We start from the raw sequence: 55,991 nt of genomic DNA, 5'->3' as shown, positions 1-55,991 counted from the left end.
AGGACGATCACCAGGACACAAAGGACGAAGAACCAAGCGCGTGAGGCGAATTTGCTGATGACGCTGGCGAACCGGTCGAACGGTCCGAGGTGCGCGTTCACGTCCGAAGGCATGGTGGCCGTTCGGGAAGAGGAAGGAGCGGTCACGTCGGCGAATCCCTCCGCGGGTCAGTAACGTCCGGTCGCCGGCGTGCGTGTGGCCGGGACCCGGTACCTCCAATGGGGTTCCCGGCGCTCCCGCCGCCGTGACCGCCGGACCAGTACCAGCAGCCACAGCACTCCGATCAGCGCGATCACGCCCATGCCCGCCCAGGTCGTCACGGTGTACACCGTCGTCACGTCCGCGGGCGGGACGACGAGGCCGCGCGGGTCGAACCGCGCGACCTGCCCGGTCAGCACCAGCGTGATCACCAGCGCGATGGCCGACATCGAGTCCCACAGCGCGTGCAGCAGCGCGACGCCGAGGAACGCCAACGCCAGGCGCAGGCTCAGCACGAAGTGTTCGCGCGTGCTCCACGCGAACAGCAGCCCGCCCAGGATGGCGGTCCACAACCCGTGCCCGACCGGCGCGAGCAGCCCGCGCAGCAGTTCGGTCGTGACCAGGTCGTCGAGCGACAGGCCCCGGGTGGTGAACAACGAGGTGAGCGCGTAGCCCGCGGATTCGAAGGCGGAGAAGCCGAAGCCGACCGTCGCACCGAGGATCATGCCGTCCCGCATGGACTTCACGGCCAGCCCGCGCGTCAGCATGGCGAGCGCGACCAGCTTGACCGCCTCTTCGATCAGCCCGACCCACAGATACAGCCACGTCGACTGGTACAGCAGGTAGGTCTCCAGCACCGAGGCGCCGAGGACGCCGAGCACGCCGCCGACGAAGAAGGTCCGGAACACCAGCTCGGCGGTGATCTCCCCGGAGTCGCGGCGCTCGAACGCCCACGCCACGAACGTCACCGGCACCAGGAAGCTGCCGAGCAGCACGAGCGTCGGCAGCAGGTTGGGGTTGCCGGTCGCGTACGTGACGATGACCGACAACACCCACAGCAGCAGGCCGATCGCGAAGATCCGCAGCCACGCCCGCCGGCGGGGACGGCTTACCGTGGTCATCGGCGCCTCCCGAACCGCTCGCCGCGCCCGGTGGCCGCGGTGTCGACGAACGCTCGGAAGCGGGCGGGCGAGCCGGGTTCGGCGACGCCGTCTAACCCCTGCGGGCAGCGCAGCCGCCGGCCGACTTCGGAATCGACGCGGTACAGCGCGAAAACGTCGGCGAGCGGCTCGTCGTCCAGCTCGTACAGCACCCGTGGCGTCAGCCCGGTCAGCTCCAGCTCGCCGCCGGCCGCTGTCACCCTGTCGCCGAAGGTGCGCAGCAGGCGGAGGAAGTCGTCGCCGGGCTGCTCCACCCGGGACAGGTCGACGACGAAGTTCCGGGAACCCGCGTGCACCAGCCCGGCCAGGTACCCCGCGAGGGTCCGCAACGCCGGAGCGTCCGCCCGTCCGGCGATCGCGACGACGGTGTAGCGCCCGGGATGCAGGGTGGAGCTGATGGTGAGTTCGTGCGGCGGTGCCGCGCGGCTGACCAGCCGGTCCAGTTCCGTGAGCGTGAGGGAAAGCCTGGTGGTCATGGGAGTCCTCCCGGTTGTGCGAGTTCTTGCGCGAGACGCTCGTGCACCAGCCGGACGGCCATGGCCCCTTCGCCCGCCGCCGAGGCCACGCGCTTCACCGAGCCGTGCCGGACGTCGCCGACGGCGAACACGCCGGGGCTGCTGGTCTCGAGCGGCAACGGTGTGTGCGAGCCGCCCGCGTCCGCGCCGGTGAGCACGAACCCGTCCTCGTCGAGCGCGATGTGGCCCGACAGCCAGCGGGTGTGGGGAGCCGCGCCGATGAAGACGAACAACGCCCGGGCGGCGAGCCGGTGCCGCTCGCCGGTGCGGTTGTCCTCGACCTCGACTGCCGACATCGTCCTGCCGTCCTCGGCGACCTCACGGACTTCGGTGTGCAGGTGGACCTGGATCCGCGGGTGGCGCTCGACCTGGTCGACGAGGTAGCGCGACATGTCCGCGCCGAGGTCGCCGCCGCGCACCAGCAGGTGGACCACGGGCGAGGTCTGCGCGAGGAATACCGCGGCCTGCCCCGCGGAGTTGCCGCCGCCGACCACCGCGACCGGATCGGCCTGGCACTGCCTGGCTTCCTGCGGGGTCGCGGCGTAGTAGAGGCAGGTGCCTTCCAGGTGGTCGAGCCGGGGGAGGGGCAGTCGCCGGTACCGGGCGCCGGTCGCGATGATCACCGTCCGGGTGACGATCTCGGTGCCGTCGTCGAAGCCCACCGCGTACAGCCCGCCCCGCAGGGCGAGCGTGCGGGCCTCACCCGGAACCACGACCCGGACGCCGAACTTGTCCGCCTGGATCACCGACCGCTCGGCCAGTTCCGCACCCGAAATCCCGGACGGGAAGCCGAGGTAGTTCTCGATCCGCGACGTCGTGCCCGCCTGCCCGCCCGCGGCGACGGCGTCGAACGCCGACGTCGCCAGTCCTTCGGAGGCCGCGTAGACGACGGCCGCGAGCCCGCCGGGACCGGCGCCGACCACGAGCACGTCGCGCACGCCGACCGGGAGCTCCTCGTGCCGCAGCCCCATCGCGGACGCCAGTTCGGTGTTGCCCGGGTTGCGCAGCACCCCGGCGCCGGGCAGCACCACCACCGGGGTCTCGTCGACGGTGACGCCGAGCCGGCGCAGCAGCTCCTCGGCTCCGCGGTCCTTGTCGAGGTCGTCCAGCCGGTACGGGAGGCGGTTGCGGGCCACGAACTCCAGCAGCCGCCGGGTGTCGGGCGAGTAGCACGAGCCGACGATCCGCAGCCCGTCGCCGGAGCCGATGATGACCGCGCGGCGGGCGAAGTAGGCGTGCAGGATCAGATCGCCGAGGACCAGCTGCCTCAGCTTGCCGGCTCCGATGGCGAGCACCTCGCCGGGTTCCGCGGCGACGGCGGTGAAGAACGACGGCTGCCCTTCGAGCAGGCCCAGCTCGCCGAGGAACCGGCCCGGCCCGTGCACCCGCACGGTTCTGGTTTCGTCGCCTTCGCGGTGCTGGATGGCGACCTTGCCGCTCAGGACGACGTAGAAGTCCGTGTCCCGTTCGCCTTGGGCGTAGAGCACGTCCCCCGGCCGCACCGGACGGCGCTCGCCCGCGTCCGAGAGCTTCTCGAGCTGCTCGCGGGTCAGCCGGGGGAACGCGCCGTGCGGATCCGGCGTCTCCACGAGGTCCGGTGCTGAGACCGTCATACGAACGCCTCGTGCACGTAGCACCAGCGCCAGTTTTCCCCGGGCTCGAACGAGCGCACGATGGGATGGCCGATGGCGTGGGCGTGCCGGCTCGCGTGCTTCATCGGGGAAGAGTCGCAACAGCCGACGTGCCCGCAGGTCAGGCACAGCCGCAAGTGCACCCACGAGGTCCCGGCGGTGAGACATTCCTGGCAGCCCTGGGGAGTCCGGGGCACCACGTCTCGGACGAGAGCCAGGTGCGGGTCGACGACGGTGGTCATTTCTTCGCCTCCTCCGGCGAGTTCAGTGCTTGGTCGAGCCAGTCGCGCAGCACGTTTTCCGGTGCCGCGCCGGCCTGCCGCCGGACGACCTCGCCGCCGCGGAGCACCAGGAGGGTCGGCACGGCCATGACGTCGAACCGGCGTGCCACTCCCGGCGCCAGGTCGATGTCGACCTTGACGAGCTTCACCTTCCCGGCCCGGGCGCGGGCGAGCCGGTCCAGCGCCGGGCTCACCGATCGGCATGGTCCGCACCACTCGGCCCAGAGGTCGACGAGCACCGGGAGGCCGGCCCGCTCGGCGATCGGCGCGAAGTCGGCGTCGCCCGCGTCGACCACCCACGGCAGCGGCCGGTGGCAGTTGCCGCACTTCGGCGATCCGTCCGCGGCGGCGGGAATCCGGTTGGTCTTCCCGCAGTGTTCGCAGGTGACGGTGACAGTCTTCATGCCGCCTCCGCCGCGGGGGCGCGGAAGTCGACGGTCAGGTCGCCGCCGGCCGCGTCGACCACGATCACCAGCCCCTCGGTCAGCTCACCGCGCAGCAGCGCGCGCCCGATCCGGGTCTCGACCTCGTGGGAGATGTAGCGGCGCAACGGCCGGGCGCCGTACACCGGGTCGAACCCGCGCTCGGCGATGAAGCGCCGCGCGTTTTCGGTGAGCTCGACGGTGATGCCCTGCTCGGCCAGCCGGCGGCGCAGCTGGTCGAACTGCAGGTCCACGATCCGCTCGATCTCCGGCAGCCCCAGCGGGGTGAACAGCACGATGTCGTCGAGGCGGTTGAGGAACTCGGGCCGGAAGTGGTGCCGCAGCTCCGCCAGTACCGCGTCCCGGGCTTCCGCCTTGATCTCGCCGGACGACGTGACGCCGTCGAGCAGGTGCTGCGAGCCGATGTTGGACGTCATGATGATCACCGTGTTGCGGAAGTCGACCAGCCTGCCCTGCGCGTCGGTGATCCGGCCGTCGTCGAGCACCTGCAGCAGCGTGTTGAACACGTCCGGGTGGGCCTTCTCGATCTCGTCGAACAGCACCACCGAGTACGGCCTGCGCCGCACGGCTTCGGTGAGCTGGCCGCCCTCGTCGTAGCCGACGTACCCGGGCGGGGCGCCCAGCAGCCGCGAGACCGTGTGCCGCTCCTGGTACTCGCTCATGTCGAGCCGGACCATGTTGTCTTCGCTGTCGAACAGCGCCCCGGCGAGGGACTTCGCCAGCTCCGTCTTCCCGACCCCGGTCGGGCCGAGGAAGAGGAACGACCCGATCGGCTTGCGCGGGTCGCGGATCCCGGACCGGGCGCGGATGATCGCGTCGGCGACCAGCCGGACGGCCTCGTCCTGCCCGACGACCCGCTCGTGCAGGATCTCGTCGAGCCGCAACAGCTTCTCGCGCTCGCCTTCCTGCAGCCGCGACACCGGGATGCCGGTCCACTGCGAGACGATCTCGGCGATCTCGTCCTCGGTGACGACCTCGCGCAGCAGCCGCTTTTCGCCCTGCTTGCGCGCCAGCCGTTCCTCCTCGCCCTCGAGCTGGCGCTCCAGTTCGCGGATCTCGCCGTAGCGCAGCTCGGCGGCGCGGTTGAGGTCGTAGTTCCGTTCCGCCTCTTCGGCTTCGTGCCGTACTCGCTCCAGTTCGGACCGCAGCTCCTGCACGCGCCGGATCGCCTGGCGTTCGGCGTCCCACTGCGCCTTCTTGGCGTCGGTTTCGGCCCGCAGGTCCGCCAGTTCCCGGCGCAGCTCCTCCAGCCGCGCCTTGCTCGCCTTGTCGGTTTCCTTGGCCAGTGCGGCTTCCTCGATCTCCAGCCGCGTCAGCCGCCGGGTGAGTTCGTCGAGTTCGGCCGGCATCGAGTCGATTTCCGTGCGCAGCCGCGCGCACGCCTCGTCGACGAGGTCGATCGCCTTGTCCGGCAGGAACCGGTCGCTGATGTAGCGGTGCGACAACACGGCCGCGGCGACCAGCGCAGCGTCCTGGATCTTGACGCCGTGGAACACTTCGAGGCGCTCGCGCAGCCCGCGCAGGATGGAGATGGTGTCCTCGACGGCCGGTTCGGGCACGACGACCGGCTGGAACCGCCGTTCCAGCGCGGCGTCCTTCTCGATGTGCTTGCGGTACTCGTCCAGGGTGGTCGCGCCGATCATGTGCAGTTCGCCGCGGGCGAGCATCGGCTTGAGCATGTTGCCGGCGTCCATCGCCCCTTCGGTGGCGCCCGCGCCGACGATCGTGTGCAGCTCGTCGACGAACAGGATGATCCGGCCCGCGGCGGCCGTGACCTCGCCGAGCACGGCCTTGAGCCGTTCCTCGAACTCACCGCGGTACTTGGCTCCGGCGACCAGCGCGCTCATGTCGAGCGAGAAGATCGTCCGGTCCCGCAGGCCTTCCGGCACGTCGCCGCGCACGATCCGCTGCGCCAGCCCCTCCACGATCGCGGTCTTGCCGACCCCGGGATCGCCCACGAGCACGGGGTTGTTCTTCGTCTTGCGCGAGAGGATCTGGACGACGCGGCGGATCTCGGTGTCCCGCCCGATCACCGGGTCGAGCTTGCCGGCGCGCCCGTCCGCGACCAGGTCGCGGCCGTACTTCTCCAGTGCCTCGTAGGCACCCTCGGGGGTCGCCGACGTGACGCGCTGGTTGCCGCGGACCTTGGTCAGCGCGGTCAGGAAGGAGTCGCGGGTCACGCCGTGGTCGCGCAGGATCCGCCCGGCCGCCGACGCCGTCCCCTCCTCGGCCAGCGCCAGGACCAGGTGCTCGACGGAGACGTACTCGTCCTTGAGCCGCTTGGCTTCCCGCTCCGCCGCGTCGAGCAGCCCGGCCAGCCGCCGGGTGACGTAGACCTGCCCCGGCTGGGCGCCGGGCCCGGTCACCTTCGGCCGGCGGGCGAGCTCGGCCTCGACCGCGGTGCGGAGCGCGTCGACGTCCGCGCCGGTCTGCGCGACCAGCCGTGGCACCAGGCCCTCGGGCTGGTCGAGCAGCGCGAGCAGCAGGTGCTCGCCGTCGGTTTCGGTGTGGCCGAGGCGCCCGGCGACGCTCTGGGCCTCCTGCAGTGCTTCCTGGGACTTCTGGGTCAGCTTGCTCATGTCCATCGCCGGTGGCTCCTGACTCGGGCTTCGAGGACGTCGATGCGGTCGAGCAGGTCGAGCACCAGCCCGAGCGCGGCGTAGTTGACCGGCAGCGTGGCGCGCAACCGCTGGACCCGGGCCAGTCTGGCCACAGTGGACGGTGGGAAGCACGGGCGCCCGTTCGCGTCCGGGGTCGACTCCAGCAGGCCGAGTGCCGCCAGCCGGCGGACCAGCTCGGGGTGCAGCCCGCTGCGCGCGGCCACGGTCTCGAGGTCGAGCCGGGCCGGGCGGACGAGCACGTACCGCGCCATCAGGTCCTCCTGGGATCGAAGTCGGACACCGCGGCGAGCTGTTCGTACAGCTCGCGTTCACGCTTGGTCGGGCGCTTCGGCACCATGATCCGGACCTCCGCGTAGAGGTCGCCTGGCTTGCCCTTCGGGTTCGGCATGCCCTCCCCGCGCAGCCGCAGCCGCCGCCCGCTGGACGACCCGGCCGCGACGCGCACCTTCACCTCGCCGCCGGGAGTGGTGACCGGGACCGTCGCGCCGAGCGCGGCCTCCGACGGCGTCACCGGGAGCTCGACGTGGAGGTCGCGCCCTTCCAGCCGGTACCGGCGGTCCGGCCGGATGCGGACGACGAGGTAGAGGTCGCCGGGTGCGGCGTTGCCGGAGCCGCGCCCGCCCTGCCCGGCCAGCCGGATGCGCTGCCCGTCGAGCACACCCGGCGGAATCTTCACGTCGTATTCGCGGTCGCCGCCGAGGTTCAGGTGCCGCCGCCCGCCGCGATAGGCTTCCTCGACGGTCAGCTCGAGCTCGGCCTCCTGGTCCGCGCCCGGGATCGGGCCGCCGCGTCCCCGGCCGCCGAAGAGGCCGCCGAGAAGGTCTTCGATGTCGACGCCCTCGAAGCCTTCGAACCCTTCGAACCCGCTGCCGGAGGTGGAGTAGCGGACCCGGCTGCCGCGCGGTCCGGCACCGGCGCCGACACGCTGCTCCCAGTCGTCGGGCACCTGCCGGAAGTCGTCGCCGAACCGGTCGTACTTGCGCCGCTGCTCCGGGTCGGACAGAACCTGGTAGGCCTCACTGACTTCCTTGAACCGATCTTCGGCCTGCGGGTCCTTGTTGACGTCCGGGTGGTTCTCGCGGGCGAGTTTCCGGTACGCCCGCTGGATCTCCTCGGTGCCGGCGTCCCGGCCGACCCCGAGCGCGGCGTAGAAGTCCCGTGCCACGCGCGCTCACCCCCGTGGTTTGGCCACGGCGACCGCGGCCGGCCGCAGCTGCCCGCCGGCGGTTCCGTACCCCGGCCGGACCACCCGGGTCACGGTGTTCGGTTCGGTGCCCGGCTCGTCGACGACCGCGACCACCTCGTGCCGGGCCGGGTCGAACGGGACGCCGCTCTCGTCGTCACGCTCGTACCCGAGGCCGGTCAGCAGCTGCACGGCCTGGTCGCGGATCGCCAGCACGCCCTGCACGACGGCGGTGGGGTCGGCTTCGGCGTGCGCGAGCGCCAGCTCAAGGTTGTCGATGACGGGGAGGAAGGCCGCGGCGACCCGGGCCCGTTCGGCCGCGCGCTCGGCGCGCAGCTCCGCCGTGTGCCGCTTGCGCAGGTTGTCGGCGTCGGCCATCGCCCGGCGCCAGCGGTCCTCGCATTCGGCCGCCTTCGCCTCGAGTTCCTGGAGCCGATCCGGCCCCACCGCCGGGACGGGTGCGTCCTGGGGGCCGGACTCGGCGCCCGTCCCGGCGGCGTCCACGGAGGATGTCCCCGGCTCCGTGGATTTCCCTGTGGTGGCCATGGTTCCTCACGCCCGGTCGAAGTCGGCGTCGATCACGTCGTCGTCCTCGGCCGGCTCGCGCTGCGGCGGCGGACCGCCGTCCCCGCCCGGCCGGGCCGCGGTGAGCCCGGCCAGCACCTGCTGCAGCTCCGAGGTCAGCTCGCGCACCCGGTCCAGCGGCGCGTTCGACTGGACGGCTTCCCGCGCGTCGGTGATCAGCATCTCCGCGCGCGCCTTCTCGTGCGCCGGCGTCTGGTCGGTGATCGCCCTCTCGGCCTGGTAGGCGACGCTGTCCAGCAGGTTGCGCGCCTCGACCTCCTCGCGCAGGCGTTCGTCGTCGGCGCGGTTGCGCTCGGCGTCGCTGACCATCCGCTCGATCTCGGACTGGTCGAGGTTCGAGCTCTCGGTGATCGTGATGCCCTGCTCGGCGCCGGTGTCCTTGTCGCGCGCGGTGACGTTGACGATGCCGTTCGCGTCGACGTCGAAGGTCACCTCGATCTGCGGCTCGCCGCGCGGTGCCGGCCGGATGTCCTTGAGCTGGAACCGCCCGAGCACCCGGTTGTCGGCCGCGCGCTCGCGCTCGCCCTGCAGCACCACGATGTCGACCGCGGGCTGGTTGTCCTCCGCGGTGGAGAACACCTCCGTGCGCCGCGCCGGGATCGTCGTGTTCCGTTCGATGATCTTCGTCATCACGCCGCCGCGGGTCTCCACGCCCAGGGACAGCGGGGTGACGTCGAGCAGCAGGACGTCCTTGACCTCGCCCTTGAGCACCCCGGCCTGCACGGCGGCGCCGAGGGCGACGACCTCGTCCGGGTTGACGCTCATGTTCGGGTCCTTGCCGCCGGTGAGCCGGCGGACCAGGCTCTGCACGGCGGGGATCCGGGTCGAGCCGCCGACGAGGATGACCTCGTCGATGTCGTTCGCGCTGACCTTGGCGTCGGACATCGCCTGCCGTACCGGGCCGAGGCAGCGCTCGACCAGGTCGGCGGTGATCTGCTCGAACTCCGAGCGCCGGACGGTCGCGGTCAGGTGCTTCGGCCCGCTCGCGTCGGCGGTGATGAACGGCAGGTTGACACTCGTCTGGGCGACCGAGGACAGCTCGACCTTGGCCTTCTCCGCCGCTTCGAACAGCCGCTGCAGCGCCTGCGCGTCCTGCCGCAGGTCGATGCCGTTGTCCGCGGCGAACTTGTCGGCGAGGAAGTCGACGAGCCGGCGGTCGAAGTCGTCGCCGCCGAGGTGGCTGTCGCCCGCGGTGGCCCGCACCTCGACCACGCCGTCGCCGACGTCGAGCAGGCTCACGTCGAACGTGCCGCCGCCGAGGTCGAAGACCAGCACGGTCTCGTGCTGCTGGGAATCCAGCCCGTAGGCCAGCGCGGCCGCGGTCGGCTCGTTGATGATCCGCAGGACGTTCAGCCCGGCGATTTTGCCGGCGTCCTTGGTCGCCTGCCGCTGCGCGTCGTTGAAGTACGCGGGCACGGTGATCACGGCTTCGGTCACCCGCTCGCCGAGGTTCTTGCCGGCGTCGTCGGCCAGCTTGCGCAGCACCTGCGCGCTGATCTCCTCCGGCGAGTAGAGCTTGCCGCGGATGTCGAAGCGGACGACGCCGCCCTCGCCCTCGACGACGTCGAACCCGACCGCCTTGGCCTCGTCGGACACCTCGTCGAACTTGCGGCCGATGAACCGCTTCGCCGAGTAGATGGTGCCCTTCGGGTTGAGGATCGCCTGGCGGCGGGCGAGCTGCCCGACCAGCCGTTCACCGCTTTCGGTGAAGCCGACGACCGACGGGGTCGTCCGGGCCCCCTCCGAGTTGGGGATGACCCGCGGCTCACCCGCTTCCCAGACGGCGATCACCGAGTTGGTGGTGCCGAGGTCGATCCCGACCGCCTTCGCCATCACGCACCCCCGGACTCGGCGGGCAGCCGCGCCAGCAGCGCCCGGGCTTCATCGGCGACTTCGGCGTCGGCGACGACTTCGTAGCGGGTGGGCGTCATCGCGCGGACCGACGCGAAGTCACGGCGGCCGCGCTGCAGTGCGTGCGCGACCAGCCCGAAGACCGCTCCGACGACCGCTCCGAAGACGAGCCCGTACAGGGCGAGGGTCAGCGTGGCGAGGACCGGGGTGAACCAGTTGAACAGGCCGAACAGCCAGCCGATCAGGAGCCCGCTCAGCGCTCCGGAGCCGGCGCCGCGCAGGGCGGCGCCGCCGTGGTCCAGCCGGCCGATGACCTGCTCGACCAGCTGCACGTCGCGCCCGATGATGGCGGTCCGCTGCACCGGGAACCCTTGGTCGGAGAGGTGGTCGACGGCACGCTCCGCGTCGCGGTAGTCATCGTACGAAGCGATCGGCACCCGGTCGGGGGCGTGACGTGGAGTAGGCGCGGTGGCGCCCGGGTGTGCGGTCATGGCTCGTCTCCTAGGCGTTCGCGTGTTCTTCGGTGCGGGCAGGCTGACCCGTGCGGTCGTCGGTGAGCTGCCGCCGCTCGTCGCGGCTCCCGATTTCGACACGCCGGGGCTTGCTCGACTCGGCCACCGGGATGCGCAGCGTCAGCACGCCGCGCTCGAAGTCGGCCGCCAGCCGGGAGGTGTCCAGGTTGTCCCCGAGGAACAGCTGGCGGCTGAAGTCACCCTGCGGCCGCTCGTCGATGATCAGCTCGGCGCCCTCGTCGCGGACCGGCCGGCGGGTCGCCCGCACCGTGACGACATTGCGTTCGACGGACACGTCGACGTCGCCCGGGTCGATGCCCGGCAGGTCGAGCGCGACAAAGAATTCGTCACCGCGGCGGAACGCTTCCATCGGCATCGCGCGGGGCGCCGTGCGCCCGCTCGATACCTGTTCGCTCAAGCGTTCCCAATCACGGAAGGGATCGAAACGCAGCAAGGTCATGATCTGGTCCTCATCCGGACGGATCGTCCAGCCGGGAGTGTCCGATCCGAACCGATTTCGCGTAGCTTTGTTCGGCGGGCAGGCTTTCCCGTACGCCAGGCCCGGCGTGTGGCGGCGGAGTGTGCCTGTCCGATGCGGTTCCACCGTGGCAAAGGCACGCACCGTCCGCGTGCGCCCGGCAGGTCGAATTTTCCGAAGCCTTGTCGGCCCGGCAGAACAGGTCTCGGCGGCGTAGGGTGCGAAACAGCAGGTCGGCGCCGGGGAGGCCGGAAATGACGCCTGAGGAAGATGCGGTTTCGCTCGGTCAGGAAGCCAAAACGGACAGCTGGTGGCGTGCCCAGCTGTCGGATCTCTACGGCCTGTTCGCGATTTCGATGATGATGTTCGACGGCCGCGACGCGGCGGAAATCATGCGGCTCGCCGCGACCTCGGTGCCGTCGCTGATTGGTTGCACAACCGATGCGGCATATCTTATCGAGGAAGATGGCTCGGTCACCCCGCAGAATGGTGCGGAAAAGGCTCATCCCGACCTCGGCGCGGAGGTCGGCAAGCTTGACGGGCAGAGCGGGCGGATCGAGCTGCCCGACGGCCACTGGCGCTGGTGCCACGCGCTGCGCGGGCCGGGCGGCCTGACGGGCATTCTCGTGGTCCGGGCCGAGCTGCCCCCCTCGCGTGGCGAGATCTTCCTGCTCAGCTCGCTCTGCCAGCAGGCCGCCGCGGCGCTGGCCAACTCGGCGCTGATCAGGCGGGAGCGCCGGCAGTCCTTGGCGCTGCGGGAGCTCAACGAACAGCTGTCCACGTCGGTGGAGCGGCTCAAGCAGCAGAAGCAGGTGCACGACGTGCTGTCGACCATCTCGGCTTCCGGCGCCGGCGAGCCGGGCATCGCGCACGCACTGCACCAGCTGACCGCGCTGCCGGTAGCGATCGAGGATCGGTTCGGCAACCTGCGCGCGTGGGCCGGCCCCGGCCGGCCGGACCCGTATCCGAAGGTCGGTGTGCACCGGCGCGAGGAGCTGCTCCGGCACGCCGCGACCCTGTCCGAGCCGGCCCGGGTGAAGGACCGGCTCATCTCCCTGGTGCGGCCGCGGCACGAGGTCCTCGGCGTGCTCGCCCTCATCGACCCCGGGCGGACCGCCGGTGTGGACGAGGTGTTCGCTCTCGAGTACGGCACGACCGTGCTGGCGCTGGAACTCTCGCACCAGCGCAGCCTGGCCGAAGCCGAGCTGCGCCTGCGCCGCGACCTCGTGGACGACCTCGTCACCGGGACCGACGACGGTGGCGCGTACGCCCGTGCCGAGGCGATCGGGCACGATCTCCGCCGCCCGCACCACGTGGTCGTGCTGCGGTGGGCCGGGGACCTCGCCGAGGACGTGGTCGCCGAGGCCACCGGGCGAGCCGTGACGACGCTCGGGCTCGCTTCGCTCGTGTCGCGCCATTCGGGCGCGGTCGTGCTGCTGGTCGCCGGGCCGCTGGACGGCGCGGCGCTGTACTCCTCGCTGTCGGAGAGCCTCGGTACCGGGGGAGCGATCGGCATCGGCAGCCGTTGTGACACGCCGGGGCAGCTGCCCAGGTCCTACGCGGAAGCGGTGCGGGCGGTCCAGATCCGGCGCAGCTCGCAGACGCCGAACGGGGTCACCACGTTCGACCAGCTGGGGATCTACCGCATCCTCGACACCGGGCAGAACCACGGCGACGTCGTCGAGTTCGTCCGCGAGTGGCTCGGGAAACTGCTCGACTACGACACCCAGCACAACGCCGAGCTGGTCGCGACGCTCGCGCAGTACCTCGAGTGCGGCGGCAGTTACGGTGACACCGCCGCCGCGCTCATGATCCACCGGAGCACGCTGCGCTACCGGCTCGGCCGGATCCGGGAGATCACCGAGCTCGACCTCAACGACGTGGACAGCAGGCTGAACCTGCACCTCGCCACCCGGGTGTGGCAGGTGCTGCGCGGATCGCCCTGAGCGCCCCGCACGCACGGACGTGTGATCGGCCCCTCGGCGGGTACGCGATCCCGAAAGCATCCGTGGGAAGGGAGCCTGCCGTGGTACAGCACGAAAAGTGGCTGACCGCCGTCGAAGACGTCGCCGAGCTGGACGACCCGGATGCCGCGAGGGCCACGCTCGGCGCGGTCGTCGCCGCCCTCGCCCGGTGCCTGCCGGACACCGGCCGTGAGTGGCTGGCCGGCCGGCTGCCCAGTCCCGAGGCCGGACCGGCGCGCGATCCCGGGCCGGCGAACCTGGAGTCGGGCACCGATGTGGCAGCGGCGGTGGCCCGGCGGCTGCGGACCACGCCCGAGCGGGGCCGCTACCTGACCCAGGCGGTTCTGACCGCGCTCACCCGGACCGACCCGGGACTCGCCGAAGAGCTTCGCGGACGGCTCCCGCGCGCGGTCGTCGAGACACTCGCTCCCGCGGGTGAGTCGCCTCGCGACGCGGCGAGCCACCAGCAGGAGGTCCCGACGCGGCTGACGGACGAAGAGGTGGCCCGCGGCCTGCGTCACCTGACCGGGTGGTCCGGGGGCCGGGACGGGATCGAGCGCACCGTGCAGCTGCCCGCCGAACGCATCACGCCGCTGGTCGAGCGCGTCCAGCGCGAGGCGCGGGCGATGAACGACCACGCCCACGTCGAGCGGGCCGACGGCGGGGTGACGTTCCGGCTGTGCACCGGCCGCGAGGGAGTCGTCACCGAACCGGATCTGTGGCTGGCCGCGCGGATCGACGAAGCCGTCGCCGCCGTGGGGTCCGGGGGACGACCCGGTTGAGCGCGGCCGGGGCGGCTACCCGGATGCCATGGACTACTCCGAAAACTGGTGGCGTGACGCCGTCGTGTACGAGGTCTATCCCCGCAGCTTCGCCGACGCGAACGGAGATGGCACCGGCGATCTCGCGGGCCTGCGCGGGCGGCTCGGCTACCTGGCCGACCTGGGCGTGGACGCCGTGTGGACGACGCCGTTCTACCGCTCGCCGATGGTCGACGGTGGCTACGACATCGAAGACCACCGGGCCGTCGACCCGCTGTTCGGCACCGACGCGGACGCCCTGGAGCTGATCGCGGAGGTGCACCGGGCCGGGCTGCGGCTGCTGATCGACGTCGTGCCGAACCACACCTCCGACCGTCACCGGTGGTTCCAGGCGGCGCTGGCCGCCGGGCCCGGTTCGGCCGACCGGGCGCGGTACCACTTCCGCCCGGGGCGCGGCGACGGCGGCGAGCTTCCGCCCACCGACTGGCGCAGCGTCTTCGGCGGTCCCGCGTGGACGCGAGTGCCCGACGGCGAGTGGTACCTGCACCTGTTCGCCCCGGAGCAGCCGGACCTGAACTGGGATCACCCGGAAGTGCGCGCCGAGTTCGAGGACCTGCTGCGGTTCTGGTTCTCCCGGGGGGTCGACGGTGTCCGCATCGACGTGGCGCACGGTCTGGTGAAGGATCCGGCGTTCCCCGATCTGGGGTCCGGCCACGAAGATCTGATGCGGCCGCCGGACCGCACCCGGCACCCGCACTGGGACGTCGAGGGCGTGCACGAGATCTACCGGTCGTGGCGCAAGGTCGCGGGCGAGTTCGGCCCGGACCGGGTGTTCGTCGCCGAAGCCTGGGTCGCGAAGCCGGAGCGGCTGGCGTGCTACGTCCGCCCGGACGAGTTGCACACCGCGTTCAACTTCGACTTCCTGCGCTGTTCGTGGGACGCCGGGGCGCTGCGTTCGGTGATCGACTGCACGGTGCAGGCCCTGCACGCGGTGGGGGCGCCCGCGACGTGGGTGCTGTCCAACCACGACGTCGTCCGGCACGTGACGCGGTTCGGCCGCGCGAACACCCGGGTCGAGGACCACCCCGGGCCGCCCGAGCCCGCCGACCTCTCACTCGGCAGGAGGCGGGCCCGGGCGGCGCTGCTGCTGATGCTGGCGTTGCCCGGCGGCGCGTACCTCTACCAGGGCGAGGAACTCGGGCTTGAAGAGGTCGAGGACTTGCCCGAGGACGTGCTGACCGACCCGACGTGGGAACGCTCCGGCCACACCCAGCGAGGCCGGGACGGCTGCCGGGTGCCGCTGCCGTGGTCGGGATCGGCGCCGCCGTTCGGCTTCACCGGCGCCGACGTGCCGACGTGGCTGCCGCAGCCGGCCCGGTGGCGGGAGCTGACCGAGCGGGCACAGCGCGACGACCCGCAGTCGATGCTCTGCCTGTATCGCGCCGCCCTCGCCGCGCGGCGGGAGCACCCCGCGCTGGGTGACGGAGAAATGACGTGGCTGCCCGCACCGGAGGGCGTGCTGACGTTTGCTCGTGAGCCGGGCTTCGAATGCGTGGTGAACCTGTCCGCCGAGCCCGTCCAGCTGCCGGACGGCGCGCCGGTGCTGCTGGCCAGCGTGCCGCCGGAGGCGGGCCGGCTGCCGGTGGACGCCGCGGCGTGGCTGGTCAGGCGGTGACGAGCCGGATCCAGCGGTAGCCGTAGCCGGCGATGGCCACGTCCGCGGGGTCGATCCGGTCGTCGTAGCCGCCGTCCTCGAACACCGCCAGCGCGAGGTCGTCCGGCTCGGCCGGGATGCGGAGGCGATGGTCGGAAGGGCCCAGGTTGTGCACGAACACCATGCGGCCTTTCGCCGTCTCGGCCCGGTGCACCAGAACCTCCGGCGGGCCGCCGTCGACGGGCTGGTGCCGGCCGACGGCGATCTCCGGGCACTCCTTGCGGGTGTGCAGCACCCGCTCGAACCAGGTCAGCAGGCTGTTCGCGTTCCGGCGCTGGCCGACGACGTTGACGCGCTCGTACCCGAACGGCCCGCCTGCGACGAGCGGGGCGACCAGCTGCCCGGCCGGCGCGCGGGAGAACCCGCCGTTGGGCCCGTCGGACCACTGCATCGGTGTGCGGATCGCCGTGCGCTCGGGCAAGGCAAGGTCTTCGCCCATCCCGATCTCGTCGCCGTACCGCAGCACGGGGCTGCCCGGCATGGTGAGCAACAGGCTGTAGGCCAGTTCCAGGCGTCGCCGGTCGCCGTCCAGCATGCAGGCCAGCCGGCGCCGGATGCCGCGGTCGTACAGCTGCATGTGGGGCTCCGGCCCGAACCGGCTGATCACGTCGCCGCGTTCGGCGGGGGACAAGCCGCCGAGGTCGACCTCGTCGTGGTTGCGCAGGAAGGTGGCCCACTGGGCGTGGCCCGGCAGCCGCGGCGAGGACCGCAGCCGCTCTCGCAGGGGCTGGGCGTCGCCGCGGGCCAGCCCGAGCATCAGGGCCTGGTTGAGCCGGAAGTCGAAGAGCATCGTCGCGCGGCTGACCTCGTCGTCCGCGGTGCCGAAGTACTCGAGCAGCTCGTCCTCGGGCACGTTCGCCTCGGCGAGCAGGATGGCGTCCCCGCGTTGCCAGGAAGCGGTTTCCCGCAGCCGCCGCAGGAGGCCGAAGTCCCGCTGCCCGCGCGACTCGATGAGGAACGGGGCCGCGTCGATCCGGAAGCCCGCGACGCCGAGCCGCAGCCAGAAAGTGACGATCTTGGTCAGCTCGGCCTGCACCGCCGGGTGTTCGACGTCGAGCTCGGGCTGGAAGCGGTAGAACCGGTGCCGGTACCAGCGGCCGACGGACTCGGCGTAGCTCCAGGTCTCCTCTTCGGATCCGGGGAACACGCCACCGTCCCACCGGTCGGCGGGTTCGTGGTCGGCCCAGACGTACCAGTCGTGGTGCGGCGCCTCCCGGCCGGAAAGGGCCGACCGGAACCAGGGGTGCTCGTCGCTGGTGTGGTTGACGACCAGGTCCAGCACGATCCGGATGCCGGCCTCGTCGGCCTGGCTCACGAGTTCGGCGAAGTCTCCGAGCGTGCCGAAGCGCGGGTCGATGCCGTAGTAGTCGGTGACGTCGTAGCCGCCGTCGCGGCGCGGCGAGGGATGGCACGGGTTGAGCCAGATCGTGTCGACGCCCAGCCGGCCGAGGTAGTCCAGCCGGTCGGCGAGGCCGCGCAAGTCACCGACACCGTCGTCGTCGGAGTCCTGAAAGGTCTCGATGTCGAGGGAGTAGATCACCCCGTTGCGATACCACCGATTCACGATGCGGCGGCTACCCCCGGGCTCCCTGGACAAACTCAGTCGTGCGCTCGCGCGAGGTGCTGTCCGCGAAGGAGGGCGTAGAGGTGGTCCGGGTCGTGGGGAAAGGGGAATCCCGTGGCGCAGGCCCGTTCGGCGTCCTGGCGGATCCCGCGCAGCGCACCGGGGGACAGCTCGGGGACGCCCGGGCCTTCGGTGCGCAGCCAGTCGAGCAGGTCGTCCCAGCCCGCCCAGTCACCGGCGGCGAGCACGGCACCCACCGCGGCCCGGTCGAACTCCTCGGCACGCAGATCCACGTCGGTCGTCGGTTCGTCCTTTTCGGCCATGTCACGGGCGATACCCGGTGACCCGGACGGCAAACGCCCGGCCGTTTGCCGGCGATCGAGCCGGGAACCCGAACTGCTGATCTCGCAGATCGAGGAAAGGCTCGAGGATGACTGCCCAGCGTGCGCCGGAGGCCCTGGTGGTGGGGCTGCTGACCGATGACGGATTGCCCGGGCAGCTCGCCGGGAGAATCGCGGACGGCCTGCCCGCCCGTCTCGCCCGCGACCTCGGCGAGGAAACGTCCTGGCGCGTCGAGCACGAGACGCAGTCCCTTCCGCTGAACGAGGAAGGTGACATCCCCATGCTGGCCCTGGCGCAGGAACGCCGGGCCGAACACGGCTGGGACCTGCTGGTGCTGGTCACCGACCTCCCGCGGCGATCCGGCACGGTCCCGATCGCCTCGGACTACAACGTCGACCACGGCGTGGCGATGGTGTCGCTGCCCGCTCTCGGGGCGTTGCGGCTGCGCGGCCGGGTGTCCCGGCTGGTCGTCCACCTGATCCGGCACCTGGTCGTGCGCCGCACGGCGAAGGAGGCCGATCCGCCGCGAGGCATCCTCGACCGGCTGCGTGACCTGGTCGCGCCCACACGGCACATCCGCGGCCGCGGCACCGCCGACGAGCACCTGGCTTTGGTGGGGATGCGTGGCCGGGTGCGGTTGCTGGCCGGGATGATCCGGGACAACCGGCCGTGGCGGCTGGTGCCCAACCTCGCCGGAGCCACCGCGGCCGCGGCCGCCACTGCGGCGTACGGCATCATCACGACCTCGTTCTGGAAGCTCGCCGAAGCGTTGCCCGCGCTGCGGCTGGCGGGGATCACGGTGCTGGCGGTCGTGGTGATGGCGGGCTGGCTGATGGTGCACAACCACCTGTGGGACTCGCCGTCCGGGCATCTCGACCGGCGCAAAGCCGGGTTGTACAACGCTTCGACCGCGCTGACGTTGTCGATCGGCGTGGCGTGCATGTACGCCATCCTGTTCGGGCTGGCGCTGGTGGCGTCGATCGTCCTGGTCGAGGGCACCTACTTCGGGCAGACTCTCGGCCATCCGGCGGGGCCGGCTTCGTACCTGAAGCTGGTGTGGCTGGCGACTTCCGTGGGCATCGTCGCCGGGGCGTTGGGTTCGAGCGTCGAAGACGAGGAACGGGTCCGCCAGGCGACCTACAGCCGGCGTGAGCAGGAGCGGCAGCAGCGCAACCGCGAGCGCGCCGACGAATCCGGCGACTGAGCGATCACCGGGGCCTCGCGCTCACAGCGCATCCGGCCACCGGGCTGACCGGTGGCCGGATGCGTTGGCCCGTCAGGGTTTGAGGACGACCTTCTCGCAGTGGTCCTGCTTGTTCTTGAACATCTCGAAGCCGCGCTCGGCCTCCTCCAGCGGCAGGGTGTGGGAGATGATCCGGGTCGGGTCGAGCTCGCCGCGTTCGATGCGCCGCAGCAGTGCTTGCATGTAGCGCTGCACGTGGCACTGCCCGGTCCGCAAGGTCAGCGACCGGTTCATCCATGCGCCGGCGGGGAACTTGTCGAGCAGGCCGCCGTAGACCCCGATCACCGAGACCACGCCACCGCTGCGGCAGGACATGATCGCCTGGCGCAGCGCGTGCGGGCGGTCGGTTTCCGACCGCACGGCCTGCTTGACCCGGTCGTAGGCGGCGACGTGCGCGCTGCCGTGGGTGGCTTCCAGCCCGACGGCGTCGATGCACTTGTCGGGGCCGCGGCCGCCGGTCAGTTCCAGCAGCCGGGACCGGACGTCGACCTCGTCGAAGTTCACCGGGATGTGGCCTGCCTGCTCGGCCAGCTGCAGCCGGTAAGGCTCCTTGTCGATGGCGATGACCTTCGCCGCGCCCAGGAGCCGGGCGCTGTCCATGGCGAACTGGCCGACCGGGCCGGCGCCCCAGACCGCGACCACGTCGCTGGAGGTGATGTCGCACATCTCGGCGCCCATGTAGCCGGTGGGCAGGATGTCGGAGAGGAACAACACCTGTTCGTCGGTCAGGTTCGACTCGATCTTGATCGGGCCGACGTCGGCGAACGGCACCCGCGCGTACTGCGCCTGGCCGCCCGCGAAGCCGCCGGTGAGGTGCGAGTAGCCGAAGATCCCGGCGACCGGGTGACCGAACATCTTCTCCGCGATCCCGGCGTTGGGGTTGGAGTTCTCACAGCAGGAGTACAGCTCGGCGGCGCAGGCGGCGCACGCGCCACAGGCGATCGGGAACGGCACGACGACCCGGTCCCCGACGCGCAGCTTGCCCGGGTCGACGCCCCGGCCGACCTCGATCACCTCGCCCATGAACTCGTGGCCGAGGACGTCGCCGTCCTGCATAGTGGGGACGTACCCGTCGACCAGGTGCAGGTCCGAGCCGCAGATGGCGGTGGAGGTGATCCGCACGATCGCGTCGCGGTGGTTGAGGATCTTCGGGTCCGGAACGTCCCGGACCTCGACCTTGTTGCGGCCCGACCAGGTGTTGGCCCTCATGCGTCCGCTCCCTTCTCCAGTTCGACGTCCGACAGCGGTTGCGCCGGGCGCTGCGGGAATTCCTTGCGGGCCCGCTTGCCCCACGGGGCGCCGTCGGACCGGACGACCTCGCCGGTTTCCAGGACCTGCTTGAGCCGGCGCAGGTCGTCGTCGAGCTGCTGGTGCGGTTCTTCGCCGTAGTACTTGGCGACCGCCTTGCCGAGCGCGCCGCCGGGGATCTCGTACGCCAGGACGACGTTCACCTCGGTGCTCTCCCCGTCGGGGGCGGGGGTGAACCAGACGGTGCCGGCGTTGGGGACGGCGGCTTTCCCGGTCGAGCGCCACGCGATCCGCTCGCCGGGTGTCTCTTCGGTGATTTCGGCGTCCCATTCGACGTCCTGGCCGAAGGGGGCGCCGGCGGTCCAGTGGCTGGTCCGGTCGCCGGTGGTGCGGACCTGCTCGAGGTGCGCCATGAACGAAGGAAGGTTCTCCAGCTCGCGCCAGAACGCGAAGACCTCCGGCGGGGGTTTGCGGATGGTGGTCACTGCGGTCAGTTCCACGGAATCTCCTTTGCGTGCGCCCCGCGCTGCCCGCGCGGAGCCGGTGTGTTCCGCGCGGGTGGCCCGCACGGCGGTCAGTACGTCCAGCGCGGTGATCCCGGCGACGGCGCCGGTGACCCCGGCCAGCCGCCGCCGTCGTCGCCCGCCCCGGTGGGCGAGGGCGATGCCGAGCGCGGTGAGGTCCATCGCGTCGCCCGCGACCCGGGTCCACGCCCAGACGCCCTTCCGACGGCCGGCCAGGAGCCCGGCCGCGTGGACCAGCTCCCGCACGCCGACGGCGGGCACCACCGCCCGCGACGTCGCCGAGTCGTCGACGCCGCCGATCCGCCGCACGGTGCGCGGGGCCGTCAGTTGTGCCAGGCCCAGGCCCAGGCTCAGCCAGCCCAGCCGCCGGCCTCCCCGTCGCACCTCCTGCTGTCGTGTTCGTTCTGCTGCCGGGCTCACCGAGCGCGTCATGGGGTTCACCTCCGGGTCCGATCGAAGGCGGCTACCCCTCGGCGATCCGGCTAACCCACCGACCCGTTCGAGCGGCCGCGGGTTTATCGAGAAGTCCTAAGGAAAACCGTCGCCCGAGGGGACATCCACGACGAGGAGGAAGCCGTGAAAGCAGTGGTGTACGAAGGGCCGCGGCAGGTCAGCGTCAAGGACGTGCCGGACGCGAAGATCGAGCGGCCGACCGACGTCCTGGTACGGATCACGTCGGCGAACATCTGCGGCTCGGACCTGCACATGTACGAGGGCCGGACCGACTTCGAGCACGGCCGCTGGTTCGGCCACGAGAACCTGGGCGAGGTGGTCGAGGTCGGCTCCGGGGTCGACAAGGTTCAGGTGGGCGACTGGGTCGTCATGCCGTTCAACATCGCCTGCGGTCACTGCAAGAACTGCGAACGTCAGCTGACGAACTACTGCCTGACCGCCCAGCCCGAGCCGAAGATGGCCGGCGCCGCCTACGGTTTCGCCGACATGGGCCCGTACGCCGGGGGACAGGCCGAGCTGTTGCGCGTGCCCTGGGGTGACTTCAACTGCCTGCGGCTGGGCGAGGACGCCGAGCGGCGCCAGACCGACTACGTGATGCTCGCCGACATCTTCCCGACCGGTTACCACGCCACCGAGCTGGCCGGCGTGGTGCCCGGCGACCAGACGGTCATCTACGGCGCGGGCCCGGTCGGGCTGATGGCCGCCCTTTCGGCGACCATCCGCGGGGCGAGCAAGGTGATGGTCGTCGACCGGCACGCCGACCGGCTCCGGCTGGCGGAATCGATCGGCGCGATCGCCATCGACGACTCGAAGGCCGACCCGGTGCAGGCCGTGCTCGACGAAACGATGGGGCTGGGCGCGGACAACGGCTGTGAGTGCGTCGGCTACCAGGCGCACGAGCCCGACGGCCAAGAGCGGGCCAACCTGACGATGAACCGGCTGGTCGCCTCGGTGCGGTTCACCGGGAAGATCGGCAACGTCGGCGTCTTCGTGCCCCAGGATCCCGGCGCCGAGGACGAGCTGGCCAAGCAGGGCAAGCTCGCCTTCGACTACGGCATGTTCTGGTTCAAGGGCCAGCACATCGGCACCGGCCAGGCGCCGGTCAAGAAGTACAACCGGCAGCTGCGCGACCTCATCGCCGCGGGCAAGGCCGAACCGTCGTTCATCGTCAGCCACGAGCTGCCCCTCGACCGCGCACCGGATGCCTACGAGCACTTCGACAAGCGGGACGACGGCTGGACGAAGGTCGTCCTCCACCCCGCGATGGCGGGTGCCTGACATGGCCGGAGAGCTGAACGGACGCCGGGTGGCGATCCTCGCGGCCGACGGAGTGGAGCGGGTCGAGCTGGAACAGCCGCGACAGGCGCTCGACGACGCCGGCGCCCGCACCAGCGTGGTCTCCATCGCCGGCGGCGAGATCCAGGCGCGCGACCACGACCTCGAAGACGCCGGCACGTTCGCGGTCGACCAGCTGGTCGGCGACGCGTCGGTCGACGACTACGAGGCGCTGCTCCTGCCGGGCGGGACGGTGAACCCGGACAAGCTGCGCATGGAACGCGCCGCGGTGCAGTTCGTACGTGACTTCGTCCAGTCGGGCAAGCCGGTGGCTTCGATCTGCCACGGCCCGTGGAACTTCGTCGAGGCCGACGTCGCCCGCGGCCGCAGGCTGACTTCGTGGCCCAGCGTGCGCACGGACCTGCGCAACGCCGGAGCCGAGGTGGTCGACGAGCCGGTGGTCACCGACGGCAACATCACGACGAGCCGATCGCCCGACGACCTGCCGGCCTTCTGCGAGCGCATCGTGCGGGAATTCGCCGCGTAGATCGCGGCCGGTCGGACGCGACTCCGTCGATCGCGTCGGGGACAGGCCAAAGTGGACGCTTACCGCGGCGGTTTCTCGAGTATGGGAGGAATCTCTCCTGTCGCCATCCAGCGGAGTAGGTGCTTCGAGCACTCGGCACCACTGCCGACGGTTTGTCCGCAGCGGAGTGCGGGTGCGACAGGAGCGGTTCCGCCCGCTGCCGGCCGTTCGCGCGGAGCTCGCTTGGTCGGTGTCAGCGCGTCGGCTGGGGCTCGGTGCTGAAGCACACCGGCCTGGACAACGTGACGTTCCTGGACGCCGACCACGTCGCGTTCGTCGAGGACGCGGGCGACGGCCTGCACACCCAGCGCGGGCTGCTCGACTCGGCGTACCTGTTCGACCTGCACGCCGACTACGCCCACGGTGCTCAGCCGGTGCGGTTCCTCGCCGAGGGCCGCGACGGCGACAACGAGATCACCGGCATCCACGCCACCACCGGCGACCCGTCCCCGCAGGGCATCCTCGGCGCCCAGCGGCCGACGCCGTTCGCCGGCGGCTGGCGGTTGTTCGGGACCCAGCAGCACGGCGACAACGTGCTCTGGGAGATCACCCGGCGCCAGGCACCCCGCCTGCGTTCCCCGGAAGCCGGCCGCCTTCCGGTATTCGTTGATCCGAGGATGTCTCGATTCGGTGTTCGCGGCACCGTTGCCGCATTTCAGCGTCGCTCTGGGAGCCGCGTTGGCGGCGTGGTGCACCGCCGGTGTTCTGGGCCCAGGGCGGTCCAGGATCGGTCCGCGTTTGGTCCACGGCCCTGCCGACCAGGTCGTCCGACCCACACGATGACATCAGGCCACCGGCCGACCACTGTTCGAACACGCGCGAACGAGGCAGGAGCAAACATGAGCTGGACCGGACGCTTCTCCGCACTGGCAGGCGCGAGCGCCCTCGCCGTGGCGACCGCCGTCGCCGCGTCGCCACCAGCCGACGCGGAGCCCGCGGTCAACGCGGGGAACTACACCTGTACCTGGACGATCGATCTCCGGCCGCTCGACACGACCTTCCACACGCGTCACGTCAACGTCCCGGTGCGGTGCAACGGCACGATGAGCAGCATCACGATCGGCGTCTGGGGCCTCAGCCCCAACGGGTTCGTCAACTGGACCGGCTCGGAAAGCTGTAGCGCCAGCGCGACCTGCAGCGACCCAGATCTAGGCGATCCGCGAGGCGGGTGGGAATCCGACCAATTCGACAGGTGGATCAAGGCCTGCATCACGGTCATCACGCCGAAGGGCGCGACCGCGAGCGAATGCAACACGCGAGTCGCCTCTTAACCCTGCAGCCGATGTGGCCCGCCGGGAGCTTGCCCGGCGGGTCCGATTGCGCCGGAATGGTGAGTGACGGGCAACCTCCGCTCGGTACCTTGAAGTCATGGCCGAGCCTGCGGACATCGACTACACCCAGCGTCTCGGCGCCGAGATCCGCCACCACCGGATGTCACGCGGAATGTCGTTGCGAGCGTTGGCGAAAGAGCTGACGCTGAGCGGCCACGGGACGCTCGTCGACTACGAGCTCGGCCGCCGCATCCCGCCGGCGAACCTGGTCGCCGGCTGCGAGCGGATCTTCGGGATATCCGACGGCTCCTTGCGGAACCTGCGCGAAAAGGCTTTGGCCGAACGCGCGGACCTGGCCACCGAAGAGCTGCTGCGAGCGCCGGAAGCCCCGGTGGCCGCACCGCCCGTGCGGCCCCGGTGGCCAAGGCGCCGGGTAGTGGTCGTCGCGTCGGTCGTGGTGCTGCTGGCCGGGATTGCGTTCACCATCGGGTTTTTCCCCACTACAGCACCCGTGGCACCGGCGTCGGCGCCCGTCCGGTTCGGCTTCGAGGACGGCACCCAGCGGTGGAGCCCGTTCTGGGGCGGCAAACTGATCCGTTACGACGTCACCACCGCGACGGCTTACGAGGGTGGACAGTCCTTGCAGATCACGACGACCGGGTTCAGCAACGTGACCGACAAGGCGATCGGTACGACCCACGGGCTGGCGACTCTCCGGCCCGGCATGCTGGTCAGCTGCTTCCTCCGCGTACCGTTGCCGGAGCGGGCGAGCGTGCGGTTCTTCGCCTACGACTCGAAGTCCCAAGCCACTTGGGCTCCCGAAACCCCGAAGGGCGGCGAAGCGCAACTGCCGCAGGACACGGCGTGGAAGCGCTATGACTGGACCGTGCCGCAGGTCGACGTCGTGCAGGGCATCGGCATCGAGATCTACCAGTTCACCGACGATCCGGTCATCCTCTGGCTCGACGCGATCAGCTGGTGACGCCGGCTGCCGGTGCCTCTCAACATGAGCGCCTGATCGATTTGTAGCCGCAGCGGAGAGGACCATGGCCAGCCGGCCGAGTTCGTCCTGCCAGGGCCGTGACCACCAGGCCCCGGCTCCGGCCAGCGCGACGCTCTGTCCGTGCCGCGGTGGCAGCCCGGCGATGCAGTGCCGGCGCTCACCTCGATGGGCGCCGGGCACAGCGCCTCCGCTCGTCTCGGTCAAGCCGGCGTGATGGTCGCTGCCGTCGCTCTCGGGCTGTTCCGGAACAGCACGGCGAGGGGCAGGTGAGCGAGTAGCGGATCGAGAGCGGGCTTCCCTAGCGTGGTCCACGGCGTTTGCGGACGGACTCACCGGCGACCGCCGTGCTGGGGGTACGGCGGTCCCGGCCCCACCTCGTGCCACCGGGGTGGGGCCGGTTCACCGGGAGAGGCCCTGGCCGACAGCGCACCGTTCGCAGCTGGCTTCTTTGTCGGCCAGGTGCGCCTGGGGGTGGGCCTGGTCGGCCAAGGGCTCGGGGTACAACGCGAGCGCGCGCTCCCAGAGCCGGTGGGCCTCCGCCGGCTCGTCGCGGCGCTGCGCGACATGGGCCTGGCCCTCGACGGCACGGGCGTTCTCCAGGATGAGGTGGTGGCTCGTGGCCAGTTCCTCGGCGCGCTGGTGCAGGCCGGCGGCTGTTTCGACGTCGCCCATGGTCAGGTACGTCTCGCCGAGGCAGTTGAGGGCGTCGCACTCGACGTCGGTCACTCCCGCCGTCGTTCCGACTTCGAGGGCCAGCCGGCCCAGGCTGATCGCCGACTGGAGGTCTCCGGTCCGGCGGTCCAGGACGGCCAGCCAGGCCAGCGCCCATCCCTCCCCGAACCGGTAACCGATCTCGCGGCTCAGCTCGAGTGCCTGAGTCAGGTGGAGCTTGGCCTGCGGCCAGCGGTGGAAGCGACCGTGCAGCCGGCCGATATTGGCCAGTGACAGGGCCTCGCCCTGCCGGAAGCCGGTTTCCCGGTTGATGGCGAGCGCTCGGCCGAACTGTTCCTGGGCCTGGGTGTATTCGCCGAGATCGGCGGCCACGAAGCCGAGGTTGTTGACCAGTGCGCCGACGTCACGGGTGCTGCCCAGCTTCTCCGACAGGTCGTGCGCGATCTTGAAGCAGTCGCGCGCCTCCCGGTACCGGGCGAGCCGGAGGTAGGTGATGCCGAGGTCCGAGGTCTGGTACGCCTCGCTCGCCTGGTCTCCGGCCTCCCGACTGATCAGCAGTGCGCGTTTCAGCAGCTCGATGGCGTCGGTCAGCTGGCCGAGCTCCCGGCGGATGACGGCGATGTTGGCCAGCGCGGCCGACTCGCCGCGCGAGTTGTTCAGCTGCCGCGCGGCGGTCAAGGCGCCCTCGAACAGCGGCAGCCAGGCGGTGCGGAAGTTCATCCGCTCCAGGAACGGCCGCAACACGCAGGGAAGCTGCCAGGAGTGCGCGGGCCGGCCGGACTTCTGGGCCAGCGTGGCCACCGCGATCAGGTTCTGGTACTCGGTTTCCAGCAGGCCGATCGATTCGACTTCGGTGCCTGCCGGTGGCACCGAGGCCGGTCTGGCGGGGATGTCCGGTTCGAAGCGGGAGATCTTGCGAGCCATCGGACTGCAGTGCAGATCGGCGAGGTGGAGGTAGTAGTCGAACAGGCGGGCAGCCGCTTCCTGCCGCTCGGCCTCGGTCTCCTCCGCCTCCAGGAGTTTCGTCGCGCAGTCCCGGATCAGGTCGTGCAGCTGGTACCGCCCGGCGGCGGGCTGCATCAGCAGGTTGCAGTCACACAGGCTTTCCAGCTGCTCCTCGGCCTCGTCCACCGGCAGGCCGGTCAGCGCGGCGACGGCGTACCGGTCGAAGTCCTGGCCCGGATGCGCCCCCAGCAGGCGGAAGGTCCGGCGCTGGGGATCGGGCAGCGACTCGTAGGACAGCCGGAGCGTGGCGTACACGCTCAGGTCGTCCACGGTCAGGGTGTGCATCCGGCGGCGGGACTCGCGCAGCCGCTCGGCCAGGTCCTCCACGGTCCAGGTGGGGCGATGCCGGAGGCGGGACGCGGCGATCCGGATCGCCAGGGGCAGCCGGCCGCAGAGCTCCGTCACGTCGGCGACCACCTCGGGGGCGTCGAAGGCCCGATCGGCGATCCGCCGGAACAGCGCCACCGCTTCGGACGGCGGAAGCACGTCCAGCGAGACCGGCCGGCTGCCGTCCAGCGTGGTCAGCCGGCGGCGGCTGGTCACCAGCACCAGCGCCTCGGCCGTGCCCGGCAGCAGGGGCCGCACCTGGGCCGCGTCGACGGCGTTGTCGAGGATCACGATGATCCGCTTGCCCGCCATCAGCGACCGCCACTGCTCGGCGCGTTCGGCGAGCCCGTGCGGGATGAGCTCCGTCGGCGTGCCCGCCTGGCGGAGCAGGACGTCCAGCGCCGCCTCCGGCGTCCGAGGCTGTTTCCCGACCGTGAAGCCGTGCAGGTCGATGAAGTACAGCCCGTCGGCGTGCTCGCCGGCCAGCAGCTCCGAGAGGCGGACCGCGAGCGCCGTCTTGCCGATGCCGCCCATGCCGTCGATCACGGTGATCCGCGACCCGCCGGCGAGGTCACGGCGCATGTCCGCGTACAGCCGGTCGATGTCGGCGCCCCGCCCCACGAAGTCGCTGGCGCCGGCGGGGAGGTTGCGGGGGCGTGACCGGGGCACCGGTGCGGCCGCGACGGCCGCGCCCCGCAGGATCTGGGCGTGTGCCTGCTGAAGCTGCGTGCCCGGGTCCAGGCCCAGTTCGTCGGCGAGCCGCCGGCGCCCCTGTTCGTACACGTCCAGCGCCTCGGTCTGCCGGCCCAGCGCGGCCAGGGTCAGCATGAGCAACGCGCGCAGCGGTTCCCGGAACGGGTGCTCGGCCACCAGGCCGGTCAGCCGGACGACCATCTGTTCCGCCTGGCCGAGCCGCAACCGGAGCGCGCCGAGCCGTTCGACCGCCACCAGGTACTGCTCGTCCAGCCCGGCCGCGGCGGCGTCGAGGGCGCGGCAGACCCGCAGCCCGGCGAGCGCGGGGCCACGCCACAGTTCGATGGCGGCCGACAGCGCCGCCACGGCGTCGGCGGGTCGCCCGTCCGCCTCGGCCTCGTCCGCGAGCTGGATCGCTGCCCAGAACCTGTGCACGTCGAGACCGTCTTCGGGGACGACCAGCCGGTAGCCCGCGGGTTCGGTGACGATCGCGTCGCTGTCCCCGCCGGCGGCGGCGAAGGCGCGGCGCAACGCCCAGACGGCGTTGTGCAGCTGTGCGTGGGCCGTGTGCGGGACCGCTTCTTCCCACAGCCCTTCCACCAGCCGGTCCAGCGTGACGACCTCGTTCACCCGGGTCAGCAGCAGCGCCAGCAGACGTTGCTGGCGGCGGCCGCCGAGACGCACGGGTCCCTCGGCCGTTGTCGCTTCGAGCGGCCCCAGGATGCGGAAGTACATACGGCAACGCCCCCCTGTGCGTCGCTGGTTTCGGGTCAGGATAGCGGAAGAGGATGGGCCGCGAGTGAGGCCGCGAAGAGATCGACCGGCGGACGGAGAGCGAACGAAGAGCGGCCGGTGCCAGCATTCCGCTCGGCAGGGGATCTGGGCACGGAGCGGTGCATCCCCCCGATCGACATGCCGTGAGGCGTCCGACGAAGGAGTAGCACGCATGCGGAAAGCGTTCGTCACCTCTGTGGTCGCTGCTGTCACCATCCTGGGCGCGGTCCTGGGGCTGTCCGGGATCGCCGGCGGGGGCGCACCGGCGCAACCCGCCCCGGCCCCGCTGATGATCAACAAGAAGGGGCCCGTCTGCTGCGATGAGCGATGACCGGACCGTCTTCCGGCCCGGCGAGCACGAAGGGTTTCGTCACCACGGCGGCCGCTCTGGCCGTCGTGTTCGTCGTCACCTGGTTGCTGCAGACTGACAGCGTACGAACCGGCTCGGCGTGGTGGGCGGGACAGGCCCGCAACGCCAGTCTCCTCTGGCACCAGGACTGGCGGGTCTTCACCCGGGCGCCGACCGGCCCCGAAACGGTCGCCTACGACGCACAGCATCTGACGGCGATCACCATGTACGCGACCGGGTCCGGCGATCGCCGGGGCCTCAGCCGGATCGCCTACAGCCAGTGGATGGAGACCGCGGCGCTGGAACAGGTCGTTCCCGAGCAGGCGTGGCGGGAGTGCGCGGCCGACGTGATCGAGCGGTGCCGCCCGGTGCTGGCGTCGGTTCCCGCGGTCGCGGTCGCCAACCCCACTCGTGACGCGACCGTGTGCGGACGGGTCGTGTTCGCCAGGGAGTTCCCGCTGAACTGGCGCGACGCCGATCCCGCCGCGGGCCGGACCCGCCGGGTCGGCGCCGTCACGGTGCTGGACGTGGCATGCGGCCGGTGAGCAGGCTGTGGGCGGGCCTGACCCGCGCGGCGGACGCGTTCGAGCCGCGCGGCCTGCCGTTGGCGGTGGCCAGGACATTGTTGGCACTGGCCGGCGGATGCCTCCTGGCTTTCAGCCCGGACCGGGCGTTGTTCCCGCGGACGGCGGGGGTCACCGACGGGCCGGTGTGCGACGGGATCGGCCGGCTGTCGATGTGGTGCCTGGCCGGATCGGACGGGGCGGCCCCGTGGATCTGCCGGATCGTCGCGCTCGCCGTGCTGCTGCTGGTGGCGCTGGGGTACCGGCCTCGGTGGACCTGCATCCCCCACTGGTACGTGACGTTCAGCCTCAGCGCGGCCATCGCCCTGCCCGACGCGGGCGAGCAGGTGATCCGCATCCTCACGCTGCTGCTCATCCCGATCTGCCTCGCCGACGAACGGCGCTGGCAGTGGTCACGGCCCGTCCGCCCGCTGCCCGCCGCGTGGCGGGGCCGGGCGTACGCGGCGCAGCTGTTCGTCCGGCTGCTCGGCGTGACGATCTACGCGCAGGCGTCGCTGAGCAAGCTCGCCGTGCCGGAATGGCGGGACGGCACCGCGGGGTACTACTGGCTGGTGGACGCGCACTACGGCTCGGCGTTCGCGATCCAGCCGCCGCTCGGGACCGTGCTGGGGAGTTCGGTCGGCGTGTCGATCGTGACCTGGGGGGCGCTGGCGGTGGAGTTGACCTTGGCTGTGTGCCTGCTGGGCTCCGCACGTGTCCGCAGGGCGGGCTGGGCGCTGGCGGTCGGCATGCACGGCTCGATCGCGCTGCTGATGGGGTTCACCACCTTCGCCATGACCATGGCGGGTCTGTGGGGAATCGCTTGTACCCCACGGCCGCGGGCGGCGGGAAACGTCGCCCCTGAGCGCGACGGCTTCGACGGGGTCAGTGCGCGAGCACGGCCGGGAAGCCGAACGCCGTGACCAGCGAGGGATCGTGGAATTTGACCACACCGGACACGCCGGTCGCGGTGGGCGCCAGCACTACGGCGCCGTCGGCTCGGAGCACACCCTCCGCGTCCCGGTGGTACACGACAGCCGCGGGTTGGCCGTTGGCCGTGGTCGCGATCATCCGCCAGTCACCCGGGGTGCCCAGCACGAACGTGTCGAGGACGTGGACGCACATCGCCCGGCCGGACTGCCAGTCGCGGAACGGTGTCGCCTCCAGCGTGGCGTCCGTACGCAGTACCTGTTCCAGCAGACGGGCGTCGGAGCGCTCGAAGGCCGAGATGTAGCCGTCGAGCAGGGCACGCGCGCGCTGGTCGGTCGGTTCGAGCAGTTCCCCGGGTTCCGGCCGCACCTCGTCCAGCCGGGCGCGGGCGCGCTGCAGACCGCTTTTGACCGCCGCGGTGGTGGTGCCGAGGATCTCCGCGGTTTCGGCCGCGGAGAACGCCAGCACTTCGCGCAGGACGAGGATCGCGCGTTGGCGGGCGGGCAGGTGCTGCAGGCCGGCGATGAGCGCCAGCCGCAGCGACTCGCGTTCGACCACCACCGCGGCCGGGTCGGGCGGCGCGATCCAGGCGTCCGGCAGCGGTTCCAGCCACGCGACCTCGCCCGGCGCGACGGAACTCGGCGGGCGGTCGGGTTCGTCGTACGGGCCGGTCAGACCCGAGGGCAGCACGCGGGCCGGGCGCCGCTCCACCGCCGTCAGGCAGACGTTGGTCGCGATCTTGTAGAGCCAGGACCGGATCGAGGCGCGGCCCTCGAATCCGGAGTAGGACCGCCACGCCCGCAGATACGTCTCCTGCACCAGGTCCTCGGCGTCGTGCGCCGAGCCGGCCATGCGGTAGCAGTGCGCCAGCAGTTCCCGGCGGAACCGCTCGGTCTCGGCGGTGAACCGGTCCTGGTCCGGTGCCGTCCGTGTCACGCCGCGAGCCTACGGCGCCGGCGTCCGCGATCACACCTCATCGGGCTGCGGGCTGCCGGGTCCTCGGTTGTGGTCATCGGTGCCGACTCCTCAGGGCAGCAGGGCCAGTTTGCCGATGGTGGCCCGGTTTTCCAGCTCCGCGAGCGCTTTCGGGCCGTCGGCCAGTTCGTACGCGGTCGGCCGACCGGGAGGCACCACGTCCGCGGCGATGAGCGCGGACAGTTCACCCATGAGCTCGGCGAAGATCCGCGGCGCGGCCTGGATGAGCACACCGAGGTTGAATCCGATGACGTGGACCTGGTGCCGGTACACCAGTTCCCAGTTGGTGATCGAGGCGTCGCCGCCCGCCACGCCGTAGACCACGACCCGGCCGGTGACCCGCTTGGCCGCGGCCAGGCTGGCGCCGAAGGTGGCGCCGCCCGCCGACTCCAGCACCACATCGGCGCCGGTGCCGCCGGTCAGCCGCAGCACGTCGGCGGCGATGTCGCCGTCGAGGGAGTCCAGGACGTGGTCGGCGCCCAAGGCCAGCACAGCGTCGTGCTTGTCCGGTGACGCGGTGGCGACGACCGTCGCGCCGTAGTGCTTGGCCAACGTGACCGCGGCCTGGCCGGTCGCGCCCGCCGCGGCGTGGACCAGCACGGTCTGTCCCGCTGTGACTGCGCCCAGCGGCTTGAGCGCGGCCAGCGCGGTCGGCCAGTTCACGATCAGGCCCAGCGCCTGCTGCCCGGTCCAGCCGGGCGGTACCGGCATCGCCGCGGCCGCGGGCAGCACCATGTACTCGGCGAAAGCGCCGCTTCCGACGCCGATTACGCGGGCCCCTGGCTGCGGGCCGGTCGCCGCCTCGCCCATCGCGACGACCTCGCCGGCGGCCTCGAAGCCGGCCAGGTACGGCGGCCGTGGGCCGTCCAGGAACGTGCCGTGGGCCTTCGAGATGTCGGCGAAGTTGACGCCGGCGGCGGTGACCCGGATCAGGACCTCGCCCGGGCCGGGGACGGGCACCGGTGCGTCCGTGATCAGGCGCATGTCCTGCGGGCCGTTGCGGGACGTCTGCTGCAGTGCGCGCATGGTCGTGGGAACGGTCACTGGCGGCCAGCCTCTCGGTTTCGGGGGTGGGTGGGAGAGACGGGCCCGTCTCTCCCACCCAGGTAGACCCCGGTCACCGCGAAAAGGAATCGGAACCTGCCGATGTTCGCCACCGGAGCCGCCCGGCGGGCGTCCGGGTCACGCGACTCGGCCGAGCCTGCGGTCGACGAACCGGAGTTTCGCCTGGACGGCCGGTGACAGCGCGAACGGGTAGAGGTCGTCCTTGCCCATGCTGCGGTTGAGCTGGTTCAACGCCCGCGACAGCGGGACCCAGGTGGCCATCAGGGCATCGAAGTCACGCGGGTGGTCTTCGGGGTCCGCGTCGACCTGGGTGCCCGGGTGCGGCGCGATCGGCGTGCCGGCGACGAGCACACCCAGTGCGGCGGCGGTCTGGACCGTGTCGCGGATGTGCAGCAGGTGGGCGAACGTCTCCGCCCAGTCCTCCCACGGGTGCGCGGCCGCGTAGTGGCTGACGTGGATGTCGGCCCAGCGGGTGCCGGGCTCGCTCGCGTAGTGCGTCGCCAAGGCTTCCTGGTAGTCGGCGCGCTCGTCGCCGAAGACGCGCCGGAACTCGCCGGGGTCGGCGGCGATCAGCACGTCCCAGTACCAATGGCCCACCTCGTGGCGGACGTGCCCGAGCATCGTGCGGTAGGGCTCGGCCAGCTGTACGCGCAGCCCTTCGCGGAACCCGGCGTCGCCTTCGGCGAGGTCGATGGTGATCACGCCGCCGGCGTGCCCGGTGGTCACCGGCTCCTCGGCGCTGGACAGCAGGTCGAACGCCAGCCCGTGCTCCGGGTCGTCGGTGCGTGGCGTGGTGGGGAGGCCGAGGTCGTCGAGCTGGTAGAGCAGCCGTCGTTTGGCGGCCTCGGCGACCCGGAAGGTGTCGTCGACGTCCTTGTCGGCCGGCCGGGTCCGGGTCAGGGCGCAGCAACCGCACAGCGGGCCGTCGGCAGCGAGCCAGTTGCACCCGGCCAGCTCGGCGTTGGCGCAGCGCCGGTTCCCGGCCGCCCGGACCATCGACGCGCTCGCGCGGTCGAAGCCGACGCCGGTGCCGCACACCACGCAGGCCGAGTTCTCGAAGAACAGCAGGTTCGCGCATTCCGGGCAGGTAAAGGTCCGCATGGGTTTCCCTTCGGTTCGGGCCGGGAGCGCGCCGTTGAACGGGACATCCGCCGGGAATTACCCCGTGGCTGTCCCGGACGAACTTGTGCTGGTCGTCACGCCCCCGTGACGACGACGCGCGGGTGACCACGATCGATTGAATGATCATCTTTCTGCCAGCTGTTTTCCGGCCGGTCACGCACGATGACCGGAGCAGCAGCCGAGGCGGAGGTGTCGGTCGATGGGTGGCGGGTCACGGCGGAAGGTGCCGGCGCTCCTGGTGGTGGCGGCTCTGCTCGCGTGGTGCGTGTCAGCGTTCGGGCCGGCGGCGCGCGCTACGGCCGCGACGCACGACTGCGGGTTCGCGTCGGCGGGAACCGGCACCTACGCGCGGACGCTGTGCTGGTTCGACCTGTCCGGCTACGACGCCGCGGAGGCCACGTCCGCGGCGGGTCAGCGGCTGACCTTCGCGCTGCCCGGCGGCTACCGGCTGGCGGTCACGCTCAAGGTCTCCGGCGGTCCCGTCGCCGCGAACCGGCTCCCGACCTATTCCGCGGCCTACCTGGGCAACTCCGGGCACTACACGGGCGTGCCGGGGCGGCCGGCGCTGTACCAGACCGCTTCCGGCACGACGACGGTCGCCGCGCTGAGCGACATCGTGGCCACCGACAGCGCCGGGGCGGTGGTGCAGGGCTACGGGCTGGTGGGAGCGGACGCGGAGTCGACCGACGCCGGCGAGTCGATCGAGTGGACCTCGTCCTCGCCGCTCGAATCGCTGACCGCGACCGGGTCCGACCCGGGGATCGGGAACGCCTGCGGCGGCGGGTACAGCGGCATCGGCACGCGGACGGTGCGGTGCGCCGGGCGCACGGGCGCCAACAAGACCGGCACCGCGATCATCTCCGCCGAAGACCCCACGTCGTTCAGCCAGCGCATGGTCGGCGGCGGGCGCCAGGCGGTCGGGTTCGGCGTGCTGGTCTCCAGCCTGCAGCTGACCAAGAAGGTCGTGCGGGGCTTCCCCGGCGACTCGTTCGCGGTCTCGGTCGCGGCGCCGGGTGGCAGTGTGCTCGCCTCGGCCGACACCGGCGGCGGCACTTCGGCGAGCACCGGTGAAGTCACGGTGCTGGCCGGGGCCCGCGGCGGTGACTACACCCTGCGCGAGACCACGACTTCCGGGCTCGAGTCCAATTACGACAGAGCGTGGTCCTGCACCCGCAACGGCAAGGCGGACGGGGAACTGCCCGCCGGTGACGCCGGTGGCTCGGCCCGGGTGCACGTCGGCATCGGCGACTTCGTCTCCTGCACGGTCACGAACACCGGGAAACCCGCGACGCTGAAGCTGGAAAAGCACGCCGCCGCACCGGTCGACGTCAACGGCAACGGGGTCACCGACGCGGGCGACACCGTCGGGTACACCTTCACCGTCACCAACACCGGCGCGCTCGAACTGCACGACATCGCCGTGGCGGACGCGAAGGCCGGGCCGGTCGCCTGCCCCCGGCCAAGCCTCGCACCGGGGGAATCGCAGACCTGCACCGCGCAGGCGCCGTACGTCATCACTCCGGCCGACGAGAACGCCGGGGCGGCGGTCAACACCGCGACGGCCTCCGGGCTGCCGCCGGGCAGCGCCACCCGGGTGACGTCCGACCCGTCGTCGACCCGCACCCCGACCGAGAAGCCCGCCCCGGCGCTGACGCTGACGAAGTCGGCCTCACCCGACAACCCGGACGCGTACGCCGCCGGCCGGCTGATCACCTACTCGTTCCGGGTGACCAACACCGGCAACGTGCCGTTGAACGAGATCGGAATCGACGAAACCGCTTTCTCCGGCAGCGGTGTCCTGTCCACGGCCGTCTGCCCGGTCGCCACGCTGGCTCCCGGCGTGAGCACGACGTGCACCGCCACCTATGTGCTGACCCAGGCCGACGTCGACGCGGGCCGGCTCGACAACACCGCCACCGCGCACGGCAAGCAGCCCGGCTCGCGGGTCCCGATCACGTCGAACCCCTCGAGCGTCTCGATCCCGACGCCCGCGCACCCGGCGATCACCCTGGTCAAGACGGCCGACCCGCTGACCGTCGACCGCGCCGGCCAGTCCGTCGGCTACACGTTCGTGGTCACGAACACCGGTGACGTGACGTTGCGGGACGTCGGCGTCGCCGAGACGCGGTTCACCGGCTCCGGCCCGGCACCCGTCGTCACCTGTCCGGAGACCGTGCTCGCCCCGGGTGCCGCGCAGACGTGCCGGGCGACCTACGCGGTCACGCAGGCCGACGTCGACGCGGGTGCGGTGGAGAACACCGCTGTCGCGCGCGGAACGCCACCCCGCGCGACGGAGCCGACCACGTCGGAGCCGTCGTCGGCGAAGGTGACCGCCACGCGCTCGGCCGCCCTGACCCTGGCGAAGTCCGCCCAGCCGGCCGTCGTGACGTCCGTGGGGGAGCCGGTTCGCTACTCGTTCACGCTGGAGAACACCGGCACCGTGACGCTGACCGAGGTGGCGATCACCGAGGGCGCCTTCAGCGGCAGCGGACCGCTGGGCGCGGTCACCTGCCCGGCCGGGAGCGCGGTGCTCGCGCCCGGCCAGGTCGTCACCTGCACGGCGGACTACGCGGTGACCCAGGCCGACGTCGACGCCGGCCGAATCACCAACAGCGCCACGGCGGCGGGCACCCCGCCCACGGGCTTGCCGAAGGTGACGACGCCGCTGGCGACGGCGGTCGTGACCGCCGGTGGCGGGGCGGCGCTCACCCTGGTGAAGTCGGCCGACCCGGCCTCCGTGGTCGGCGCGGGCGAGACGGTGCGTTACCGCTTCGCCGTGACCAACACCGGGAACCGCACCCTCACCGGGGTGTCCGTGCGCGAGACGGAGTTCAGCGGCACCGGCCCGGCGCCGGTCGTCGAATGCCCGTCGCGGACGCTGGCGCCCGGGCAGGCGCAGACCTGCACGGCCACCTACACCCTGACCCAGGCCGACGCCGACGCCGGAACGGTGACCAACACGGCCGAGGCGACCGGCATCGCCCCCGGTGGTGAACCGGTCACCTCCGGCCCGTCGCGGGCGAAGGTGACCGTGCCGGGCAAGTCGGGGCTGTCGCTGGTCAAGTCGGCCGACCCGGCCGACGGCGGCCACTTCCGCGCCGGGCAGACGGTCACCTATTCCTTCGTGGTCACCAACACCGGGAACCGCACGCTGACTTCGGTCATGGTGCGCGAAACGGCGTTCTCGGGCACCGGCCGGCTGTCCCCGCCGTCCTGCCCGGGCGGCGGCGCGACGGTGACCGCGCTGGCTCCGGGGGAGCAGGCGGTGTGCACCGCCGCCTACGTGCTCACGCAGTCCGATGTGGACGCCGGAAAGGTGTCCAACACGGCCGTCGCCACCGGTACTCCGCCCCAAGGCGACCCGCCGGTTTCGGATCCGTCGACGGTCGTCGTGCCGACGCCGCCGGACGCCGCGCTCACCCTGGCGAAGACGGCGTCGCCGGGCACGGTTTCCGCGGCCGGGCAGGAGGTCACCTACTCGTTCGTCGTCACCAACACCGGCAATGTGACGCTCGAAGCGCTCGCGATCCGCGAAACCCGCTTCACCGGCGGCGGCGGGACACCGGTCCCGGTGTGCCCGGCCGGTCCGCTGGCGCCGGGGCAGCACGTGACGTGCACGGCGGCCTACCGCGTCACGCAGTCCGATGTGGACGCCGGGCGGATCGACAATACCGCCGTCGCGTCGGGTACCCCGCCGGCGGGCGGTCCGGCGGTGGAGTCGGCGCCCGCGAGCGCGACGGTGCGGGTCACCGCAGCCGCGGTACTCGAGATCACCAAATCGGCCCGGCCGGTCGACGTGAACGGCGACGGCGTGACCGGCGCCGGTGACCGGATCGAGTGGACGGTCACGGTCGGCAACACCGGCGCGGTCACCGTCCGGGAGATCCGGGTCGACGACCCGTCCGCGGGCGTGGCGACCTGCCCGGCGACCGAGCTGGCGCCGGGCCAGGCGATGACGTGCACGGTGCCCGCGCACACCGTCACCGCCGCCGACGTGGCCGCCGGCCGGGTGCGCAACGTCGCCACCGCGGCCGGCACCGGGCCCGGCGGGTCGCCGGTCCCCGCCGGGCAGGCGGTCGCCGACGTCCCGGTAGTCCCCGCACCGGCGCCGACCGGCGGCCCGCACCGGCTCCCCGACACCGGCACGGACGTGGCCAGGCTGCTCGGCCTGGCGAGCGTGCTGCTCCTGGCCGGGGCGGCGCTGTGCGCGGCCGCCAAGCGACGGGACGTGACCCGGTGAGCCCGCCGGGGCAGGCGAAGGCGATCAGGCAGCCGGGTCGCCGCTGCATGCTGTGATGGCGCCGAGGCGCGGCACCGGAGGCCGCGAACCCCGGCTCATGCGGTCGTCACGCGGCCGTCGTGGACTTCGGCGATCCGGTCGACGGTGGTGAGGTGGGTGCGGGCGTGGGTGACCAGCACGGTCGCGGTCGCGCGTTGGTGAGTGAGGCGGGTGAGGAGGTCGAGGACGGCGGCTCCCCGCTCGTGGTCGAGGGCGCTGGTGGGTTCGTCGACCAGGAGGACGGTGGGGTCGTTCATCAGTGCGCGGGCGATGTTCACGCGCTGGCGCCGGCCGCCGGAGAGCGGGTGCGGGAGGCGCCCGGCCTGGGGGCGAGCCCGACGGCGTCGAGCAGGCCCAGCGCGCGGGTGCGGGCCTTGGCCGGGGAGCGGCCGTCGATGGCGGCCATGATTTGGAGTTGTTCGGCGGCGGTGAGCGCGGGCAGCAGGTTGGGTTGCTGGAAGACGATGCCGATCTTGTGGCGGCGCAGGTCGGTGAGTTCGCCGCGGGGGGAGGCCGGTGGCGGTGGTGCCGTCGATGACGACGGTGCCGGAGTCGGGCGTCACGAGTGTGGCGGCGACGGCCAGCAGGCTGGACTTGCCCGAACCCGACGGGCCGACCAGCGCGGTCAGGGGAGAACCAATGCGCCATCGCGGGTCGCGTCATGGCCAAGAGTGGCGGGTGACCGGACCAGCGCACACCCACACCGGTCGGGGATCGACGCGGGTCGCCCACGGTTTGGGACGGGAGAACCACCTCCTCGGGCAGCTCTTCGGTGAGCCCGCCGCGATGCGTTCCGATGACGCAACCACCCGCGATCTCGACGGCGCGACGACCGGCATGCTCACCCGCTCGGTGTGAACGAGTGTGAGATTCTGTTTCGGTGAACCGGAGCCGCAAGCGTCGCGCGAATCAGTCTCGGCGCAAGCCCGGAAGCTTCAATTGGGCGGGCTTCATCGTCGGCGCCGTGCTCTGCGGCGGTACTGCGGCGGCCCTGCTCTCGGTCGGCGTGTACAAGTGGCAGCAGGCGCCCGACGAACCCGCGTCCACCACCGCGACCGTCGTCGCCTGCTACACCGCGACACCGGGAAACGCCTGCAGCACCGGCGACGCCGTTTTCACCGTCGGTGCCACCACCTACCACACGGCGCGTGCCATCCCCTACGACGCCCACGTCGGCGAGCGCTTTCAGATCAACTACGACCTCGGCGACCCCGCACGCAACGGCGACACGCTCACGACCGCCATCACGTCCTTGGGGATCGGTGGCATCGCGCTGGTCCTGTTCGCCCTGAGCCTCTCCAGCTTGATCCGTCATCGCCGGCTGGTACGCCCTGCCCGATGACACGACCTGCTTCCAGCCGGCCGATGGGCAGCTTCGCCCGTCGCTGACTGCCGCCTGGCAGCCGGCGCGTTAGCCGCGGTCCTGCTGCTCCTGCTGCCCGACCTGCCCGCCACGCTCTGCTGGCGACGACCGCCGGACCGGGCGCGCTGTCGTTCACCGACGTGGCCCGCGGGCACCACCTGTGTCTCGAATTAACCCTTTGCGGGGGAGACGTGGTTTCTGCGTCCGCGTTTCACTTCTGCGGCCGAGTTTCGGCCCAGTGACAGGAGACCGATGGTGAGCGAGTACTCCGACCGCGATCTCGAACAGGCGGCGCCGGCCGACGTCGTCGCGTCCGCACGCACCGAGGGCGCGGATGCCGACCAGTACGTCGTGCTGCAACGCAAAAGCCAGTTGTTCCCCACGGTCGTGGCCGCGGCACACCGGCTCCGGTGCTTGCCGGTCTGGCGGGGGCGCGACGCGGTCGATCCGTCTTCGGTGGCGGAGACCGTCGAAGAAGCGGTGCTGCAACTGGCGTTCTTCTGCGACAGGGAACTCAACGCCACCCTCGAGCGGGTGCTCGCCGCGGTGCACGATCGCGTCGAGACGGTCCGGCAGGTCCACGCGGGGAGCCGACCGGGTTTCGGTGGGCGGGTCGAGGAGAAGTTCCGCGCGGACGAGGAGGCCGCGCAGGGGCGGCTGGACCAGGCGATCGCGGTTTTCGTCGACGCCGCTCGCGCGGACCTGCGCATCGGCGGCCCATGGGTCCCGCTGCGCCCGGCCAAACCTTGAGCGTGCCGTCCTCGGCCGGCCGGTCGGACCCGCCGGCTCGCGGGCCTCGTTGCTCAGGAGCGGGCAGGATGTGGTGCAGGGGAGTCGTGCTGGTCGGACGCGCGACCCGAGGATTGGACGCTCAATGGGACGCTCGTCGGTGTTCACCTTCCAGTACATCGCCATCGACACGGAGGCTGGTGTCACGCCGGAGGAGTTCGAGACCTTCGTGCGTGCCGAAGGCGTGCACCTGCCCTTGTACCCGGGGTGGCGGTGGACTCTGCTGCGCGGGTTGCGCGGGGAGCGGACCGGGCAGTACCTGATGCTGTACGAGATCGAGAGCGCCGAGCAGCGCGACCGCTACGTCACGGCACGGGGTGAGCAGACCGAGCCGGCCAGGGCGTTCTGGGCGCGGCACCCGGAGGCGGAGGCGGTGCTGGCGCGGTGGCGGCGGCTGGGCACCTACGGTGAGCTGCCGACGTTGTTCACCGACTACCGGCTGCTGGCCGACAATCCGCGGAGCACGGTCACGCCCGGCCCCCGCTACCGCGACCGCCTGGGGGAGGAGCCCGTCGCCCGGGTCGTCGGGATCCACAACCTGGCGTTGCGCGCCGGGGTGACCGAGGCGGAGTTCGACCGCTTCATCGCCGAGAACCACCACCGGATCGACGACTACCCGGACTGGCGGTTCCACGTGCTCAAGGGCGAGCGGGGCAACCGCCTGGACCAGTACGTGATGATGATGGAGATCGCGAGCCTGGACGCGCTGGACGTCTTCTACCCCGAGCCCGACATCGCCACCGGCGAGGCCGCGGTGTTCGCGGCCGCCCACCGCGACACCAAGCAGATGTACGAGGAGTGGAAGCAGCTGGCCTCGTTCTCCGGCTCGCCGCAGATCTACACGGACTACCTCGCCGTCGCGGAGAACCCGGCGTAGTCCCGCACGACCGGAGACGGCACGACGACAGTGCGGTGTTCCGGCGCGGCGGACCGGTCAGCACGCGCGCCGCCGGTGGCCTTGCGCCCGGGCCGTGTCGATGATGTGGTTGGCTGGACTCCGAGTGGTCGGAGGTGACCGTGGACGGTGGGGTACTGGGCCCGAGTGACGTGCTGGCGGCGGCCGAGACCGCCCCGCCCGTGGAATCGGTCGAAGTCGTCGCGCGCGACCTGGCGAAACGGCTGGGCGCCTTCGACGTGTCCTTCCTCCTGGTCGACCTGGTCGAGGAACACCTGGTGCGGCTGACCTCGACCGAGCAGGACCCGGACGGGCGCGCCCCGGAGCCGGTCGCTCTGCCGGGCAGCGTCTACGAGCGGGTGCTGCGCACCCAGCGGCCGGCGCGGGAGCAGATCGAGAGCGGCGTGCGGGCCGTGCTGCCGGTGACCAACCGCGGCGACTGCGTCGGCGTCCTCGAGGTCACCGTGCCCTACTACGACGACGAAGTGCTGGCCCAACTGGGGCAGGCCGCCCACGCGCTGGCCTACGTCATCGTCACCGACCGCCGCTTCACCGACCGCTACCACATCGGCCGGCGCACCACCCCGATGAGCCTGGCCGCGGAGATCCAGCACCAGCTGCTGCCCTCGGCGTCCTGCTGCGAGGCCGCCCAGTTCACCATCGCCGGCGCCCTGGTGCCCGCCGACGACATCGGTGGCGACACCTACGACTACACCCTGGACCGCGAGACCCTCCACCTGTCGATCACCGACGCGGCCGGGCACGACGTGGCCTCCGCACTGACCGCGACCCTGCTGGTCGGCGCGCTGCGCGGGGCCCGTCGAGCCGGCCGCGACCTGGTGGTGCAGGCGCAGCAAGCCAACCAGGCCCTGCTCGACCACGGCGGCGAGGTAGCGCTGGCGACCGGCCTGCTGCTGCGCGTCGACCTGCAAACCGGACGGGGCGAACTGGTCAACGCCGGACACCCCCCACCACTGCTGCTGCGCGACGGTGCGGTGAAGCCGATCGAGCTGGAATCCGACCTGCTCTTCGGCGTCCGGCCGTACCGGTACCGGGTGCAACGGCTGGACCTGCGCCCCGGCGACCGGCTGGTGCTGCTCACCGACGGCATGTTCGAACGCGACGCCGCCGGCGCCGACTTGCCCGCGCTGATCCGCCGGACCGTCGGACTGCACACCCGAGAGCTGGTGCGGGCCGCGACCGTGGCGGTCACGCGCGCGTCCCGCGGTCACCTGCAGGACGACGCGACCGTGCTGTGCCTGGACTGGCACGGAACCGAACGCACGGAACGCCAAGCCGACCACGGCGCCGACATGGACACCGCCTCGCCCGCCTAGCGTTTCAAGCGACCGAACGCGACGTGTCCGGGCAGGGCTGTGATGCCGTCGCGGCATCACAGCGCGCGGAACGGGTCTTGGACGCGCCAGGGGTACCCAGGCCACCGTGGAGGAGGAACGAACCACGAGTGATGGGACAGTGATGAAGATCTTCCTCACGGGCGGCTCCGGCTACATCGGCCGCGCGACGATCGGCGAGCTGGTACGGCAGGGGCACACCGTCGAGGCGCTCGCGCGCAGCGAGCGGGCCGAGGTGGCCGTGGTCGCCGCCGGGGCGAGCGCGGTCCGTGGTGGCCTGACCGACCTCGACGTGCTCAACCAGGCGTCGGTGCGGGCGGAAGCCGTGATCCACCTCGCCCAGGCCACCACCGGCGAGGAGGACCTGGCGGCGGCCACCGCGATGCAGGACGGCGTCGGCGGCGGCACGTACGTGCACACCGGCGGCAGCTGGGTCTACGGCGACACCGACGGCATCCAGGACGAGAGCGCGCCGTGGAACCCGCCGGCGGTCGTGGCCTGGCGCAAGGCCGTCGAAGACGCGGTGCTGGCCCGGGCCGCCGGCGGCGGACGGCCGGTCGTCGTCCAGCCTGGCCTGCTCTACGGCGGCGACAACCGCCTGATCGACAGCTTCTTCGTCCAGCCGGGCAAGGAAAGCGGCGCGATCCCGTACATCGGCGACGGCGGCAACCACTGGGCCCTGATCCACCTGGACGACCTCGCCCGGCTGTACACGGCCGCGCTGTCGGCTCCGGCGGGCTCGGTGTACCTCGGCGTGGGCGGGGTCGACCCGACGGCCAAGGAGGTCGCCGAGGCGTGCGCCCACGCCGCCGGGCTCGACGGGAAGACCGTCTCCCTCAGCATCGAGCAGGCCCGCGAGCGGATGGGCCCGATCGCCGACGCCTTCGCGCTCGACCAGCGGCTGACGTCGGCCAAGGCGCAGCGCGAGCTGGGGTGGACACCCGTGCACACCGACCCGCTGACCGAGTTCGCCGCGGAATGATCCGAGAACCGGGAATCGGCCGCGAAGCGGTGCTGTGGTTTCGCCGCCGTACGGTGTGAACTTTCTTACCGATGGGTAGTCAGGCGCCAAGTCCGGTTTTCGGCGCGCAGGGAACCAGGACCCAGGCTCCGCCGGTCCAGACCTCGGGCCGGCGGAGTCGCGCGTTCGGTAGGGCGACCGGTGAAGCGAATCGGCCGGCACGGCAGTCGCGAGCTGCCGGTGGAACCCACGGATTCCGGGCGCGACCGGCGAGCGTTTCGAGGGTCGCGCCGGGGCGGGTCGTCAGCGGGGCCGGCGGGGATCGGTCGCGGGCGCGGAATTCGCGATCTGCTGCCGGGCTTCGTGCAGCTGGTCTTCGAGGGACACGATGCGGCACGCCGCGTCGATGGCGGTGCCGTGATCGACCAGTTCCCGCACTCGCGCGGCGATCCGCAGCTGGTGGCGGGAGTAACGGCGGTGGCCGCCGGCGGACCGTTGCGGGGCGATCAGCCCGGCTTCGTCGAGGCTGCGCAGGAACCCTTGCGTGGTGCCGAGCATGTCGGCGGCCCGGCCCATGGTGTAGGCGGGGTAGTGCTCGTCGTCGAACTTGTCGGCCGCGCCGGGCGTGGCCGGTCCTTGTTGGTCAGGAATCATTCCACCTCCGCGTCACAGAGGACCCCGGGTACCACTGCGGCACCCGGGGTCCTCGAGGGTAGGGATTTTCACCATTGTCGACCGGCGCGACCGCCGGCGTCCTGCACCCGCATCCGGCGCGAAGCCGGAACGTGCGGGGATCGCTTACTCGTGACCGAGCACCACCTCCGAACTCGATGGGACTGCGGTACCCGCGCGGCGCTACCTGGCCGCCGCGGGCGATCCCATGATGCTCCCGTTCCCTTCTCTCCTGATTTTCCCACTTACTCGGTACTGCGACTTCACTTGCTACTGCTGCACTCGCGAAAACAACTACTGCACTGCTGATCTTCACCATCACCGCGGAACCGGTACTACCTGGTCGAACTTTTCACGCTCCGGCCCCGCGGGCACTTGTCCCACTTCGCGGGTAGTTACGTCCTCTCCCGCGCCTGCTTGACGTTGTCTCTCTCGCTACGACGAAGAGATTACACACGCCCGCCGCCCAATGTCTACCCCAGCCACCTTAGATTTTCTGGCGGCTTCGACGGGGACTGCCGAGTGGAGGCTGCTGGGAGGTGCGCCCTCGCCAGGCGCTCGCCGCCGGGGGCGGCGCAGCTCGCATCGGCTCGGTTCCTCGATCCGGTACGCGTGCCGTGCCGCCGAGGTCGATGGTCCGTGGGCAGAACGCCCGGCCAGGCGACCGCCGGATGCCTTCTGGCCGGCTTTCGCGACGGTGAGGTGGGCCAGGCACAGGGACGGTTCGGAGTCGCATGTGGAGGCTGGTCGCGGCGGCCGGCGACGGCACGGCCGCGGCGAGGTGGGCGAACCTCGATCTCCCCGTCAGCGCAAAGCTTTCTCGACCAGCGCGACGGTCGCGCGCGGGTCGTCGACCTGGAGGACCAGGCGGGAGTAGCGCTCGTCGGCGAGTTCGATCACGACGGCCTTCGACGCGTCCTTGACGTCCCAGAAGACCTTTTCGCCGTCGAGGTGGAACGTGCCCGCCGTGATCACGCCGGGCAGGTGGGCGCCCGGCGCGCGGATCCCCTTGGGGTCGGCGGCGATGCCGGGGTCCTCGGTCGCGCCGCGGACGTTGGCCAGCGGGATGGTCAGGCTGCTCTTGAAGGCCCAGAGCTTGTCGAGACCTTCGATGACGACGACGAGGTCGTCGCCGTCGACGCGGACCAGTGCCATGTCGGGTTTTCCTTTCAGCCGAGGGAATCGAGGTGCCGGGCCAGCTCGGCGCCGACACCGTCGGGGTTGCCGCGCAGGCGAATGCCCAGTGCGGCGGCGGTGAGGGCGACGGCCAGCGCGACGGGAACGCCGAGCGCGCCGGCTATCGCCTGGTCGAGGGTGTCCAGCGCGGTCCCCACCTCGGCGGCCACCTCCTCGTCGGCCGGTGCCCGTTCGGCGGCCGCGAGCAGCAGCAGGCCGAGTTCGGCCGACGTGACCAGCTCCAGCGCGGTCGCGGCATCCGGTGCCGCGGCGAGCGCGTCGGCCAGGGGGCGGACGTCGTCGGCGACGTGGCGGCGCAAGGCGGTCAGGTAGAGACCGCGCTTGCTGCCGAACGTCTTGTACAGGCTGTTGCGGTGCACGCCGAGGTGGGTGACCAGGTCGTCGACCGAGACTCCGTCGAACGCGCGGGCACCGAACAGCTCCACGGCGGCGTGCACCACCTCGTCCTCGTCGAACGCCCTTCGCCTGCCCATGCCAGGACGGTAGCCTTTTGAGGAACGATCAGTCAAGAACGATCGTTCCGCAAACTGCCGGACGATCAGCCGTGGCGGCAGCCGGCGGCCGGGGCGGGCCCGAGTTGCAGGACCACCGCCGTCCACGTCATGCCGACCCCGATCCCCAGCAGCAGCACGTGGTCGCCCGGGCCCGCTTCGCCGGTGCGCAGCAGGTGGTCGAGCGCCACGATCTGGTCGCTGGCGCCGAGGTGGCCCACCCGCAGCCCCAGCCCGGTCATCGTGCGGGATTCCGGGACCCCGAGCGGGCGCAGGACCTGGGTCTCCACCAGACGGCGGCCGTAGTGCGGGGCGCAGATCCGGACGATGTCGGGCAGGTCGACGCCGGCGTCGGACAACGCCGTCTTCACCACCGCCGTCACCCCGTCGGCGTTGCGGTTGTCCACGTGCGCCGGGCCGCCGTGCCGGCTGAGCCACTGGCGCTTGCGGCGACGGATGTCCAGGGACCGGTGGGCGGTGACGCTGGCCGAGCGGAACGGTTCGTCCCCGCGCTGCAGCCCCTCCAGTGACGGATCGGTGTAGGAAGCGATCGCGCGGACCCGGGCCAGTCCCGGCCGTCGCGAGAGCACGACCGCGCTGCCCGCGTCGCCGTAGACGATGCCGGTGTCGGTGCTCCAGTGCGGGAACCCGGGCGCGCCGAACCGGTCGCCGGCGGTGATGAGCACGGCGTCGTGGTCCGGGCGGCCGGCCAGCACGCTCGCCGCGACGTCCAGGCCCGCCACCACACTGTTGCTCATCGCGCCGAGCTCCAGGGTGAGCCCGGGACCCGCGCCGACACCGAGCCGGTCGCGCACGTAGGACGCGGCGTGCCAGAAGTCGATTCCGGCGTGGTAGATCCCGGCGTGCAGGCACAGCTCCGGCCAGATCGGTTCGCCGGCCAGTTCCGCGGCTTCGCGGAGGGCTTCCCGGCCGGCGCGCACCGCCAGCTCCGGCCCGGGCAGACCGGCGACGGCGGTGGACAGCTGACCGGTCCGGTCGGCTTCGGCGGTGGTGAACTCGCCGGCCGCGAGCGGCACCGCGACCGGGGTCAGCGCGCCGAGGTCGCTGCCGATCCCGGTGAGGTGCAGGTCATCGACGCGCATCCGGGATCACCTCCGGGAGCACGGCTTCGATCTCGGAGAGCATGTCGTCGAGGTGGAGCGGGGGAGCGGACACGTACCCGGCGGCGGCGAGCTCGGCGGTGACGGCTTCGGCGTTTCCACCGGAGAAGCGGTGGAAACCCGCGAAGCAGACGGGTCCGGTGCCCGGAACGGCGATGGCCAGGTGCGCCCAGCCGGTTTCGCGGTCCCAGCGCACGATCAGCCGGGTGTACCCGGCGTCGGCGTCGGCCTCGCGCAGCACCTGTGTCAACGTCGTGGCGGTCAAGCAATTTCCTTCCGGCGCGGTGACCGGCACGCACCACGGGGCGCGTGCTGGACGGGGGAATGACCGGGGACGCGTCGTCGGGCCCCGGAGAACGCCGCAGAACGTACCGTGATGATCATGCGCGCTTGGTCACCCCCCAATACACAGAGTGATCGCGTCGGCTGCTACAGGAGCTGTTTGCCGGGCGCTGCCAAGAAATCCGTGGATGACGATCGTGAGGAATCTTCGCATGAAGATCACTCTAAGTAGTGACGGTCGTCGTCAGTCCAGGCAGAACTCGTTGCCTTCGGGGTCGGTCATCACGATGAACCCGGCGCTGAGCGGGGGTTCGGGCTCGACGCGCCGTACCCGGGTGGCGCCGAGGGCGGTCAGCCGCCGGCACTCGGCTTCGAGGGCCGCCATCCGGTCGGCGCCCCGCAGGCCGGGTGCGGCCCGGACGTCGAGGTGGACTCGGTTCTTCGCGGTCTTGTCTTCCGGGACCTGCTGGAAGAACAGGCGGGGGCCCCGGCCTTCGGGGTCTTCGACGGCGGAGCTGCTGTTGCGCTGGGCTTCCGGCACACCGGCCCGCTCCAGGAACTCGTCCCACGCGGCGAACGGGTCGGCGCCCTCGGGCAGTTCGACGCCGGGCGGCGCCGGGTGGACGTAGTCCAGCACCTCGCGCCAGAACGCCGAAAGCGCTCGCGGGTCGTGGGCGTCGAACGTGACCTGGACGTGTCGGCTCATCGGGGTTCTCCGTGGGTCGTCATCGGGCTGGCGTCGCCCACCTTGGCACCGAACGCGGACACCGGCGGTCCTCGATGCCCGGCGCCTTGGGCGAAGAAGAGAGCCGGCGCTCCGCGGCGGTAGCCGGGTCAGGCCGCGGCGGAGCGCACCACGGTGAGCGTCGCGGGACCGACCCGCAGGATTCCGTCGTCGAGCGGGGCGCAGCGCACGCCGCCGTGCCCGCGGAGCCCGCGGAACGCGCCGGGCGCCAGCACCACGTCCATCCAGGCGCACGGGTGGGCCGGGCGATGGGCCTGGAACCGGACTTCGCCCGCCCCGGAGTCGAGGCCGAAGACGGCGCCGGTCCCGCCACGCGGTGCGGCCAGCTCGTCGACGGGGAACCCGCGCACGACGATGTTGCGTCGCGGCAGGTGCGGGCCCGGCACCGCGGCGAGCCCGAGGTCCCGCGCGAGAACGTCGAGTGACTCGGCGGCGAAAAGGGTGACGGCCGCCCGGCGGTGGGCCGGCTGGTTGAAGTACCGGTCACCGACGAGCCCGAGCGTGGCGCGCACGGTCACCTCGTCGCGCTCGACGGGTTCCGGGTCGGGCCGCGGGCCGTCCGCGGGACGGCCTTCGAAGGCGTGGGCGGGGGAGACCTGCAGCGCGACGATCTCCACCGGGGCCGGGATCGTGTCCGGCATGGGCGCTCCTCCATCGGGCCGGCGCGCGAACTGGCGGGTTCGCGCGCCGGCGTCCTCACCGGCCTTCGGCGTCGCTGGTGAACAGGGTGCGGTAGTCGCCGTAACCCGCGTCTTCGAGGTCGTCGAGGTGGATGAACCGCAACGACGCGGAGTTGATGCAGTAGCGCATTCCGCCCTTGTCGAGCGGGCCGTCGTCGAAGACGTGGCCGAGGTGGCTGTCCCCGTGCAGTGAGCGGACCTCGGCCCGGATCATGCCGTGGCTGAAGTCTTCCCGCTCGACGACGTTCGACTTGGCGATCGGCTTGGTGAAGCTCGGCCACCCGGACCGGCTGTCGTACTTGTCGACCGACGCGAACAACGGCTCGCCGGACACGACGTCGACGTAGATGCCCGGCTCGTGGTTGTCCCAGTACGCGTTCGCGAACGGACGTTCCGTGCCGTCCTGCTGGGTCACCCGGTACTGCTCCGCATCCAGCCGTGACACGGCTTCCGGGTTCTTGTGGTACTTGGCCTGCTGAGGCACAGCTCTCCCTTCCCCGCCTTGCGGCGTGAAGCTGGGGCACCAGGTGAAACGCACCTGGACGCGCAGGTGTACAGACGTGCGGCGCACCCGCGCTATTCCGCTGGGCGGCCGGTCACGCCGGCGCGTTCTTCTTTCTTAAGGATTGGGTGACCACGCCCGCCCGGCCGGACGACGCCTCATCCGGCCGGCCCGGTCAAAGCCGCCCTTGCTTCTTGCCCCAGAAGTACTCGTTGGCCAGGTTCTTCTTGATCTGGTCGGAGAGCCCGGCATAACGCGGGTCGGTGTTCAGGACGTTTTCGATGTCCTTGACCGCGTTCTGGGTCTGCGTCTTCTTTTCGGGAGGCAGGTTGTCGAGGTCGTTCTGGAAATCCTCCCAGCTGTGCTTCGTCTTGTTCGCCTTGCCGGGGATGTCGTCGAGTGTGTACGAAGTCCGCGGCGGATCGTTGAGGTTGAACTTGTTCTCGTGGTGCAGCACGTTGTGGTACTCGATGACCGACTGGTTGGTGTTGGAGCCGTTGTAGCCGAGCTGGTCCTGCTTGATGTGGCCCATCTCGTGGTACAGCGTCTTGTCGGGTTGGCCGGCACCGAGGTTGATCGTGCCGGACTGGTGGTTGTACCCGCCGCCGCCCTGGAGGTCGAGGGCGTCGTGGGCCTTGTTGTGCCCGAACTCCCCGGCGACGGTGTCCGCGTCGTAGCCCATGTAGTGGCCGACCGTCTTGCCGTGGTCAGCCGGGCCGAAGCCGTGTGCCACCCCGGGCGGCAGGTCTTCGATCTTGGTGTTCAGCTTGACGTTCGGGTCGTCCGGGATCTTCAGGGTCTTCTGCGGCCCGTCGATACCCAGCTCGTTCTTGTAACCGTCGTACTTGTCCCCGAACGGCCTTTCGTCGTTCGCCGGCCGGTTGTGCCCGGGGTGATCGGGGCCCGCGGGCTGGTAGTCGATGGGCGTGTGGTCGCTCTGGCCGCCGCCGGAGTGCGATGGACCGCCGCTAGCGCCGTTGTGGCCGCCGCCGGGCGCACCCGTGCCGTGGCCCGGCGGGGGAGGCGGGGGCGGCGGCGCGCTGTGGCCTGGTGGGGGCGGCGGCGGTGGCGGCGCGCTGGTGCTGCCGTGCCCCGGCGGGGGAGGCGGCGGGGGCGGCGCGTTGGTGGTGCCGTGCCCCGGGGGCGGCGGAGGCGGTGGCGGCGCGTTGGTGGTGCCGTGGCCCGGCGGGGGAGGCGGCGGGGGCGGCGGGCTGGTCTGGCCGTGCCCCGGGGGCGGCGGAGGCGGGGGCGGGTTGGAGCTCTGGACGTGGGTGGCGTCGTTGCCGGCGTTGGCGTGTGCCGGTGGCGCCGGATGAGGCGGCTGTGCGGCCCCGTCGCCGTCGTCGGCCAGCTTGCTGCTGGTGCAGCCGAGGCCGAGCGGGTCGGCCTCGAACAACGGGTTGGGCACGTAGGCGACCGGGTTCGGCGCCGGGGCGAGCCCCAGCGGGTCCTGGCTGAGGTAGCGGCCGGTGCCCGGGTCGTAGTAGCGGAAGACGTTGTAGTGCAGGCCGGTCTCGTCGTCGGCGTACTGGCCGGGGAACCGCAGCGGCGTCGACACGCTGCCCGGGCGACCGGGCGGCACGCGGCCCCACAGCGACGTGGTGGCGTGCCAGGCCACGACCCCGTGGGCGTCGATCATGTCGACCGGCGTGCCGATCTGGTCGGTGACGAACGAGAAGAACCGCACCCCGGTGCCGAGGTGTTCGGTCTGCGTGACCGGGCGCGTGCTGGCGGGGTAGTGGTCCCAGGTGAGCACGAGCTCGCGGCCGTGGGCGTCGCGGTGCACCTGCTCCACCAGCAGCTGGCCGCTCCAGGCGAACGTGACTTCTTCGGAAACGCTGCCGTCCGGCGCCAGGCGCTGCTTGGCGGTGCGACGGCCGAGGGGGTCGTAGCGGTAGCGCCACTCGGCGCCCTGGGGCGTCCGGACGCCGAGGAGGCGGTCGAGCGGCCCCCAGCGGTAGGTCCAGGTGCCGCCCGGGTCGCTGCGCGTGGTCAGGCGGCCCTGCGCGTCGTAGCCGAACCGGACCGCGCCCGCGGCGGCCAGCGTGTTGCCGGTGTAGCGGCGCGGTCCGAGCTCGGCCGCCGGCAGCTGGGCGTCGACGATGTTGCCGGCCGCGTCGTAGCGGTAGCTCTCGGTACCGCCACGCGCGGCGACGTCGGTGACGCGACCGGCCGGGTCGAGCCGGAACCGGGCCGGCCCGGAGAGGGCGTCGTCGACGCCGGCGAGGCGGCCGTCGGACTGGTAGAGGTAGCCGCGCCGCTGGGTCACGTGGGTGGTGTCGCGCGCGGTCACGGTCTGCTGCGTCAGCTGGTGCTCGGCGTCGAACGCCTGGGTCAGCGTGGCGCCGGCGCCGGTGGTGCGCTCGACCTCCCGGCCGGCCTCGTCGTGGCGGAACGAGACGACCTGCCCGGCGACGCGCAACGACACCGGTGTTCCGGCGGTGTCGTAGGTCCACGCACTGTCCACTCCGGACGGAGTGCGGCGCCGGACGCTCATCCCCTCGTAGGAGTAGGCGATCGCCCGGCCGTCGACGGTTTCCCGCACGACGCGGCCGGACTCGTCACGCTCGATCTCCACCACACTGTCGCCTTCGGTGGCGCGCACGAGGAAACCGACCGGGTCGTAGGTGTAGGTGGTCACGCCCGCGCCGGTGCGGCGCTCGACGACGTTGCCCAGGACGTCGTAGGTGAACGTCGTGGCCGCGCCGAGGCCGTCGACCGACTGCACGAGCCGGCCGGCGCTGTCGTACTCGAAGCGCAGCACACGGCCGTCGAAGTCGGTCTCGGAGACCGTGCGCCCGGCGGCGTCGTAGGTGTAGGACCAGCTCAGGCCCGCGGGGTTCGTCACGCGCGTCAGGCGCAGCTCGGTGTCGTACTCGTAGGCGGTCCGGGCTCCGGTGGCGTCGATCTTCGCGACGGTGAGGTCGAACGGGCCGTACTCGTAGCGGTCGCCGCCGTGCTCGAGGACGTTGCCCTCGGCGTCGTAGCGCCACTTGTCCTGCCGGCCCGTCGGCCCGATCCGGAAGGCGCGGCGGCCCTCGACGGTCCAGCCGAGCCGGGTCCGGCCCCCGGAGGCGTCGGTGACCACGCGCGGACGGCCGAACAGGTCCCGCTCCACCGGGTCCGCGACCGGGGCCGGCGCGACCTCCGCGCCCCACTGCCGGTCCTGCCGGAACTCGACGTCCGCCGTGGCGCTCACCGCGAGCAGGTCGGGTGCGGTCCCGGCCGGGTACACCCGCCGGTAGGTGCGGTCGCCCGCGGCGACGGTGAGCGTCAGTGAACCGTCCACTCCGGACTCGACGGCGGCGCGGGTCCCGTCCGGCCGCACGATCGCCGTGAGCAGGCCTTCCGTGGTGTACTCGAACGCCGTGGTGCGGCCGAGCGCGTCGGTGCGGGACAGGAGGCGGTCGTAGCGGTCCCAAGTGGACGCCGTCGTCTCGCCGAGCGGGCCGACCTCCCGCACGACCTGGTCGGCTTCGTTGACGTGGAATTCGGTGCGGTGGCCGAGAGAGTCGGTGTAGGTGGTGACGCGGTTCTCGCGGTCGTAGGTGAACCGGCCGTCGTAGAACCCGCGGTCGCCGACGGTTTGCACGCAGCGGCCTTCCGCGTCGTAGACGTAGCGGTACCAGACGCCGTTGCGGTCCTGCCAGCCGGTGATCCGGCCGTCCGCGTCGTAGTCGTAGGTCTCGGCCAGGCCCGAGGAGTTGATCACCCGGGTCAAGCGGCCGCGCTCGTCGTAGCCGAACGTGCGGGCGAGCACGGTGAGGTTCTTGTCCGGGTCGACCACCCGGACGGCCGTGATCCGCCCGGCGGTCGAGTCGAGCTCGACCAGGTAGCCACTCGTGTGCCGCAGGAGCTTCGGCGCGCCGAACCGGTCGTACTCCACGTCGACCCGGTCGCGCCCGGCGCCGATCATCGCCGACACCGGAAGGATCTCGCCGCCCCGGCCCGGCAGCGGGCCGAACCGCACCTGGGTGCGTCGCAGGGGATCCGTGACCGAGTACGTGCCGTCTTCGTCGACGCTCAGCGGGCGGCGCGGACCCTCCGCCGGCTGTACCGGGGAACCGGCCGTCGGGAGCGGGTAGACGAGGATCGTCCCGTCGGCGCAGTAGAAGGTCGCGTTGCGCGCGTCGAGTTCGAGACGCTGGTCCACAGTGGACGTCCAGGTCGGACCGAACCACCGCCCCGCGCGGTAGCTCGAGAGGTGCAGCCGCTCCAGCACGAGCGGCTCGGGCAGGCGCAGGTCCTCCTGCTCCAGCACGACGGCACCGCGCACCACGTCGACCGGGTCGGACTTGCACACCAGGTTGTCCTTGCCGACCGCGGTGTCGCGCGGATTGTCCGGCTTGGGCGAGGGCGCCGGCCCCCTGGTACCACCGCCGCCGGGCGAGCCGTTGCCCGACGGTCCCGCGTTGGCCGGTGGCGGGGTGCCGTGGTCGCCCGGGGGGTTCGCGGAGTCGCCGCCCCCGTTCTTGGCGGGAGGCGGCGTGGTGTCCTTCGGCGGGCCCTGGTACCCCGAGGTCGACGTGCTGTCGTTGCCGCCCGATTTGCCGGGGGGTGGGGTGCCCTCGGGTCCGCCGCCCTTCGGGGTGCCGCCGGCACCGGGCGTTTTCCCCGGTGGCGCTTTCGGGGTTCCGTTGATGTCGCCGACCTTGGGCGGCGGGGCGGTCTTGCCGGCCTTGAGGTTCTTGAGCGCCTTGCCCGCGTCCTCGAAGAGCGTTCCGGCCCTCTTCAGCAGCGGCACCAGGGCCTTGAGGGCCTTGACGAGCTTGGTGACCAGATCGGTGATCTTCGAGGCGGTTTTCGCGACGGCGGTGACGACCTGGGGGACGACCCAGGTGAGGCCGATGCCGAGGGTGAAGATGACCTGCAGCGCCCAGCTGATCAGGTGGCCGACGAGTTCGGAGATGATGTCGCGGACCAGCGTGCGGACCGCGGCCACGACCTCGCCGGCGGTCTTGACGCCGCTGGAAGCACCTTCGCAGCCCTTCTGCGCCGCTTGCAGGGTGGTGGACACGTCCTGTCCGCGCTGCCGGTAGGTGTCCGAGGCCGGTCCGGACCAGGACTGCAGATCGGCTTTGACGGCGTCGGTCAGGTCCGCGGAGACGCTGCCGAGTTCCTTGGCGACGTTGGCCCAGGTCTCGGACTGGGCGGCGATTTCGTCGGCGTTTCCGGTGAGCGCGTTGAGGGCGTCCTTGAGCGGGCCGACGTGCTCCATCAACCAGCTGACCCCGGCGGCGAGGATCGCGCCGAACGGGTCCATGGCCATCGACAGGGCGTCGAGCGCCGTGCCGACCGCGCCCATCGCCACCGAGGCCCAGTCGCCGCTTTTGATGGCGGCCGAGAGGTCGTTGGCGGATTCCAGGAGCGAGATGCCGGAATACGCCTTCGTCGAGTCCTGGGTCTGCGCGATCAACGGGTTGCTCACGTCGGCACGCTAGCAGCGGAGGTCGACGCCGCGCGGCGGATGTCGCCTCGGATGTCGCCTCAAATGTCGCCGAGGAGCCTGGCCGCCTTGATGCCGAGGTGCAGGATGAGGCGGCGTTCCCCGTCGCTCAGGTCGAAGCCGGTGAGTGCCTCGATGCGGCGAAGGCGGTGGTAGACCGTTCCCCGGTGCACGCCGAGGCGCTCGGCGACCGCGCGGGAGTCACCCGCACGGTCGAGGAACGTCTCCGCGGTGACGAGGAGTTCGGGATCGGCGTCGATGAGCGCGGTGATCGCTTCGGCGACTCCCATACCGCGGAGCTGCTCGCGCGGCTGGGCGGCCAGCAGGGCGTAGATCCCCAGCGCGTCGTGGCGGGCGACGGGCCGGAACCGGGGGATGACGTCGGCGACCCGGATCGCGTCGAGGGCCTGCCGGTACGAGGTCGCGGTGTCGGCCAGCCTCGCCGCCGGACGGCCGACACCGGCGACGACCGCCCGCCACCGATCCGGGCGCCCCAGTCGTCGCACCACCGACGAGCACAGCCCGTCCGCGAGCTCCGCCGCGCGCTGGGTCGCGACGACCAAGCCGTGGCCGGGACGGACCAGGACCATGCTCTCGCGCACCGGCAACACACCGGCGGCCGCGCGCAGAGCCGCGCCGAGCGCCAGGCGGTCACCGGCGTCGACCTCGTGACCGGCGACCGGCAGGGGCGCGACGACGATGGCGACGACGCCACCGCCCGCCGCGAAGAGATCGGATTCGACGAGTCCGTCGGCGGCGAGGGTGCGAGCCACCGGGTCGTCCGACAGCAGATCGCGGAGGAACTCCCCGACGCGGGCGTCGTGCAGCTCGCCCAGTGCCCGTTCGCGGAACAGCACCTCCGCGGCTTCGCCGGCCGCGACACCGGCGAGAGCGAGCCCGGCGTCGTCCACCGGCTCGTCGGCGTCGATGAGCCACAGGTAGCCGAACTGGACGCCCTGGAACCGGATCGGGATCGCGACCCGCGGCAGCAGGCCGAGCTCCGCGGCCGCGGGCAGGCGTACCGGCCCGTCGGCGCGCGAGAGCCGGAACCGCCGCAACCAGGCGACCCCCTCGGGCGGAGCCTCACGGCTCAGGATCACCCGCGCCCGCATGTCGTCGATCGGACCGGCCTGCGCGCTGTAGGCGAGCAGCCGGAAGTGGACGTCGTCGATCGCGACGGCCCGGCCCAGCTGCCGGGCGAGGGTGTCCACCACCCGCTGCAGGTCTTCGCTCACGCCCGCGAACTTAGCTTCAGGGCGTGTCGCCGAGCCACGCGACGACGTCGAGCTCGACCCGGAAGGGTGGGACCAGCGGGGCGCCGATCGTCGTCCGGGCGGGACGCCGGCCGGGGAACTCCGCGGTCCAGACCTCGTTGTAGGCGGCGAAGTCCCCGAGGTCGGCCAGGTAGGCGGTGACCTTGAGGATCTGGTCCGGCCGCGCGCCGGCCTCGGCCAGCACCCGCCGGACGTTGGCGAAGGCCGCGCGGGCCTCGTCGGGGAAGGGTCCGGCGACCGGCCGCCAGCTGTCGTCGACCCCGACCTGGCCCGACAG

The 55,991-nt window shown here is 71.8% G+C and carries 51 protein-coding genes and 1 pseudogene (2 of these 52 running past the window's edge); 18 read left to right on the top strand and 34 right to left on the bottom strand.

The genetic code is table 11. The features are described 5' to 3' along the window. The 13 genes in view from ACWEVP_RS02675 to ACWEVP_RS02615 are tightly spaced (at most 54 nt apart) and all read right to left on the bottom strand, a layout consistent with a single transcriptional unit that may run on beyond the window. Positions 1–113, bottom strand: the 5' portion of a protein-coding gene (locus ACWEVP_RS02675; RefSeq protein ID WP_452060889.1) for a low affinity iron permease family protein. It extends 271 nt beyond the left edge of the window; 113 of the gene's 384 nt are visible here — the first part of the coding sequence; its start codon is at positions 111–113; its stop codon lies off the left edge, out of view. 54 nt (positions 114–167) lie between these two features. Continuing rightward, entirely contained in the window at positions 168–1,100 is a 933-nt protein-coding gene (locus tag ACWEVP_RS02670; protein ID WP_452060888.1) for a PrsW family intramembrane metalloprotease, read from the bottom strand. Further along, positions 1,097–1,615 carry an STAS domain-containing protein gene (locus ACWEVP_RS02665; protein WP_452060887.1) on the bottom strand — a complete coding sequence of 173 codons (519 nt, stop codon included), beginning with the start codon at positions 1,613–1,615 and terminating at the stop codon, positions 1,097–1,099. Before ACWEVP_RS02665 ends, ACWEVP_RS02670 begins: the two co-directional genes overlap by 4 nt. Continuing rightward, positions 1,612–3,267 (bottom strand): FAD-dependent oxidoreductase, encoded by a 1,656-nt coding sequence (locus tag ACWEVP_RS02660; RefSeq protein ID WP_452060886.1) that lies wholly within the window; start codon positions 3,265–3,267, stop codon positions 1,612–1,614. The genes ACWEVP_RS02665 and ACWEVP_RS02660 overlap by 4 nt, the downstream gene beginning before the upstream one ends. Then, on the bottom strand, positions 3,264–3,527 hold the full coding sequence (locus ACWEVP_RS02655; RefSeq protein ID WP_452060885.1) for a ubiquitin carboxyl-terminal hydrolase 14: 264 nt from the start codon (positions 3,525–3,527) through the stop codon (positions 3,264–3,266). Before ACWEVP_RS02655 ends, ACWEVP_RS02660 begins: the two co-directional genes overlap by 4 nt. Further along, entirely contained in the window at positions 3,524–3,970 is a 447-nt protein-coding gene (gene trxA, locus ACWEVP_RS02650) for a thioredoxin (protein WP_452060884.1), read from the bottom strand. The genes ACWEVP_RS02655 and trxA overlap by 4 nt, the downstream gene beginning before the upstream one ends. Beyond that, the gene (gene clpB, locus ACWEVP_RS02645) at positions 3,967–6,594 is read right to left on the bottom strand and encodes an ATP-dependent chaperone ClpB (protein ID WP_452060883.1); all 2,628 of its coding nucleotides are present in this window, start codon (positions 6,592–6,594) and stop codon (positions 3,967–3,969) included. Before clpB ends, trxA begins: the two co-directional genes overlap by 4 nt. After that, complete coding sequence (locus ACWEVP_RS02640; RefSeq protein ID WP_452060882.1) at positions 6,585–6,881, bottom strand: chaperone modulator CbpM; 297 nt, start codon at positions 6,879–6,881, stop codon at positions 6,585–6,587. The genes clpB and ACWEVP_RS02640 overlap by 10 nt, the downstream gene beginning before the upstream one ends. Next, a complete protein-coding gene (locus ACWEVP_RS02635) occupies positions 6,881–7,795 on the bottom strand; it encodes a DnaJ C-terminal domain-containing protein (protein ID WP_452060881.1) in 915 nt (304 codons plus the stop codon). The genes ACWEVP_RS02640 and ACWEVP_RS02635 overlap by 1 nt, the downstream gene beginning before the upstream one ends. A 6-nt stretch (positions 7,796–7,801) precedes the next feature. Beyond that, a complete protein-coding gene (locus ACWEVP_RS02630) occupies positions 7,802–8,317 on the bottom strand; it encodes a nucleotide exchange factor GrpE (protein WP_452060880.1) in 516 nt (171 codons plus the stop codon). Between the two features lie 48 nt (positions 8,318–8,365). After that, the gene (dnaK, locus tag ACWEVP_RS02625; RefSeq protein ID WP_452060879.1) at positions 8,366–10,231 is read right to left on the bottom strand and encodes a molecular chaperone DnaK; all 1,866 of its coding nucleotides are present in this window, start codon (positions 10,229–10,231) and stop codon (positions 8,366–8,368) included. Beyond that, positions 10,231–10,740, bottom strand: a complete 510-nt coding sequence (locus ACWEVP_RS02620) for a general stress protein (RefSeq protein WP_452060878.1) — start codon at positions 10,738–10,740, stop codon at positions 10,231–10,233. The genes dnaK and ACWEVP_RS02620 overlap by 1 nt, the downstream gene beginning before the upstream one ends. Before the next feature lie 10 nt (positions 10,741–10,750). Then, entirely contained in the window at positions 10,751–11,221 is a 471-nt protein-coding gene (locus ACWEVP_RS02615; protein ID WP_452060877.1) for an Hsp20/alpha crystallin family protein, read from the bottom strand. 272 nt (positions 11,222–11,493) lie between these two features. On the opposite strand from ACWEVP_RS02615, the gene ACWEVP_RS02610 reads away from it, so the two are divergent. From ACWEVP_RS02610 to ACWEVP_RS02600, 3 genes are all read left to right on the top strand, one after another. After that, positions 11,494–13,185 carry a PucR family transcriptional regulator gene (locus ACWEVP_RS02610; RefSeq protein WP_452060876.1) on the top strand — a complete coding sequence of 564 codons (1,692 nt, stop codon included), beginning with the start codon at positions 11,494–11,496 and terminating at the stop codon, positions 13,183–13,185. A gap of 80 nt (positions 13,186–13,265) precedes the next feature. Beyond that, a complete protein-coding gene (locus ACWEVP_RS02605) occupies positions 13,266–13,985 on the top strand; it encodes a DUF2267 domain-containing protein (RefSeq protein ID WP_452060875.1) in 720 nt (239 codons plus the stop codon). Positions 13,986–14,013: 28 nt separating this feature from the next. Continuing rightward, positions 14,014–15,639: a glycoside hydrolase family 13 protein gene (locus tag ACWEVP_RS02600; protein ID WP_452060874.1), complete on the top strand. Its 1,626-nt coding sequence runs from the start codon at positions 14,014–14,016 to the stop codon at positions 15,637–15,639. On the opposite strand, the gene ACWEVP_RS02595 is transcribed toward ACWEVP_RS02600, so the two are convergent. Both ACWEVP_RS02595 and ACWEVP_RS02590 read right to left on the bottom strand, forming a co-directional pair. Further along, positions 15,629–17,242, bottom strand: coding sequence for an alpha-amylase family protein (locus ACWEVP_RS02595; protein WP_452060873.1), 1,614 nt, complete (start codon positions 17,240–17,242; stop codon positions 15,629–15,631). The two genes, ACWEVP_RS02600 and ACWEVP_RS02595, sit on opposite strands and share 11 nt — an antisense overlap. Before the next feature lie 35 nt (positions 17,243–17,277). Further along, positions 17,278–17,565 (bottom strand): hypothetical protein, encoded by a 288-nt coding sequence (locus tag ACWEVP_RS02590; RefSeq protein WP_452060872.1) that lies wholly within the window; start codon positions 17,563–17,565, stop codon positions 17,278–17,280. A gap of 107 nt (positions 17,566–17,672) precedes the next feature. Between ACWEVP_RS02590 and ACWEVP_RS02585 the strand changes: the two genes are divergently transcribed. Continuing rightward, the gene (locus tag ACWEVP_RS02585; RefSeq protein WP_452060871.1) at positions 17,673–18,788 is read left to right on the top strand and encodes a hypothetical protein; all 1,116 of its coding nucleotides are present in this window, start codon (positions 17,673–17,675) and stop codon (positions 18,786–18,788) included. A 72-nt stretch (positions 18,789–18,860) separates the two neighbouring features. Here ACWEVP_RS02585 and ACWEVP_RS02580 read toward each other — a convergent pair whose 3' ends face one another. Continuing rightward, positions 18,861–20,036, bottom strand: a complete 1,176-nt coding sequence (locus tag ACWEVP_RS02580; RefSeq protein ID WP_452060870.1) for a zinc-dependent alcohol dehydrogenase — start codon at positions 20,034–20,036, stop codon at positions 18,861–18,863. Continuing rightward, a complete protein-coding gene (locus ACWEVP_RS02575) occupies positions 20,033–21,031 on the bottom strand; it encodes an SRPBCC family protein (RefSeq protein ID WP_452060869.1) in 999 nt (332 codons plus the stop codon). Before ACWEVP_RS02575 ends, ACWEVP_RS02580 begins: the two co-directional genes overlap by 4 nt. Before the next feature lie 144 nt (positions 21,032–21,175). Between ACWEVP_RS02575 and ACWEVP_RS02570 the strand changes: the two genes are divergently transcribed. The 4 genes from ACWEVP_RS02570 to ACWEVP_RS02555 all read left to right on the top strand — a co-directional run bounded on the left by ACWEVP_RS02570 (position 21,176) and on the right by ACWEVP_RS02555 (position 25,166). Continuing rightward, entirely contained in the window at positions 21,176–22,330 is a 1,155-nt protein-coding gene (locus ACWEVP_RS02570; protein WP_452060868.1) for a glutathione-independent formaldehyde dehydrogenase, read from the top strand. 1 nt (position 22,331) lies between these two features. After that, a complete protein-coding gene (locus tag ACWEVP_RS02565; RefSeq protein ID WP_452060867.1) occupies positions 22,332–22,874 on the top strand; it encodes a type 1 glutamine amidotransferase domain-containing protein in 543 nt (180 codons plus the stop codon). A 254-nt stretch (positions 22,875–23,128) separates the two neighbouring features. Then, complete coding sequence (locus tag ACWEVP_RS02560) at positions 23,129–24,184, top strand: hypothetical protein (protein WP_452060866.1); 1,056 nt, start codon at positions 23,129–23,131, stop codon at positions 24,182–24,184. 97 nt (positions 24,185–24,281) lie between these two features. Next, positions 24,282–25,166 (top strand): helix-turn-helix domain-containing protein, encoded by an 885-nt coding sequence (locus ACWEVP_RS02555; RefSeq protein WP_452060865.1) that lies wholly within the window; start codon positions 24,282–24,284, stop codon positions 25,164–25,166. A gap of 420 nt (positions 25,167–25,586) precedes the next feature. Here ACWEVP_RS02555 and ACWEVP_RS02550 read toward each other — a convergent pair whose 3' ends face one another. After that, positions 25,587–28,619 (bottom strand): BTAD domain-containing putative transcriptional regulator, encoded by a 3,033-nt coding sequence (locus ACWEVP_RS02550; RefSeq protein ID WP_452060864.1) that lies wholly within the window; start codon positions 28,617–28,619, stop codon positions 25,587–25,589. A 211-nt stretch (positions 28,620–28,830) separates the two neighbouring features. Here ACWEVP_RS02550 and ACWEVP_RS02545 point away from each other — a divergent pair, with 211 nt between their 5' ends. From ACWEVP_RS02545 to ACWEVP_RS02535, 3 genes are read left to right on the top strand one after another with little or no spacing between them, the layout of a single operon-like run. Continuing rightward, positions 28,831–28,989 carry a hypothetical protein gene (locus tag ACWEVP_RS02545; protein WP_452060863.1) on the top strand — a complete coding sequence of 53 codons (159 nt, stop codon included), beginning with the start codon at positions 28,831–28,833 and terminating at the stop codon, positions 28,987–28,989. Then, positions 28,986–29,552 (top strand): hypothetical protein, encoded by a 567-nt coding sequence (locus ACWEVP_RS02540; RefSeq protein ID WP_452060862.1) that lies wholly within the window; start codon positions 28,986–28,988, stop codon positions 29,550–29,552. Before ACWEVP_RS02545 ends, ACWEVP_RS02540 begins: the two co-directional genes overlap by 4 nt. Then, complete coding sequence (locus tag ACWEVP_RS02535) at positions 29,549–30,493, top strand: sporulation-delaying protein SdpB family protein (RefSeq protein WP_452060861.1); 945 nt, start codon at positions 29,549–29,551, stop codon at positions 30,491–30,493. Before ACWEVP_RS02540 ends, ACWEVP_RS02535 begins: the two co-directional genes overlap by 4 nt. On the opposite strand, the gene ACWEVP_RS02530 is transcribed toward ACWEVP_RS02535, so the two are convergent. The 3 genes from ACWEVP_RS02530 to ACWEVP_RS02520 form a co-directional block, all read right to left on the bottom strand. Beyond that, positions 30,456–31,436, bottom strand: coding sequence for a sigma-70 family RNA polymerase sigma factor (locus ACWEVP_RS02530; RefSeq protein ID WP_452060860.1), 981 nt, complete (start codon positions 31,434–31,436; stop codon positions 30,456–30,458). The genes ACWEVP_RS02535 and ACWEVP_RS02530 overlap by 38 nt on opposite strands. 90 nt (positions 31,437–31,526) lie before the next feature. Further along, positions 31,527–32,519 carry a zinc-binding dehydrogenase gene (locus tag ACWEVP_RS02525; protein ID WP_452060859.1) on the bottom strand — a complete coding sequence of 331 codons (993 nt, stop codon included), beginning with the start codon at positions 32,517–32,519 and terminating at the stop codon, positions 31,527–31,529. A 138-nt stretch (positions 32,520–32,657) separates the two neighbouring features. After that, the gene (locus tag ACWEVP_RS02520; protein ID WP_452060858.1) at positions 32,658–33,641 is read right to left on the bottom strand and encodes a zinc-binding metallopeptidase family protein; all 984 of its coding nucleotides are present in this window, start codon (positions 33,639–33,641) and stop codon (positions 32,658–32,660) included. 220 nt (positions 33,642–33,861) lie between these two features. Between ACWEVP_RS02520 and ACWEVP_RS02515 the strand changes: the two genes are divergently transcribed. Beyond that, positions 33,862–37,902 carry a CshA/CshB family fibrillar adhesin-related protein gene (locus ACWEVP_RS02515; RefSeq protein ID WP_452060857.1) on the top strand — a complete coding sequence of 1,347 codons (4,041 nt, stop codon included), beginning with the start codon at positions 33,862–33,864 and terminating at the stop codon, positions 37,900–37,902. A 95-nt stretch (positions 37,903–37,997) separates the two neighbouring features. On the opposite strand, the gene ACWEVP_RS02510 is transcribed toward ACWEVP_RS02515, so the two are convergent. After that, positions 37,998–38,198 (bottom strand): hypothetical protein, encoded by a 201-nt coding sequence (locus ACWEVP_RS02510; RefSeq protein WP_452060856.1) that lies wholly within the window; start codon positions 38,196–38,198, stop codon positions 37,998–38,000. Between the two features lie 18 nt (positions 38,199–38,216). Continuing rightward, positions 38,217–38,525, bottom strand: a pseudogene (locus ACWEVP_RS02505) (hypothetical protein); the annotation flags it as partial. On the opposite strand from ACWEVP_RS02505, the gene ACWEVP_RS02500 reads away from it, so the two are divergent. The 6 genes from ACWEVP_RS02500 (at position 38,476) to ACWEVP_RS02475 (ending at position 43,325) form a co-directional block, all read left to right on the top strand. Beyond that, positions 38,476–38,799, top strand: coding sequence for a hypothetical protein (locus ACWEVP_RS02500; protein WP_452060855.1), 324 nt, complete (start codon positions 38,476–38,478; stop codon positions 38,797–38,799). The pseudogene ACWEVP_RS02505 and the gene ACWEVP_RS02500 sit on opposite strands and share 50 nt — an antisense overlap. 22 nt (positions 38,800–38,821) lie before the next feature. Continuing rightward, complete coding sequence (locus ACWEVP_RS02495) at positions 38,822–39,283, top strand: hypothetical protein (protein ID WP_452060854.1); 462 nt, start codon at positions 38,822–38,824, stop codon at positions 39,281–39,283. A 273-nt stretch (positions 39,284–39,556) separates the two neighbouring features. Then, the gene (locus tag ACWEVP_RS02490) at positions 39,557–40,054 is read left to right on the top strand and encodes a hypothetical protein (protein WP_452060853.1); all 498 of its coding nucleotides are present in this window, start codon (positions 39,557–39,559) and stop codon (positions 40,052–40,054) included. A gap of 124 nt (positions 40,055–40,178) precedes the next feature. After that, entirely contained in the window at positions 40,179–40,970 is a 792-nt protein-coding gene (locus tag ACWEVP_RS02485; protein WP_452060852.1) for a hypothetical protein, read from the top strand. A 140-nt stretch (positions 40,971–41,110) separates the two neighbouring features. Then, a complete protein-coding gene (locus ACWEVP_RS02480) occupies positions 41,111–42,325 on the top strand; it encodes a PP2C family protein-serine/threonine phosphatase (RefSeq protein ID WP_452060851.1) in 1,215 nt (404 codons plus the stop codon). Between the two features lie 142 nt (positions 42,326–42,467). Further along, positions 42,468–43,325 (top strand): NAD-dependent epimerase/dehydratase family protein, encoded by an 858-nt coding sequence (locus ACWEVP_RS02475; RefSeq protein WP_452060850.1) that lies wholly within the window; start codon positions 42,468–42,470, stop codon positions 43,323–43,325. 282 nt (positions 43,326–43,607) lie between these two features. Here the strand turns inward: ACWEVP_RS02475 and ACWEVP_RS02470 are convergent, their stop codons facing one another. The 11 genes from ACWEVP_RS02470 to ACWEVP_RS02420 form a co-directional block, all read right to left on the bottom strand. Continuing rightward, on the bottom strand, positions 43,608–43,958 hold the full coding sequence (locus tag ACWEVP_RS02470) for a helix-turn-helix domain-containing protein (RefSeq protein WP_452060849.1): 351 nt from the start codon (positions 43,956–43,958) through the stop codon (positions 43,608–43,610). An 822-nt stretch (positions 43,959–44,780) separates the two neighbouring features. Then, positions 44,781–45,131, bottom strand: coding sequence for a hypothetical protein (locus ACWEVP_RS02465; RefSeq protein WP_452060848.1), 351 nt, complete (start codon positions 45,129–45,131; stop codon positions 44,781–44,783). A 14-nt stretch (positions 45,132–45,145) separates the two neighbouring features. Beyond that, complete coding sequence (locus ACWEVP_RS02460) at positions 45,146–45,646, bottom strand: TetR/AcrR family transcriptional regulator (RefSeq protein ID WP_452060847.1); 501 nt, start codon at positions 45,644–45,646, stop codon at positions 45,146–45,148. Between the two features lie 65 nt (positions 45,647–45,711). Beyond that, positions 45,712–46,767 (bottom strand): ketoacyl-ACP synthase III family protein, encoded by a 1,056-nt coding sequence (locus tag ACWEVP_RS02455; RefSeq protein WP_452060846.1) that lies wholly within the window; start codon positions 46,765–46,767, stop codon positions 45,712–45,714. Continuing rightward, on the bottom strand, positions 46,754–47,050 hold the full coding sequence (locus ACWEVP_RS02450) for a hypothetical protein (RefSeq protein WP_452060845.1): 297 nt from the start codon (positions 47,048–47,050) through the stop codon (positions 46,754–46,756). Before ACWEVP_RS02450 ends, ACWEVP_RS02455 begins: the two co-directional genes overlap by 14 nt. A gap of 261 nt (positions 47,051–47,311) precedes the next feature. Further along, entirely contained in the window at positions 47,312–47,773 is a 462-nt protein-coding gene (locus tag ACWEVP_RS02445) for a VOC family protein (protein ID WP_452060844.1), read from the bottom strand. 128 nt (positions 47,774–47,901) lie between these two features. Further along, positions 47,902–48,453 carry an MOSC domain-containing protein gene (locus tag ACWEVP_RS02440; RefSeq protein WP_452060843.1) on the bottom strand — a complete coding sequence of 184 codons (552 nt, stop codon included), beginning with the start codon at positions 48,451–48,453 and terminating at the stop codon, positions 47,902–47,904. 55 nt (positions 48,454–48,508) lie between these two features. Then, the gene (msrB, locus tag ACWEVP_RS02435) at positions 48,509–48,976 is read right to left on the bottom strand and encodes a peptide-methionine (R)-S-oxide reductase MsrB (protein ID WP_452060842.1); all 468 of its coding nucleotides are present in this window, start codon (positions 48,974–48,976) and stop codon (positions 48,509–48,511) included. A 193-nt stretch (positions 48,977–49,169) separates the two neighbouring features. After that, positions 49,170–54,422 (bottom strand): RHS repeat-associated core domain-containing protein, encoded by a 5,253-nt coding sequence (locus ACWEVP_RS02430; RefSeq protein WP_452060841.1) that lies wholly within the window; start codon positions 54,420–54,422, stop codon positions 49,170–49,172. Between the two features lie 59 nt (positions 54,423–54,481). Beyond that, on the bottom strand, positions 54,482–55,675 hold the full coding sequence (locus tag ACWEVP_RS02425) for a PucR family transcriptional regulator (RefSeq protein WP_452060840.1): 1,194 nt from the start codon (positions 55,673–55,675) through the stop codon (positions 54,482–54,484). Between the two features lie 16 nt (positions 55,676–55,691). Then, positions 55,692–55,991: the 3' portion of a RidA family protein gene (locus ACWEVP_RS02420; protein ID WP_452060839.1), read on the bottom strand. It continues 66 nt past the right edge of the window; only the last 300 of its 366 coding nucleotides appear in the window; its start codon lies off the right edge, out of view; it ends in the stop codon at positions 55,692–55,694.

This window comes from Amycolatopsis sp. NPDC003865, from assembly GCF_053605345.1.
The sequence above is the reverse complement of the archived record's forward strand: the minus strand, read 5'-3'. Positions and strand labels throughout refer to the sequence as shown.

Bases quoted from the DNA above. Each gene is read 5' to 3' on its own strand.
- ACWEVP_RS02670 (WP_452060888.1), bottom strand. From the start codon at position 1,100: ATGACCACGGTAAGCCGTCCCCGCCGGCGGGCGTGGCTGCGGATCTTC.
- ACWEVP_RS02665 (WP_452060887.1), bottom strand. From the start codon at position 1,615: ATGACCACCAGGCTTTCCCTCACGCTCACGGAACTGGACCGGCTGGTC.
- ACWEVP_RS02660 (WP_452060886.1), bottom strand. From the start codon at position 3,267: ATGACGGTCTCAGCACCGGACCTCGTGGAGACGCCGGATCCGCACGGC.
- ACWEVP_RS02655 (WP_452060885.1), bottom strand. From the start codon at position 3,527: ATGACCACCGTCGTCGACCCGCACCTGGCTCTCGTCCGAGACGTGGTG.
- trxA (WP_452060884.1), bottom strand. From the start codon at position 3,970: ATGAAGACTGTCACCGTCACCTGCGAACACTGCGGGAAGACCAACCGG.
- clpB (WP_452060883.1), bottom strand. From the start codon at position 6,594: ATGGACATGAGCAAGCTGACCCAGAAGTCCCAGGAAGCACTGCAGGAG.
- ACWEVP_RS02640 (WP_452060882.1), bottom strand. From the start codon at position 6,881: ATGGCGCGGTACGTGCTCGTCCGCCCGGCCCGGCTCGACCTCGAGACC.
- dnaK (WP_452060879.1), bottom strand. From the start codon at position 10,231: ATGGCGAAGGCGGTCGGGATCGACCTCGGCACCACCAACTCGGTGATC.
- ACWEVP_RS02620 (WP_452060878.1), bottom strand. From the start codon at position 10,740: ATGACCGCACACCCGGGCGCCACCGCGCCTACTCCACGTCACGCCCCC.
- ACWEVP_RS02615 (WP_452060877.1), bottom strand. From the start codon at position 11,221: ATGACCTTGCTGCGTTTCGATCCCTTCCGTGATTGGGAACGCTTGAGC.
- ACWEVP_RS02610 (WP_452060876.1), top strand. From the start codon at position 11,494: ATGACGCCTGAGGAAGATGCGGTTTCGCTCGGTCAGGAAGCCAAAACG.
- ACWEVP_RS02600 (WP_452060874.1), top strand. From the start codon at position 14,014: ATGGACTACTCCGAAAACTGGTGGCGTGACGCCGTCGTGTACGAGGTC.
- ACWEVP_RS02590 (WP_452060872.1), bottom strand. From the start codon at position 17,565: ATGGCCGAAAAGGACGAACCGACGACCGACGTGGATCTGCGTGCCGAG.
- ACWEVP_RS02585 (WP_452060871.1), top strand. From the start codon at position 17,673: ATGACTGCCCAGCGTGCGCCGGAGGCCCTGGTGGTGGGGCTGCTGACC.
- ACWEVP_RS02580 (WP_452060870.1), bottom strand. From the start codon at position 20,036: ATGAGGGCCAACACCTGGTCGGGCCGCAACAAGGTCGAGGTCCGGGAC.
- ACWEVP_RS02575 (WP_452060869.1), bottom strand. From the start codon at position 21,031: ATGACGCGCTCGGTGAGCCCGGCAGCAGAACGAACACGACAGCAGGAG.
- ACWEVP_RS02565 (WP_452060867.1), top strand. From the start codon at position 22,332: ATGGCCGGAGAGCTGAACGGACGCCGGGTGGCGATCCTCGCGGCCGAC.
- ACWEVP_RS02555 (WP_452060865.1), top strand. From the start codon at position 24,282: ATGGCCGAGCCTGCGGACATCGACTACACCCAGCGTCTCGGCGCCGAG.
- ACWEVP_RS02550 (WP_452060864.1), bottom strand. From the start codon at position 28,619: ATGTACTTCCGCATCCTGGGGCCGCTCGAAGCGACAACGGCCGAGGGA.
- ACWEVP_RS02545 (WP_452060863.1), top strand. From the start codon at position 28,831: ATGCGGAAAGCGTTCGTCACCTCTGTGGTCGCTGCTGTCACCATCCTG.
- ACWEVP_RS02540 (WP_452060862.1), top strand. From the start codon at position 28,986: ATGACCGGACCGTCTTCCGGCCCGGCGAGCACGAAGGGTTTCGTCACC.
- ACWEVP_RS02520 (WP_452060858.1), bottom strand. From the start codon at position 33,641: ATGCGGACCTTTACCTGCCCGGAATGCGCGAACCTGCTGTTCTTCGAG.
- ACWEVP_RS02515 (WP_452060857.1), top strand. From the start codon at position 33,862: ATGGGTGGCGGGTCACGGCGGAAGGTGCCGGCGCTCCTGGTGGTGGCG.
- ACWEVP_RS02510 (WP_452060856.1), bottom strand. From the start codon at position 38,198: ATGAACGACCCCACCGTCCTCCTGGTCGACGAACCCACCAGCGCCCTC.
- ACWEVP_RS02500 (WP_452060855.1), top strand. From the start codon at position 38,476: ATGACGACGGTGCCGGAGTCGGGCGTCACGAGTGTGGCGGCGACGGCC.
- ACWEVP_RS02490 (WP_452060853.1), top strand. From the start codon at position 39,557: ATGGTGAGCGAGTACTCCGACCGCGATCTCGAACAGGCGGCGCCGGCC.
- ACWEVP_RS02485 (WP_452060852.1), top strand. From the start codon at position 40,179: ATGGGACGCTCGTCGGTGTTCACCTTCCAGTACATCGCCATCGACACG.
- ACWEVP_RS02475 (WP_452060850.1), top strand. From the start codon at position 42,468: ATGAAGATCTTCCTCACGGGCGGCTCCGGCTACATCGGCCGCGCGACG.
- ACWEVP_RS02470 (WP_452060849.1), bottom strand. From the start codon at position 43,958: ATGATTCCTGACCAACAAGGACCGGCCACGCCCGGCGCGGCCGACAAG.
- ACWEVP_RS02465 (WP_452060848.1), bottom strand. From the start codon at position 45,131: ATGGCACTGGTCCGCGTCGACGGCGACGACCTCGTCGTCGTCATCGAA.
- ACWEVP_RS02460 (WP_452060847.1), bottom strand. From the start codon at position 45,646: ATGGGCAGGCGAAGGGCGTTCGACGAGGACGAGGTGGTGCACGCCGCC.
- ACWEVP_RS02455 (WP_452060846.1), bottom strand. From the start codon at position 46,767: ATGCGCGTCGATGACCTGCACCTCACCGGGATCGGCAGCGACCTCGGC.
- ACWEVP_RS02445 (WP_452060844.1), bottom strand. From the start codon at position 47,773: ATGAGCCGACACGTCCAGGTCACGTTCGACGCCCACGACCCGCGAGCG.
- ACWEVP_RS02440 (WP_452060843.1), bottom strand. From the start codon at position 48,453: ATGCCGGACACGATCCCGGCCCCGGTGGAGATCGTCGCGCTGCAGGTC.